Genomic DNA, 57671 nt, shown 5'->3' with positions numbered 1-57671 from the left:
TAAGGAAAGGTATGCGCGCCACACTTGTCGCCCAGCAACAGGGAATCACACTGGGTGAAGTTGCGGGCATTCTTGGCACCCGGCAGGATTTTCACCAGACCACGATAAGACTGGTTGGAGCGACCGGCAGAAATGCCTTTGGAAATGATGGTCGAGCGGCTGCCTTCACCCAGATGAATCATCTTGGTGCCGGTGTCGGCCTGCTGGAAGTTGTTGGTCACCGCCACCGAGTAGAACTCACCGACGGAATCTTTGCCGCGCAGCACACAACTGGGGTATTTCCAGGTGATGGCAGAACCGGTTTCCACCTGAGTCCAGCTGATCTTGGCACGATCACCACGGCAGTCACCGCGTTTGGTCACGAAGTTGTAGATACCGCCCTTGCCTTCTTCATCACCGGGATACCAGTTCTGCACGGTGGAGTATTTGATGTAGGCATCGTCCAGCGCCACCAGCTCAACCACGGCTGCGTGCAACTGGTTTTCATCACGCATTGGCGCGGTGCAACCCTCCAGATAAGACACCTGCGCACGTTCTTCGCAGATGATCAGGGTGCGCTCAAACTGCCCGGTGTTGGCGGCATTGATGCGGAAATAGGTGGACAGCTCCATCGGGCAGGTGACGTCTTTGGGAACAAACACAAAGGAGCCATCGGTGAATACCGCCGAGTTGAGTGCAGCGTAGTAGTTGTCAGTCGGCGGCACCACGGTGCCCAGGTACTGACGCACCAGCTCCGGGTGCTCCTGCAGGGCTTCGGAGATGGAGCAGAAAATCACCCCGGCTTCGGCCAGCTTGGCCTTGAAGGTGGTGCCGACGGATACCGAGTCGAACACCGCATCCACCGCCACACCGGCCAGTGCGGCCCGCTCGTGCAGTGGAATACCCAGCTTCTCGAAGGTTTCCAGCAGCTTGGGGTCGACTTCATCCAGGCTCTTGGGGGCATCCTTGTTCTTGGCACCGGGCGCTGAATAGTAGGAAATCGCCTGATAATCGATTTTTGGATAAGACAGATGCGCCCAGGCCTGCGGGTCTTGCATGGTCTGCCAGTGACGGAAAGCTTCCAGACGCCACTCCAGCAACCATTCCGGCTCTTTTTTCATCGCCGAAATATGACGGATCACCCCTTCATCCAGTCCGGGGGGCAGGGTGTCGCTTTCGATGTCGGTTACGAAGCCTTGCTTGTATTCCTTGCGGACAAGCTGCTCCATCTCTTCACTCGCCATGGCGGTCTCCGGGTATCATCAAGTCAGTTTTATAATCGGGTTCCGGTTGCCACCACAGGGTATGACTGCTTCAGGACGCGTGAATACATCCCTGTAAGCTCCGACTGCAACATCCTGTTGCAGACGGCCTGAAGCCAGTCCTACCCTATAGTCAGCAATCCCAGTCAGTTATTTATCTACCACAAGCAGCCCTTGCCTGACTAACCGACCTCATGCAAGGTCAGTGTCTGGATCTGCACCCACGGCAGCTTGATCGCCTGCTGTTGAGCCAGTTGCGCCAGACTCACCGAAGCCAGCAATTGCTGAATCGCCTGCGTCACACGCTGCCAGTTATCAGACACACCACACTGGCCAACCAGATCACAGTGATGCAACTCCAGGCTGCATTCAGTCATTGCCACCGGCCCCTCAATGGCAGCAATCAGATCACTGGCCATGATGCGATTGGCCGGGCGTGCCAACTGATAACCACCCTGAGTGCCACGGCGGGAAATCAGCAGATCCGCTTTCACCAGCATCTTCAGCAACTTGCTCACCGTTGGCTTCGGCAAACCCAGCGCCTCCGCCAGCTCCGCCGAGGCATACAAACGCCCTGGCTCACGCGCCAGCTGCGCCATCAACACCACAGCATAATCGGTCAGTTTACTGAGTCTCAGCACATCAGCTTCCGGGCTTCGCCTGTTCGGTTTCTATTAAAGACTATTCTAGTCCTTTTTAAATTCCCAGTAAAGAAGTCAGGTACTGCAAGCCCAGCAGCAAGAGTTGCCACCACAAGGCATCTTTGCTAAAAGGAAGAAACCAAAGAAAGAGAGCAACAGGCCATTTGTCAGGGTCTTTTTAGATCGATATTTCCAAAAAGTTGACCACCACATATAGAAGAAGAGCTTAAAAGGTGTTTGAGCAGGCAAATTCGTACACAGGAGATTTAGCATGAGCATTGCCTTCACTGATCGGGAGCTTAAACGCGCCTGGCGGCAGTTGAAGAAGATCTCTATGCCGCACACGGATGGTAAGCGCGAGAATGCACATCGTCTGCTGCTGTTTTATGCTGTTGAGTGTGGGCTAAAAGCTGTCTGGCTTAAGCGAAAATGCCAAAGGTTGTTTACTGCTGAAGACGTCAAGCAAACAGGGCATGATCTGGGAAATATCCTGACTCGACTCAGTGCAGGCCATCACCTCAAGTTACCAGGTAATATTCAACTGACAGCGGTAATAGCCTCTGATGGACACGAAGAGCAGCGCAACTGCAATATGGAAAGCCTGCACCAAGTATGGCGTTACGGCGGCGTGAGCCTGAACCCGACTGATCAGCAGTGTGAAGTGCAGCTGGAACAGGTATTGAACTGGATAAATGGAGAGCTGCAATGAAAGCGACTGATAACTCATCTTTGCGGCTTTTGACTTGGCTGGATATCGAGCGTCTGCTGAAGCAGAAGACGCATTTGTGGCACAAAATGCCGGCAGGCATTGCCGCTTTCGATTGCTTTGCTGATGGTATGGATGTTTACCACAGTGGTAATGAGGCCCAAGTTGATGAGTGGTTATTCAACCTGTACGGCCGTTACTATTCAAAAGAAGAACGCTACATTCAGCTGCAGATTGGTCATACCCGCTATCCTGTTACATTGATTCATGATGAGGATGTTCGGACTGCTCCTGTTGACGGCTACCCCTTGTGGAAAGATGTGGTGTATTTACCGAGCGACGAAACCGACGAAGATGACAGCAGCAGTCAGGTACGGGAGCCTGATGTCGGGCTGAGTCAGGATTCGGATGGTGCTGCACGTACTTCATTCCAAGACGGGCCTGAGTTGATTTCGTTTCACTCGTTCAAAGGTGGCGTTGGTCGAACCAGTGCACTGATGACGTATGTTGCTGCCTGCTTTAAAGCGTCGGGGTCGGGACAAGAGCCAGCCAAACGTAAGAAGATTCTGGTGGTGGATGCCGATCTTGAGGCGCCGGGTGTCAGTTTTTGGCTGGATAGTGTCAATACACCCAGCGTGTCTTTTGTGCAGTTGCTTGAAGCGTTGCATTATCCGCCCGCCGGTGTCGACTGTACGTTGGATTATTTTGCTGACGAATTAAAGAAAACATCGTTCAGTGTGAGTGGGCTGGATCAGGAGTTGTTTGTATTACCCGCTGCGCTGGATTTGTGCGAAATTCAGGATATGCCGGTGGCGCCTGAACATCTGGCCCGAAATCCGGCCAATCCTTGGCAACTAAGTGATCATCTGCAGGCGTTGGGCCGACGATTGGAGGTCGATGCAGTATTTGTCGATTTGCGCGCAGGTTTGAGCGAGTTGGCTAGTCCGTTACTGTTTGATCCGCGTGTAGACCACTTCTTTGTCACCACTGTCGCGCCTCAGTCAGTCATGGGTATGGCGGAGATTTTGCGGCGACTTTACGCCTACAACAGCCGTTTGAAGGAAGAAATGAAGGCCGGTGCTCGACCAACGGTTGTGCTGAGTTTGCTGACACCAGAGCTACGCGAGTCAAAGTATTATCAGGAGGCGCTTAAGCAGTTGGGTGCTGCCTATCCGACAGCTGATCCTTTGGAGCAACATGTGCAGTGGCTGGAAGCTGATTTCAATAACAGCCTGATGTCCATTGGCTCCATTACAGAGGCCTTGAGCAGACTGACTGAAGCCAGGCCTTTGTATGCGTCCGCGACTGATTGGGCAAAAGCACTGTATATGGTACGACCTGCGCTGCAGTTGAACGATGGCACCAAGCCGGAACTTGCTACTGAGAGCCGTCACAAGTTGGCTCAAGACCTCTACGAGGTGTGCAACGAGGCGGCCTTTGCCGAGGGCACCGAGCTGGGGCACTTGCTGGCTATTGAGCCGCTGTTAAACTTGGGTAAACATTTTGCCCGGGAAATCCCAAGCGCACTGATGATTGGTGCAAAAGGGGCGGGTAAAACCTTTACCTACCGTCAGTTGGTACACAGCCTGAGCTGGCAGGTTTTTCTTGAAAAACTGAGTTTTCCAGCTGCCAACATACAGGATGCTTTGATTTTCCCGGCGCTTTGGTCATCGAATATTAGTGATAAGCCTGATGGCGAAATTAAACAGGCTCAACGTAATGTGTTGCATCAACTGGATTGTACAGAAGATGCTTTGCTGACGGCCAGTCAGTTGGACAGAAAAATTTCGGATGCTCTGTTGAAGCCACCCGCGCACTGGGATGACTTTTGGAATGAAATCATAGCCTGCCAGTTTGGTTTGCAGAATGCTGGGCTTACCGAGATCAATGCGTTATTGCAGCGTAGCGGTAAACGTATGGTGCTGGTATTTGATGGTATCGAGGATGCTTTCAAGGACGCCAGTCAGGAGCCTGCCAATCAGGCTATCGAATCATTACTCAAGCTGCCGAGCCGTTTGAATGAGCTGGCAGATCCGCAATTGGGTGCGATTATTTTTGTGCGCTTGGATTACGTGCAGGATGTGATTCGCCAGAATCTGGGGCAGCTGCTTAACCGTTATGGACCTTTCCGTCTGCACTGGAATGCAGAAAGTTTTTTGCGCCTTGCATATATGTTGAGCTGTCAGGCTGGTTTGTACAGCGAGCCTCGGCGCGCAGAGTCAATGGGGCTCGAGGAGCTAAAAGTCGAGCTGGAGCAGTTGTGGGGCAAAAAATTAGGCCGAGAGAAATCGAAAGAAGCTCACTCCGCACGCTGGGTCTACGCAGCGCTTTGTGATTTAAAAGGCAATGTACAGGCTCGTGATCTGGTTCGTTTTCTCAAGTTTGCTGCGCAGATCGAACGGCAACGATCTGGTCAGACATGGACTGATCGTTTGTTGGCGCCTGAGTCCATGCGCAATGCCATCAGTGACTGCAGCAAGGAGAAGGTTGATGAAGCCAAGGTCGAAATCAGCGTGTTGCGCAATTGGGTGGACGAAATGACCGAGCAGGGCTTGCGTAATATCAGGGTACCTTTCAGTGCCCAACAAGCGGGGTTGGACACAAAGATGCTGAAGACACTACAGGAAATCGGCGTTATCTATGAAGATACTGACAGTAAGAATGGCGATGAGTGTTTATATGTTCCTGAGATTTACCGCTACGGACTGGGATTTGATACCTCCGCAGCCGGACGACCGCGTACACAGGCTTTGCTGAAGAAAAATATCGGCACCATCCCGCTGTAATCTCGTGTAATGACCCAGTAAGGCCTGCACATGCTTTGACGACCCCTGCCAGAAAAAAACCGGAGCACCTTGCGGTGCTCCGGGGTTTTTCATGTTTCAACCGGCTGGATTATTTAACGCTTTCCAGGGCCTGGTTGAAGGTAGCGCTGGGGCGCATGACGGCATTGGCCTTGGACAGGTCAACGTGGTAGTAACCACCCAGGTCAGCCGGTTTGCCCTGGACTTCATTCAGTTCAGCAACAATCTGCTGTTCTTTTTCAGTCAGGGTTTTGGCCAGCGCTGCAAAGCGGGCAGCCAGTTCGCTGTCATCCTTCTGAGCGGCCAGTTCCTGTGCCCAGTAGAGGGTCAGGTAGAAGTGGCTGCCACGGTTGTCGATGTCACCGATCTTGCGTGATGGAGACTTGTTGTTCTCCAGCAGTTTGCCGGTGGCAGCGTCCAGCGCCTTGCCCAGTACCTGGGCGTGTTTGTTGCCGGTTTTCTGGCCCAGTTCGTCCAGGGAAACGGCAATCGCCAGGAACTCACCCAGTGAATCCCAGCGCAGGTAGTTTTCCTGCAGCACTTGCTGTACGTGTTTGGGTGCAGAGCCGCCAGCACCGGTTTCGTACATGCCGCCACCGGCCAGCATGGGCACAATGGACAGCATCTTGGCTGAAGTACCCAGCTCCATGATCGGGAACAGGTCAGTCAGGTAGTCACGCAGTACGTTACCTGTCACGGAGATGGTGTCCTTGCCACGAACCATGCGCTCCATGGAGGTACGAATGGCGCGGTTGTAGCCCATCACACGAATGTCCAGACCAGTGGTGTCGTGGTCTTGCAGGTACTTTTCAACTTTCTTGCGCAGTTCACGGTCGTGGGCGCGTTCAGCATCCAGCCAGAAAATGGCAGTGGTGTTGGACTGACGGGCACGGTTAACGGCCAGTTTCACCCAGTCCTTGATGGCTGCATCCTTGGTCTGGCAAGCGCGCCAGATGTCGCCTTTTTCCACGTTGTGCTGCATCAGTACGGTGCCATCCGCTTTAACCACGCGCATGACGCCGTCTTCCTTCATTTCATAGGTCTTGTCGTGTGAGCCGTATTCTTCGGCCTTCATCGCCATCAGGCCCACGTTGGGTACAGAGCCCATGGTGGTCGGATCAAAGGCACCGTTGGTGCGGCAGAAGTTGATCATTTCCTGATAGATGCGTGCATAGGTGGACTCAGGCATGACCGCCTTGGTGTCCTTCTGCTTGCCATCACGGCCCCACATCTGACCGGAGTTACGGATCATGGCCGGCATGGAGGCGTCAACAATCACGTCGCTGGGGATGTGCAGGTTGGTGATGCCTTTGACGGAATCAACCATTGCCATTTCCGGACGGTGCTCGTAGCAGGCGTGAATGGCCTCTTCGATTTCGTCCTGCTTGGACTGCGGCAGGGTTTTGATCTTGTCGTAAACGCTGGCCATACCGTTGTTGGGGTTAACACCCAGCTCTTCGAACAGCTCACCGTACTTCTCGAATACTTCGCGGTAGAACACACGCACTGCGTGGCCGAATACGATGGGGTGAGACACCTTCATCATGGTGGCCTTGACGTGCAGGGACCACATCACGCCATCTTCTTTACACTCTTGCAGGGTGCGCTCAAAGAAGGCATCCAGCGCTTTGGAGCTCATGAACATGGAGTCCAGTACTTCGCCTTCCTGCATTTTCAGGGTTTTCTTGACGTCAACCTGACCGGCCTTGTTCACAAATTCGATGCGCACATCACCGGCGGCTTCCATGGTCACGGACTGTTCGCTGGAGAAGAAGTCACCGCCACGCATGTAGTCAGCGTGAGAGCGGGAAGCCTTGCTCCACTTGCCCATGGAGTGAGGGAACTTGCGAGCGTAGGCTTTAACGGCCGGTGGTGCGCGACGGTCAGAGTTACCCTGACGCAGCACTGGGTTCACGGCAGAGCCCAGCACCTTGGAGTAGGCTTCCAGAATGGCTTTTTCTTCCTCGCTGGACGGCTCATCCGGGTACTCAGGCAGGTCATAACCCTGAGCTTGCAGTTCCTTGATACAGGCTTTCAACTGCGGAATGGAGGCACTGATGTTTGGCAGTTTGATGATGTTGGCTTCCGGCTGCTTGGCCAGTTCGCCGAGTTCTGCCAGGGCGTCGGGAACCCGCTGGTCTTCTTTCAGACGATCCGGGAAGGAGGCCAGTACACGGGCAGCCAGAGAGATATCACTGGTTTCCACTTCGATGCCGGCAGCCTTGGCAAAGGTGCTGACAACCGGCAACAGTGAGAAGGTGGCCAGTGCAGGTGCTTCGTCTGTAAAGGTGTAAACAATCTTGGATGTTGTCATGGGGTCCCCGATTCCTTAGTTGTGATCGACAACTCTTGCGGGTGTAACTTGTGGTCACACGTTCTGCCGGAGTTATACGTAAAACGTTTAATGGGTTGGCTAGTAATTTTACAACAGCGCATTTTACAGAAATTCACCTGATTTTTATACGCTGACTGCTTTATACCAAGGACTAAGCTGCAGCGCAGCATAAGCCTTGCCAGCCCTGCTGTTGCGACTACTGCTGGTTTTGCTGCAGTTTTTGTGGCCAGTCCAGGATCTGCATCCAAGTGGCACCCAGCCGTGCGGCCAGCCCGTTTTCCGCTGTTGGGCAGCTATCTCCCTGCACCGGCAAACAAACCGGCAGCTGACAGGCTCGGCCCAGCAGCGCCAGCGGGTTGTCCTGCCCCAGTTGCAGGCTGGCCAGTGACAGCAGATCGACCACATCCTCCCAGGGCAGCTTGCCGACCATGGACACCAACTGTTCTCGGATACCCTGATCCATCTGTTGCAGCAGGTGATCAATTTCCAGTTGTTCATGGCGTGAGCCAAACAGCCAGATTTGCCAACCGGCATCCAGCGCCTGTTGCAGCATCAACTGCCAGTGATCGGCGGCAGGTGCCTGACGCCGACCCGGCTCCGGCACATGCAGGCTGCCGGGGCACCAGGCCAGGATGGGTTGATCCGTGGTCAGGCCGTGTTCCCGCAGCAGGGTTTCCTGGCGCTCAGTGTCGGTTTTTAATGCCCCGCTGCTGATTGCAGGCAGCGGCTCACCGATGTCATGGGCCAGTGCCCGGTAACGATCCAGCGGGTGCGGGTGCAGATCCTTGCGCGGCAGACGGATATCAATCAGCAAGGAATAACGGTACATGCCACGGTAACCGGTGCGCTCGGGAATATTGGCCAGCGCCGGGATCAGCGCCGGCTTGAAACGATCCGGCAGTACCCAGGCGCGGCTGTAACCCTGCCCCTGCAGATCGATGCCTGCCCGCCAGTAGAGTTTCCAGCCCATGTTGGGCTCCGGCAGGTTCCAGACCCGGTCCACTTCCGGAAAACGACTGGCCAGCCCGGTTAATGCCGCCGGGGCCATCACATCCAGTGGTCGTGCCGGGTAGCGCTGTTTCAGGTCAGCCAGGGTGGCTTGTGCCAGCAGCAGCTTCTGGGCAGTGCCCGGCAGAATCACCAGATGACGACCATCCAGCGGGCGGCGAAAATGTCCCATTCAAATCTCCGGTGAAAGTGTTCAGCTGGCCTGTGGCGTGTCAAACAAACGGTTCCAGATGCGTGTGACCGCATCACGGTGCGCCTGCCAGGGAGCCGACTCCACACTGTTGCCGGTTTTCTCCAGCGAGGCATGGTGGGTGGCCTGGCGATAGGCCAGATAAGCCTCTTGCAACGCACGCACTTCATCTTCCGGCAACACCTGAGTGGCAGCCAGGGCATCCAGAATACGCATATTGTCGGTGTATTCCAGCAGTGCCGGCTGGGCATGACTGAATGCCAATACGCAGTATTGTACGATGAATTCGATGTCCACGATGCCACCGGCATCCTGCTTGAGGTGAAAACGGCTGTCCGCCTCCTGAGGCTTGCTGCCCAGGTTTTCGCGCATTTTCAGGCGCATGTCGATCACATCCTGACGCAACTTGGTCAGGTCACGCGGCTGCGCCAGAATGGCACAACGCAGCTGATTAAAACGCTCGACCAGCTCGGCATCACCGCAGATCACCCGTGCCCGCACCAGGGCCTGATGCTCCCAGGTCCAGGCCTGTTGCTGCTGGTAGTCGGCAAAGGCCTTTAAGCTGCTGACCAGCAACCCGGCATTGCCGGAAGGCCGCAACCGCATGTCCACTTCATACAACTGTCCGGAAGGGGTAGTGGCCGTGAGGAAGTGAATCATACGCTGGCCAAGTCGGCTGTAGAAGGTGATGCTGTCGAGGGATTTTTCACCGTCACTGCCCTGCGTGGGGTGACCGTCATGCACAAACACCAGATCCAGATCCGAGCCATAACCCAGCTCGATCCCCCCCATCTTGCCGTAACCAACCACAATAAAGGCCGGATCAGCGCGCTCACCATCACTGCGCAACGGATGGCCGTAACGCCGGATCAGATCACGCCAGGCCTGATGCAGCACTTGCTCCAGCAGCACTTCAGCAATGAAGGTGAGGTAGTCACTGACTTTCATCAGGTGGCGACGCGCCACGATGTCAGAAGCGGCCACCCGCAGCACGTTGGCATGACGGAAATAACGCAGCGCTTCCATCAGCGCTTCCATGTCATCTTCCGGAATGCGTGCCAGGTGTTGACGCAACTCATCCTGCAGGCGGGTTTTGTCTGCCGGTGAATAAAGGGTTTCAGGGCTCAGCAATTCATCCAGCAGTATTGGCATGCGCGCCAGCTGTTCAGCCAGCCAGGGACTGACCGCACACATCTGCACCAGTTGTTTCAGGGCTTCGGGGTTTTCCGTCAGCAGCAGCAGGTAAGCGGTACGGCGCAGCACAGCTTCCACCAGCCAGAGGGTGCGTTCCAGCGCAGCATCCGGGTCCGGGGTTTCCGTCACCGCACGCAGCAACAAGGGCATCAACTGGTCCAGTCGTTCCCGTCCGACCTGCTGCATGCTGGCCACCGCCCGGCCCTGTTGCAGGGCGTGCAGCAGATTCCAGCTTTGCTGAGGCTGGCGGAAACCGGCCTGCTGCAACAGCTCAATTGACAGTTCGGCATCCGGCTGGTCGCTCCACAGGCAACCCAGATCATCCTCGCTTTCAGTGGGCTGTTCTTCATCTTCGGGATCAGCAATCACTGCATCAAAGTGACGCCGCACCTGTTCACGCACCTGCTGCAGGCGCTGCATCAGTGCATCCCAATCGGCAAAACCACAGCGGCAGGCAATCCGCTGGCGTGCCAGGGCATCTTCCGGCAGGATCTGGGTCTGGCGATCTTCCAGTCCCTGCAGGGCATGTTCCAGATCACGCAAAAATGCATAAGCATCCAGCAGTTCGTCTGCGGCCTGTTGCGGCATCAATCCCAGTCCGCTGATCACCGGCAGCACCTTGCGGATGGAGCGCTCCTGCAATTCAGTATCCCGCCCCCCCCGGATCAACTGGAACACCTGGGTGATGAACTCCACCTCACGAATGCCACCGGAACCCAGCTTGATGTTGTCACCCAGATTTCTGCGCCGCACCTCACGGTTGATCATGGCCTTCATGGCACGCAGGGATTCGATGGCGCTGAAATCCAGGTAGCGCCGGTACACAAAAGGCCGCAGGTCATTCAGCAACTGCTCACCAGCCACCGGGTCACCGGCCATCACCCGTGCCTTGATCATCGCGTAACGCTCCCAGTCACGCCCCTGATCCTGGTAATACTCCTGCAGGGCATTAAAACTCAGTGCCAGTGCACCGGCATCCCCGTAAGGACGCAGGCGCATGTCGACCCGGAACACAAACCCTTCGGCAGTGACCTGATCCAGCGCGGCAATCAGCTTCTGCCCCAGTCGGGTGAAATATTCCTGATTGTCAAAACTGCGCCGCCCACCGAGGGTTTCACCCTGTCTGGCAAAGGCAAAAATCAGGTCGATGTCGGAGGACAGGTTCAGTTCACCGGCACCCAGTTTGCCCATGCCCAGCACCACCAGGCGCAAGGGTGACACTTCACCCTGTTCGGCCTGAGCCGGTGTGGTGCCTCGTGGGAAGGGGCGTCCCCAGGCAGCGGCATAGTGGTTTTCCAGCCAGTCCAGCGCTGCCTGCACCGTCACATCGGCCAGCCAGCTGACTTCCGCTGCGGTTTGCCATACCTGCTTGTAAAACCCGGCTTGCTGAGCATCCCGCCACAACAATCGCAGCATCACCGCACGCCGGAAGCGACGCAGCGTCCGTTGCAAGGCGGCTTCATCGGCGGGTGGCTGGCCGGCGGCATCCAGCAGACTGGCCTGACACCACTGCTGATAATCTTCACGCTGCAGCTTTTTATCCAACCACCCCTGTTCCAGCAGGCGCGGCAACAAGGCCGCATCGGCGACCAGCACATCAGCGGCATAGTCACTGCTGGCCAGCAAGCGGGTTAATCCAGCCAGTGTCTCGGCATCCAGTGCGGCATAAACCTCGGAAACCAAGGGTTTACCCAGGGTCTGCGCCAGCAGGTCAGCGGTGGACAGGGCATCCCGGATGCGGCTGAACGCCTGTTCAACTGTGGCATGTAATGTGGAAGGCAGCAGCGAAAGATCGGGTTGCAATAAGGCCATGAGGGTTCCATGAGAGTTGATCCGGCAACAATCTGACCAGCATAAATCACCGCTGCTGCAAGGCTCAAGCCGAACTGCCAGGACGTCGGTATCCTCCTGCCAGTCCGTCGGGAGAAAACACCCACTGCCAGACCTGCACACTTCTGGCGCGAAAGGCTCCGGCGCAGGACAGCAGGTAGTATTGCCACATACGCCGGAAGCCCTCCCCCATGCGCTCGGCAAATCCGGGCCAGGCTGCTTCAAAGTTGTTGTGCCAGGCCATCAGGGTGCGATCGTAATCTGCGCCAAAATTATGCAGATCCTCAGTGACCAGCAGCCCATCTGCAGCATCCGCTATCTGGCCCAGAGACGGCAGATCTCCATTGGGAAAGATGTACTTGTCCAGCCAGGGATCAGGCAGGTTAGCCCGGCGATTCTTGCCGATGGTGTGCAACAGCATCAAGCCATCGGGCTGAAGGATGTGCCGCACCAGCTCCATGAAGCTGCGATGGTTTTTACGCCCGACATGCTCAAACATGCCGATGCTGACAACCCGATCATATTTATCGTTTATATTCCGATAATCCTGCAAACGGATGGTTACCGGCAGATGTTTATAACGCTCTGCTGCCCAGCGTGCCTGTTCACGCGAAATGGTGACTCCCACACACTCCACGCCGTACTGCTCGGCAGCATAACCCATGAAGCTACCCCAGCCACAGCCGATATCCAGCACTTTCATGCCCGGTCGCAACTGCAGTTTCTGACAAACCAGCTCCAGTTTTGCCTGCTGGGCTTCTTCAAGGTTTGCCGCTCCTTGCTGCCAGTAGCCGCAACTGTATGACATACGGGAATCCAGCATGGCCTCATAAAAATCATTGCCGATATCATAATGCTGACAACCGACCTGCCAGGCACGACTGAGTGTCTGCAGATTCATTAATCTGGCCCGCAGGCCATGCCACAACAGGCGTCCCTGACCGGCAGCACGATCCAGCCTTGCTCGCAGCAGGCGATAAAAGAACTCATCAAGACGCTCGACATCCCAGCCACCCTCCATCCAGGACTCACCCAGACCCAGATTCCCCTGCGCCAGTACTCGCTCCGGCAGAGTCAGATCATGCAACTGAATATCCCAGGGGCGATCACCATCCACCCGGATATCCGCCAGCGCCAGAAAATCCGAAAGAGATTGCAGCACTGCTTCCGGTGTTTTGTCACCCGACTGGAGTACCGGCATCAACTGACTCATGGCATTCTCCTGTTTTGCAACCCATCCAACAAAGCTAGGCAAACAAGTTCAAATCAGCCAATAAGCTTTGCCAACCGATACCATCAAGGAAATCTCTTGACCAACAATTACGCTTGATTGCGCACTTGTTCGGTCGCAAAATAGCTGACCCACCATCCCGAGGGATGCCTGACCATGACCGACCCCTTGCTGCAACTGGCCCGAAGCTTTGCGGAAGCCGCACCGCCTCAGCCAGACCTGGTGGAAACACCCATCAATCCTGCTCCGGTGATTTGCTTTGACCAGTTATTGGATGCACTGGTTGAAAAGCGCTGGTTTGTGGCTGAACACTACCTGCCGGAAGCCCTCTGCACCGATCTGCTGGCAGACCTGCAACAGCTGCATCAGGCCGCCCAGTTGTCACCGGCCGGTGTCGGACGTGGCCAGGAACATCTGCTGAACGAAAACATCCGCGGTGATTACACCCACTGGCTGGATGGCAGCACCCCGGCACAGCAGGCTTACCTGGCGATCATGCGGGAGTTGAAGGACACCCTGAACCGCGAGCTGTTTCTGGGTTTGTTTGAATACGAATGCCACTACGCCTTTTATCCACCCGGTGCTTTTTATCAGAAGCACCTGGACAGCTTTCGTGGACGCAGTAACCGCAAGGTCACCACGGTGCTTTACCTGAATCCTGACTGGCAACCGGCAGATGCCGGTGAGATGCGGGTTTATCATCCAGACACAGGTTTGCCGCTGTTGGATGTACCCCCGCGCAGCGGCACCCTGGTGTGTTTTCTGTCTGAGGAAATACCCCATGAAGCGCTGCCAACAACGGCCAACCGTGCCAGCATTGCCGGCTGGTTCCGTTGCAATGCCTCACTGAACGGCCGCATCGACCCGGCACTCTGACCCGCCCTTACCCAGACCTCACTACTAGGTCGAAGTGACAGGCAAGGGTTTAAGACCTTAGACTGGCCAGACTGTTTTCTTTTCTCCTGCTCGGACGCTAGCCATGTCCCTTCCTTTTGCTACTGCCCTGCGCGAAAGCCTGCGCCAGGGTTATACCCTCCGTGACCTGCGGGCCGACCTGCTGGCCGGCATCACTCTTGGCATCATTGCTGTCCCCCTGGCGATGGCGCTGGCTATTGCCAGCGGTGTACCACCCCAGTACGGCCTCTACACGGCCATTATTGCCGGTGCGGTGATTGCATTAAGTGGCGGCTCACGCTTTTCAGTCAGTGGGCCCACCGCCGCCTTTGTGGTGATCTTGCTGCCGGTCACCAGCCAATACGGACTGGGCGGTTTGTTACTGGCCACACTGATGGCCGGTGTGATCCTGCTGCTGATGGGATTATTAAAACTCGGCCGCCTGATCCAGTTTATTCCGGCACCGGTCACCCTGGGATTCACTGCCGGTATTGCATTGGTGATTGCCAGCCTGCAATTAAAAGATTTTTTTGGTTTGCAGGAGATGGACAACACGGCACACTTTTTTATCAAGCTGCTGAGCTTCATTGATCTGCTACCCGCCATCAGCTGGGGTGACCTGCTGGTGGGACTGGTAACCCTGACCACGCTGATTCTCTGGCCGCGATTAAAAACGCCAGTTCCTGGTCATTTGCCTGCATTGCTACTGGGCACCGCACTGGCCCTGCTGGGCCCTGGTCTACTCCCTGGTTTTGAAGCCATATTGCTGGGCGACCAGTTCAGCTGGACCTTGGGTGATGAATCCGGGCGTGGCATACCACCGGTGGCTCCGTCTTTTATCCTGCCCTGGTTGATGCCCGGTGCTGATGGCGAACCCATCGGACTGAGCTGGGATCTGTTTGCTGCCCTGTTACCCGCCGCCTTTACCATTGCCCTGCTGGGTGCCATTGAATCCCTGCTGTGTGCAGTGGTTGGTGATTCACTGACCGGCACCAAACATGACCCCAATGCCGAATTGGTCGGCCAGGGGCTGGGCAATCTGGCTGCACCCTTTTTTGGTGGCATCACTGCTACAGGTGCCCTGGCGCGTACTGCTGCCAACATCAAATCAGGCGCTCGCTCACCCCTGGCATCCTTCTTTCATGCCCTGATGGTACTGGCCTGCATCCTGATTTTTGCTGATTGGTTGTCCTGGCTGCCGATGGCAGCACTGGCAGGATTGTTGTTGATGGTGGCCTGGAACATGAGTGAGGCACACCATGTGCTGCGCATGATCCGGATTGCACCCAGGAGTGATCTGCTGGTGCTGTTGACCTGTTTCAGCCTGACAGTGATGTTTGACATGGTGCTGGCCGTGGGTGTGGGCATTGTGCTGGCTTCACTGCTGTTCATGGGACGTATGGCTCAGGTCACCGAAAGCCGCACTCTGTCTGAAGAAGAACACAAGGACCTGCAACTGCCTGAAAAAATTGCCTGCGTGGAAATTGCCGGGCCCTTGTTTTTTGGTGCTGCGGAAAAAACCCTGGGACGACTGGGTCAAGTCTCGTCAGGTATCGAAGGGGTGTTTCTGGATTTCACTCAGGTACCCTCGCTGGATGTAACCGCCATGGAGTCCTTGCACACCGCTTTGCAGGAGCTGGAGGAGCAGCAGAAAACCGTGGTATTCATTGGCCTGCAACCCCATTTGATCCTGAAACTGCGCAAGGCGGGAATTCGCAGCAGTGAAAAGGTGCACTTTGCTCATAACCTCGCGCAAGCCAGTCTGCGGTGGCAAAATGAACAGCGTTTAAAGGATGCACCGGATGAGAAAACCGGACCAACACCATAAGTGTGAACGGCTTAACAAAAAAACACAGGCGATCTACGCACAATACGGCAATCTATTCGCCTAGTGGTGCATCACCGTATTGTTCGGAGTCAGATCATGTCCAGAAAGTCTCAGGAAGAAAAAAACAAGTCCATCGCGCTGGTGGCTTCGATCATGTTTATTCTGGCGTTTGCCGTGGTGGGTTACATCTTCTTCAAGAACTTCATGGTTAACCCTGAAGCCATGCGCCTGCGTGAAGGGCACCGGGATGAGGACTATTGTCGGATGGTGAAACTCTACATTGAAAGCAACGGACGGGAAGGTTGGCGGGATTTCCGCAACATCTACTTTAAGGATTGCCTCAACCAGCAGTAATTTGGCAGTGTACGACCTGTAACTGCAAGGTCACCTGATTGCGAAAATGATTTTCTTCCAGCCGGTAGGCCAGTCTAACCTGATCACCGATACGAAAAGCCGGCGCAGCACCCGGCTGCAGTGCCCGGAACCAGATGGCCTTCAAGCTGATACGATCCTCCACCGGGCTGACATCCAATCGCAGGTGAGTCTGGTCATTGCCAATCACCTGCAGATTATCAATACGAAACAGCCCTTCAAACAGCGGCTCTTCAAACTCCCGACCATAAGGCTCCAGCCGTTTTAACAAACGGCAGGTGTCCAGTGACAGCAGGCGAGCTTCCAGCTCACCATCCGTGAATAACTGAGGCTGCAGCTCGCGTGCTCCCAACTGGAAACGCACACTCTTTTCCAGCGCCTGCTGAAAATCCACCAGGTGATGTTGCCACAATGTCAGACCGGCAGCGCCCTGATGCCCCCCAAAACGCACCAGCATACCGGGATGCAGGTCATCCACTCGCTGTAAGGCATCACGAATATGCAACCCCGGCACACTGCGCACTGAACCTGACAGATGCTGTGGCTCTCGACCCGGTGTCAACACCACGGCAGGACGCCCGTAACGCTCCACCAGCCTTGAAGCGACTATGCCTTGCACACCGGAATGACCGTCTTCCACGTAAGCCACCAGACTCTGGTGTCCGGCAGCCACCTGCTCCGCCGCAGCTTTCAGCGCATCCTGCACCATGGTCGCCTCCACAATCCGGCGATCCTGATTGTCACTGTCCAGCAACTGCAGCTGATAAGCCGCTGCTTCCTGCTGTTCGGCCAACAGATAATGCAGTGCAGCATAGGGGTCAGCCATGCGTGAGCGGGCATTGATGCGTGGCCCGAGCTGAAATCCCAGGGTGGTGGCAGTAAAGCTGCGGTGACGATCACCCATGAACTGACGATAAGCCTGCCAGCAGGGTGCATCGGAAGCATTCATCAACTCCAGACCGGCACGAATCAGTGCCCGATTGATCGGACTGCCGCCCAGCGACACACAGTCGGCCACCGTACCCAGTGCCACAAAAGGCAAGAGTGCAGACAGCTTGGGAGTGGCCGCAGGTAACACGCCCGTGGTCACCAGATGATTGCGCAGTGCTGACATCAATAGCCAGGACACCGCACAACCCGCCAGGGTTTTGTCTGGATAAGGGCAGTCCTTACGGGTGGGGTTGATCACTGCCAACGCAGAAGGCGGTGGGCCTTCCACCGGCAAGGCATGATGATCGGTGACAATCACATCAATGCCTGCAGCTTTCAAACGGGCCAGCCGTGGTTCATCTGAAGAGCCACCGTCGGCCGTGATAATCAATGTCGGCAGGGGGTCACTGGCCAGAATACGATCCACCAATGGATCACTGACACCATAACCATCCACCATGCGATGCCCGATCAGGCTACTGATGCGCTCAGCAGGCAGGTCGCAGGTTTCGGTCAGGGTTCGGTAAATCACCACATGCGAGGTGATGCCATCCACATCATAATCTGTGAGGATGCCAATGCGTTCTTGCCGGTGGATGGCCAGCGCCAGGCGCTCAACCGCAAGGGGCAGATCAGCCAGATGTTCGGGAGCAATCAGATGGTTCAGCCCCGGTTCAATCAGGGCAGAAGGGGAAACACTCACTTGCTGCAGGCGACCTGCAAGAATACGAGCCAACAGCGGGTGCACACCTTCGGCCAACGCCTGTTGATACAGCCCCTGATTTAAAGGGCGCTGTATCAACCGGGGTTTGGCATTTGCCTCAGTAGACACGGGCGAGCCGTTGGCTGGCGTCAGGCAGAAGCCGCCTGGTTTTCAGCAACATGCCGTTGAATGGCAGCAAGCTCCGCAGGCAACACGGTGTAACGTTCTTCACGCTGCAGCAGATCACTCATGTGTGGCGGCAAGGCAGCGCCCTGGGCAAAACCGGCCTTGATCACAGCTTCTTCAAACTTGGCCGGATGCGCCGTCGCCAGGGTGATCACCGGAGTGGCGGCATCACGGGCACACTGCTCAGTGGCCAGATAACCGGTCGCTGTATGTGGATCCAGCAGTTCTCCGGTACGCTGATAGGCATCCGCAATGACCTTGAGGATGGTGGCATCATCCACCGCCAGGCTGTCGAACAGTTCGCGTGCCTTGCTCCAGGCCCCGGCATCCAGTTGTGTTGGCTGCTGCTGGAAGCTTTCCAGCAGTGCCGCAACACCGGCACCATCCTGCTGGTAAAGATCAAACAGCAAGCGCTCAAAGTTGGAAGACACCACGATATCCATCGAGGGCGCCAGGGTTGGCAGCAGGGTTTTCTTGCTGAAATCGTTGTCATGCAGGGTGCGGTGCAGGATGTCGTTGGCATTGGTGGCCACAATCAGCTGCTTGATGGGCAATCCCATCTTGCGCGCCACATACCCGGCAAACACATCACCGAAGTTGGCAGACGGCACACTGAACGCCACTTCACGATGCGGCGCACCCACGGCCACGGCACTGGTGAAGTAATAAACAATCTGGGCCATGATGCGCGCCCAGTTGATCGAGTTGACCGCAATCAGGCGCTTGCCCTGCAGGAAAGACTGGTCGGCAAAGCTGGCCTTGACCATCGCCTGGCAGTCATCAAAGTTACCTTCCACGGCAATGTTGTGCACATTCGGGGCCAGCACAGTGGTCATCTGGCGACGCTGCACTTCAGACACCCGGTTGAAGGGGTGCAGGATAAAAATATCCACATGCTGACAGGGTTTGCAACCTTCAATGGCGGCGGAACCTGTGTCACCCGAGGTGGCCCCCATGATCACACCTTTTTCGCCACGCTTGCCCAGGAAGTGATCCAGCAAACGGCCCAGCAGCTGCAGAGCTATGTCTTTAAATGCCAGAGTCGGTCCATGGAACAGCTCCAGCAGGAAGTGATTGCTGTTCAGCTGTTTGATCGGAGCTACGGCATCATGACTGAAACTGGCATAGGTGGCCTTCAGCATGTCGCGGAAGGTCTGCTCATCAATGCAGTCACCGATGTAGGGGCGCATCACCCGGAAAGCCACTTCGTGGTAAGGCAGACCGGCCAGAGCTGCAATCTCGTCATGGCTCAGCTGCGGAAAGCTTTCCGGTACATACAGGCCGCCATCGGTCGCCAGACCGGTCAGGACTACTTCTTCAAAATTCAGGGCGGGGGCTTGCCCGCGGGTGCTGATATAACGCACGGTTCTGATCTCGCTGTAATTTATTGATCGTTCAGGCTTTCAACACGAATACGCATCACACCACCGGCGATATCCGACAAGGACTCCAACTGGCGGATCACTTCATTCATGGCCGCTTCACGGGTACGGTGCGTCAGCAGAATGATCGGCACCAGTTCACCCTCAGAGACATCCTTCTGAATGATGGCTTCAATACTGATGCCCTGCTCACTCAGAATGGTGGCCACACGCGCCAGCACACCAGGGCGATCCACTGCCAGCAGGCGCAGGTAATAGGCGGTTTCAATGTCTTCCATCGGCAGCACTGGCAGGTCATCCGCCTGTTCAGCAAAAGCCAGGTAAGGTACGCGGGATTCCTGATCCGAGCCCATGGCACGCGCCACATCCACCAGATCGGCAATCACTGCTGAAGCGGTTGGTTCGGCACCGGCACCGGCACCGTAATAGAGGGTTGGTCCCACAGCATCACCGTGAACCATCACCGCATTTTTAACACCGTGCACATTCGCCAGCAGACGATCTTTCGGGATCAGGGTTGGATGAACGCGCAGCTCCAGACCATTTTCGGTGCGACGGGTGATGCCCAGGTGTTTGATGTTGTAACCCAACTCTTCAGCATGACGGATATCTTCAATATCAATACGGCTGATGCCTTCAGTGTAAACCTTGTCAAAACTCAGCGGCACACCAAAAGCAATGGCCGACAGGATCGCCAGCTTGTGGGCCGCATCAATGCCTTCCACGTCAAAAGTAGGGTCCGCTTCGGCGTACCCCAAAGCCTGGGCTTCGGCCAGTACATCATCAAAACTACGACCAGCCTGCTGCATGTTGGTCAGGATGAAATTGCCAGTACCATTAATAATGCCGGCGACCCAGTTGATCTTGTTGGCCGTCAGGCCTTCGCGGATGGACTTGATGATCGGAATGCCACCGGCCACAGCAGCTTCAAAGGCCACAACCACACCGGCTTCACGAGCTGCCTGAAAAATCTCGTTGCCATGCACGGCTATCAGGGCTTTGTTGGCGGTCACCACATGTTTACCGGACTTGATGGCACGCATCACCAGTTCAAATGCAGCTTCATAACCACCGATCAGTTCCACCACCACATCAATTTCGGGATTCTCGGTCACTTCCAGCACATCCTGGCAGACATAAACACTGGATGTATCACAGGAAGGATTCAGATTACGGGTGGCGACCTGCTCCACCACAATGGGTCGACCTGCCCGCCGTGCAATTTCGCTGGCGTTGCGCTGCAGCACATTAAATACACCACCACCGACGGTTCCGAGGCCACATACGGCCACTTTCACAGGTTTCAAGTTGCTCTCCTTCAATTCATGCTGTCACAGAAAATTGATTGATCAGTATTACAGGCCCAGCTCACTGAGTAGACGCTGAGCAGGAACAAAACCGGGGATTAACTGGCCATCAGGCAATAAAATTGCCGGGGTGCCCTGGATGCCCTGGCGTCGTCCTAATTCATATTGTGCCGCCACGGGGTTGTCACAACTGGCTTCAGCAACACGTTGTCCGCCTTTGGCGCGATTCATGGCCTGTTGACGGTCGGCTGCACACCAGACATTCACCAACTGTTGAAAACCAGGACTCTGCTCACCCTGACGCGGGAAAGCCAGATAACGTACCTCAACACCCTGGCGGTTCAGCTCCGGAACCTGTTGGTGCAGGCGCACACAGTAGGGGCAGGTGATGTCAGTAAACACCTGCACGACAGCTCGGGTTTCACCGGTTGCCGGAAACACCACCTGTTCATTGGCAGGCACAGATTGAATGGCTTGCTGGCGTTGTTTACCACGCGCCTGCTCGGTCAAGTCCAGCAGCTGGCCATCATTGATTTCCAACAGGCTACCAGCAAAAAAATATCGCCCGGCTTCATGCACATAAAGCAGGTCACCAGTATTCAGCACAACCTCATGAAAACCCGCCAGCGGCGCCGCTTGTAGCGAAACAATACGAATGCGAGGATCCAGCTGCTGCAGTTGCTGCTCCAGCTCAGCTTTTGAATGCTTGTTATCTGCCAGCAGCGGCGAAGAAACCAGTAGCAGGACCAACAATGCCGACAACAAACTGCCGGTGAACATCAGACGCATAAAAACTCCGTGGTTGAAGCATTCAGTATGCCTTGCCACCCTTAAAAACACCATGATCAAAAACGCCAGGTTCGGATACCACAAATAAAAAACGGGCACCATCAGGCACCCGTTTTTTCATCACTGGCGGAACATCATGCTGCACAGCGGCAGATGCATGCTTAGGCCAGTTTTTCCTTGATACGTGCAGACTTGCCGGAACGATCGCGCAGGTAGTAAATCTTGGCCTTGCGAACGTCACCGCGACGCTTCACTTCAATGGAGTTAACCAGCGGGCTGTATACCTGGAAGGTACGCTCAACGCCTACACCGCTGGAGATTTTACGAACGGTGAAAGCGGAGTTCAGGCCGCGGTTACGCTTGCCGATTACCACACCTTCATAAGCCTGCAGACGCTCACGGTTGCCCTCTTTAACTTTTACTTGAACGACAACGGTGTCGCCCGGAGCAAAGTTAGGGACTTCTTTGTTCATTTGTTCGGCTTCAAGAGCCTGGATAATCAAGTTTTTGTTGCTCATTGCTGCTCGCTCCTAGACTAAGGCCGCTCGACTTGCGCCCTGGTAAGCGGGGCATCGTATTCGCGGATAAATTCTGCCAGTAAATCCTGCTGCTCCTGATTTAGCTGACGCCCGGCCAGCAAGTCAGGTCGTCGCAACCAGGTCCGACCCAGCGCCTGCTTGAGACGCCAGCGGCGTATTGCCTCATGGTTACCGCTCAGCAGTACCTCAGGCACACCCTGACCATCAATCACTTCAGGTCGCGTATAGTGCGGACAGTCCAACAAACCGGCTGCAAAAGAATCTTCCTCTGCAGACGCCTCATGCCCAAGGACTCCAGGCACCAGACGTGACACTGCATCAATCAGTGTCATGGCTGCCAGCTCACCGCCGCTGAGGACATAGTCACCAATGGACCACTCCTCATCGATTTCCGAGGCCACCAGGCGCTCATCAATTCCTTCATAACGGCCTGCAACCAGTATATGCCGATTGCGGGTCGCCAATGCTTCTACACCAGCCTGATCCAGCTTGCGCCCCTGAGGCGACAGGTAAATCACCTTGGCATCAGGGCCGGCTGCGGCCTTCGCTGCATGAATGGCTTCTCGCAGCGGAGCCACTTTCATCAGCATACCGGGGCCGCCACCATAGGGGCGATCATCCACCGTGCGATGCCGGTCAGTGGCAAAGTCACGCGGGTTCCAGAATTCAAACTCCAGCAACCCTTGTTTTACCGCCCGGGCTGTAACACCCTGACCAGTAATCGCTTCAAACATCTGTGGAAAGAGTGAAACCACACCAAACCACATACGCTCGGCACGCTCAGGTGCCTTCGCTTCAGAAGTCGGCATCCCAATCCACTTCCAGGCGCCCAGCTTCAAGATCCACCTGGCGTACCACTTCAGGCATGCGCCAGGGAATCAGACGATCTTCCTGGTCCAGGCTGCCTGTGCAGGGTTTGACCACCAGCACGTCATTGGCACCTGTTTCCAGCAAGTAATCAACCTTGCCGTAGAACTGCCCTTGCTGGTTGTAAACATCCAGACCAACCAGCTGACTCCAGTAGTACTCACCTTGCGGCAGGTCAGGTAACTCGGAGCGGGACAGTAGAATTTCTGCACCTGCCAGCAAACGTGCCGCTTCAGGTGTTTCAATTCCTTCCAACCGGGCAATTAACCCCTTGCCATGGCGTTTGCCATCAAGCTTGCGAAAATTGCGTCGCTGCCCGTTATGCAACACCTGCCATGAGGAGTATTTGAGCAGGTTTTCCATTGGATCGGTATAGGAGTACACCTTGACCCAACCCTTGACGCCGAAGATGCTGGTGATTTTTCCCAGCAATATTTCATCGCCTTGCCTGCTTTCAACCGGGTTGTTTTCCTGATTCTCAATCTGGCCGTTCATCTGGCCTTGTGTTGCTCCGCTCATGTGCATCACCTCGCTCATGGGCGAAATAGATCATCAGGGCTGCCTGGCAATCACTGCTGCTTGGCAGCTTCCTTGACCAGCTTGGCTACGCGATCAGACAGCTGCGCACCCTGGGAAACCCAGTGCTGCAGACGATCGGTATCAATGCGCAGACGTTCAGCGTTACCCTGGGCGATTGGGTTGAAGAAACCCAGACGTTCGATGTAACGACCGTCACGCGCATTGCGGGAATCAGTAACGTTTACGTGATAGAAAGGACGCTTTTTAGCGCCGCCACGAGCCAGACGAATGGTTACCATTGCAAGTCTTTCCTTTAAAGTATCCGGAAAAAGGCAGGGATGAGTCGACTCAGCCACTGCAATAAATTTTGCGACCAGGATGCCGCCCTGTCCGGGCAAAGCCACCCAAGCATCAAACACTGCTCAAAAGGCAAGGCACCCGAAAGGCGAAGTATTCTAATGGATAACTTCAGCCTTGGGAAGCTTTGGCCCGGATTTGACCCCTGATCGTTCAGGGTTGCGCTATTGTAGAGACCCTCACAACAAACGCAAGCGTGTACCGGGCTTTTTATCAGAAACGTGGCGGGAAGCCGCCACCACCCATGCCAAAAGGACCACCGCCACCACCCATACCTGGCGGCAACTGCCCTTGCATACCGCGCATCATGTTGGCAATGGCTCCCTTGTTGGTCATTTTTTTCATCATCTTCTGCATCTGCTTGTGCTGTTTAATCAGCCGGTTCAGATCCTGCAACTGGGTGCCTGAACCCTCACAGATGCGACGCTTACGTGAGCCATTCAGCAATTCCGGCTTCTGGCGCTCCCAGGGTGTCATCGAATTGATAATGGCCTCCATTTTAGCCATTTCTTTCATCGGCCCCTGCTGCTCAGCAATTTTTGCCAATCCACCCATACCGGGCAGTTTCTCCAGCATGTTGGACATACCGCCCATTTTTTTCATCTGCTGCAACTGCTCGCGGAAGTCTTCCAGGTCAAAGCCCTTGCCTTTCTTGACCTTGCTGGCCAGCTTGGCGGCTTTTTCCTTGTCCATGGTGCGCTCTGCTTCTTCTATTAAAGAAAGCAGGTCACCCATCCCAAGAATACGCGAAGCAATACGGTCTGGATGGAAGGGTTCCAATGCATCAACCTTTTCACCCATACCAATGAACTTGATTGGCTTGCCAGTCACCTGGCGCACAGAAAGGGCCGCACCACCACGTGCATCACCATCCGCTTTGGTCAATACCACGCCGGTCAGCGGCAGCGCTTCACCAAACGCCTTGGCGGTGTTGGCAGCATCCTGACCTGTCATGGCATCCACCACAAACAGGGTTTCACAAGGTTTTAACTGCGCATGAATGGCCTTGATTTCATCCATCATGGCGTCATCAACGTGCAGACGACCAGCGGTATCCACCAGCATCACATCATAAAACTTGATGCGTGCCTCGCGCTGCGCCGCTTCCAGAATCGCTACAGGCTTCTGATCCGGGGTGGCAGGGAAACAATCCACACCCACTTCAACAGCCAGGGTCTTTAACTGATCCATTGCCGCCGGGCGATAAACGTCCAGCGACACCACCAGCACTTTTTTCTTTTCCCGCTCGCGCAGATAACGCGCCAGCTTGGCAACCGTGGTGGTTTTACCCGCACCTTGCAAACCAGCCATCAATACAGCGGCAGGCTCACCTTTTAATTCCAGCCCGGCATGAGCAGAACCCATGGTCTCGGTTAAAGCTTCATTCACCAGCTTCAGGAATTGCTGACCCGGGTTCAGGGCTTTGGATACCTCCTGACCAACAGCACGCTCACGCACCTGCTCAACAAAACTTTTGACCACCGGCAAGGCAACATCGGCTTCCAGCAGCGCCATGCGTACTTCACGCAGCGTGTCCTTGATGTTGTCTTCCGTCAGTTTGGCATTACCGGAGATACTGCGCAGCGTCTGCGACAGGCGTTCACTTAAACTTTCAAACATGTCTCACCCTCATGACCAGGCATTTTGTCGCGATTATACCCCAGACAGCCTGTGGAATGGATGTCAAACGCACCGGAATCGGCTAGGATAGTCGGAATATTCTTTGTGGAGTGTATTAATCCCAGCATGGCTGCCTTTCTTCCTTTTACTTTGCTCGCTGCCGCCTTTTACCTTGCCGGCGCGTCCTGGGTCTGGCTAAGACTGGCCCGCAAGGTGCCGGAAAGAGCGATGCTGGTGCGCATGCTAGGGCTTGGTGCACTGCTCACCCATGGTTTTGCCCTGTATGGCCACCTTGGTTTACCCCTGGATTTAAACCTGGGCTTCCTGGAAGCGGCCTCCCTGGTCAGCTGGCTGATCTGTGCGTTTATCCTGCTATCCAGCCTGCGTCATCCCACCCTGAATCTGGCTGCAGCCCTGTTTCCGATGGCGGCACTACTGGGTATCCTGACTCATATCAGTAGTGGTGATGTGCGCATGCCACGCAGTGAAGATGGCCTGTTTTTCCATATCCTTGCGTCACTGTCTGCCTACAGCCTGTTTGCTCTGGCCAGTGTTCAGGCGCTGCTGCTGGCGATGCAGAACCACCAACTGAAACACCGCCATGTGCGTGGCCTGATCTCGGTGCTGCCACCCCTGCAAACCATGGAGCGGTTATTGTTTGATCTGCTGCTGGCCGGGCAGTTACTGTTGACGGTTGGCATTCTCAGTGGCTTTCTGTTTTTTGATGACATGTTTGCTCGCGGCCTGATGCATAAAACCCTGCTTTCAATGGCTGCCTGGCTGACTTTTGGGCTGTTACTGATCGGTCACTGGCGACTCGGTTGGCGAGGCATGACAGCCGTACGCTGGACACTGGGCGGCAGCCTGTTGTTGTTGCTGGCCTACTTTGGCAGCAAGTTTGTACTCCAGTTTATCCTTGGATGAGGTACTTCCTGTTTGGACACTGAACTTCCGCTGGGCCTGCTGCTGAGTCTGCTGGCCCTGCTGATTGCTTTCTCCGGCTTCTTCTCCGGTTCGGAAACCGGCATGATGTCGATCAACCGCTACCGCCTCAGCCATCGTGCCAAGCAGGGCGATCGCGCGGCCTTACGCATCAGTAGCCTGCTGAAGCGTCCGGATCGCCTACTGGGTGTGATCCTGATCGGCAACAACTTTGTGAATAACTTTGCCGCGGCGATTGCCACGGTCATTGCCATCCATTATCTGGGGGAAAGCCTGGGGCCGGTGGTGTCCACTTTTGTGCTGACCATTGTGGTACTGATTTTTGCCGAAGTGACCCCAAAAACCCTGGCCGCCCTGCACCCGGAAAAGTTTGCCCGTCCTGCGTCTTATGCCCTTTATCCACTATTAAAGCTGCTGTATCCACTGGTATGGCTGGTCAATCTGTTCAGCAATTTCCTGTTGCGCCTGCTGGGTGTCAGACCGGATGAACACAAACAGGACAATCTGACCTCGGAAGAATTGCGTACCGTGGTGAATGAAGCCGGCAGCCTGATTCCCAGTCGCCACCAGGCCATGTTGTTATCGATTCTGGATCTGGAAAAGATCACCGTGGATGACATCATGATTCCGCGCCAGGAAGTGAGTGGCATCGACCTGGAACAGGACATGGAGCAAATCCTGCAGCAACTGAAACACTCACAGCACACCCGCATCCCGGTTTACAAGGGCGACATCAACAATGTCATTGGTATCCTGCATCTGCGCGGCGCACTGCGCCTGATTGCATCGCCCAACCCCACCAAGGGCATGCTGATCCAGGAAACCCGTGAGCCCTACTTCATCCCTGAATCAACACCCCTGCAAACCCAGCTGCTGAATTTCCAGAAGGAAAAGCGCCGCATTGGCATTGTGGTGGACGAGTACGGTGATGTGCAGGGCCTGGTAACCCTGGAAGACATTCTTGAAGAAATTGTTGGCGAGTTCACCACTGATGTACCGCAGCATCAGGAAGACATTCAGCCACAGCAGGATGGCTCCTGGCTGATTGATGCCAGCGCCACCATCCGCGAAATCAACAAACAGCTGGATTGGGAACTGCCCACCCATGGCCCCAAAACCCTGAACGGACTGGTTCTCGAATATCTGGAATCCATCCCAGATGGCAATATCTGTGTGGCCTTTGACCACTACCGGATTGAAACCCTGGAAGTGAAGGAAAACCTGATCAAGGCCGTGCGCTGCTGGGAAGAAAAAACCGACCAGAAACGCCGCAAGCCGCGGCGCCGAACAGCTGACTGACTGAGCAGTAGCCAGCCAGCTGTTTTAACTTCAGATAAAGTGACCCAGACCCACCGCGCGCTTCAGGCGATCCAGAAAAGGTGTGGCTTCAGCACGCGCCTTTTCCGCGCCTTTACGCAACACCGCCTCAACATAAGCCGGGTCAGCCAGCAGGCGCTGGTATTCTTCCCGCGGGGCACGCAGCTGTTCATTCAGGTAGTCAAACAGCACACCTTTCATTTCACCCCAGCCAATGCCTGCGGCATAACGCTCACGCATTTCAGCCACTTCAGCAGCAGAAGCAAAAGCCGTGTAGATCTGGAACAGGGTGCAACCCTCGGTGTCTTTGGGTTCACCGGGCTCCAATGAGTTGGTCTTGATCTTGTTGATCAGCTTGCGGAATTTTTTCTCAGGCTCAAACAGTGGAATGGTGTTGTTGTAGCTTTTGCTCATCTTGCGACCGTCCAGGCCGTTCAGCACTGCCACCTGTTCATCCACCACGGCTTCCGGCAGGGCAAAAAACTCTTCGCCAAAAATATGGTTAAAACGCTGACCGATATCCCGCGCCATTTCAATATGCTGAATCTGGTCCCGACCCACCGGTACCTGAGTGGTGCCAAACTCACGTCCAGCCACCTGCTTCTGACTGAAGATCAGGATGTCCGCAGCCATCAGAATCGGATAGCTGTAAAGCCCCATGGTAATGCCTGCATCGGGATCACGATCACCGGCATCCAGGTTCTCCTGCACCGCAGCCTTGTAGGCATGAGCGCGATTCATCAAACCCTTGGCCGCCACACAGGTCAGCAACCAGGTCAGCTCAGGAATTTCCGGCACATCACTCTGACGATAAAAAATGGCATTGTCGGTATCCAGACCCAGCGCCAGCCAGGTGGCCGCAATTTCACGACGGGACTCTGCAACCCGATCCGGCTCATGGCATTTGATCAGTGCATGAAAGTCGGCCAGAAAATAATAGGACTGCACCTGCGGATCACGACTGGCCGTAATCGCCGGACGAATGGCGCCGACATAGTTACCCAGATGGGGAGTACCGGTCGTGGTAATACCGGTCAGAACACGTGTTTTGTTCATGGATCACTCTTATTGTTAATGGACCTCAAGGACGAGGGCGCAGCGCATTCAAATAACGCAGACTATTTTCAACATAGTGAGCCGCACTGGCTTCCAGCCGGGCTTTTTCATCCACCCGCAGCTCACGTTTGATCTTGCCCGGCGAACCCACCACCAGCGAACCATCCGGGACCACCATGCCTTCGGGAATCAGGGTATTGGCACCAATCAGGCAATAACGGCCAATACGAGCACCATTCAGTACCACGGCATTCATGCCAATCAGGCTGTAATCACCGATTTCACAACCATGCAACATGACCTTGTGGCCAATGGTGACACCCTTGCCGATAACAACAGGAAAACCAACATCGGTGTGCAGGATGCTGCCATCCTGCACATTACTCTGCTCACCGATGGTGATCGGATCATTGTCACCCCGAGCCACCACATTAAACCAGACACTGGCCTGTTCATGGACTTGCACACTGCCAATCAGGGTGGCGTTGGGTGCAATAAAAATCTCTGAACCGAGTAAGGCAACTCGGCGGTCTTCTAGGTCATAAAGCATGGATGAGGTCCCCGGTTATTATTATGGCATTCCGGTCCAGCCTGGTTACAGCGGACTTTATCTGGGTGGAAAGGGTCGCACCGGACGCTGTACCAACCGGCCTGATGGCTGTTGATGCAGGTCGATGTCCATATTAAACCCGACCCGTAAAAGTTCAACCAGCATCATCGATGAAAGCCCCCAGATGGTGAATTCACCAAAAGGGTAACTGGGCACATAAAAGGTGGTGTCAGCCACCTGAATCACATCCGTATGGCTACGAGGATCTTCCAGCAGCCAACGCACCGGCACCCGGAAAATGGCATCCAGTTCTGCTTCGCAGGGTTGCAGTTCAATTGATTCCGGTACCAATCCCACCCAGGGCGTAACCTTGATGCCATGCAGCGAGACCAGGTCACTCAGAGGACCCAGCAGCTGTACTTGGTCAGGCTGCAGACCGGTTTCTTCCTGGGCTTCCCGCAAGGCAGTTGCTGCCAGATTGGCATCTTCAGGATCTCGTTTACCACCGGGAAAGGCCACCTGCCCACTGTGAGTGTTCAGGTGATCTGCACGCCGGGTCATGATGATGGAGGGTTCAGCACCATCGGTTACCGGAATCAGCACTGCCGCTTCCGGTAACTTCCAGTGCAGTCGCTGCGGCTGGAAGTTTTTCAGTGCTGTTGCCAGTTGGTTCAACATCAGCGTTCTGCCTGTGACTGACGATCCAGTTTTGCTTCAATACGATCCATCTGGCTGCGCATCTGTTCCATATTTTCACGCATCCAGTGAATCTCTGCTGCTTCACCTTCACCACTTTCAATTTCGTGCAGGGCACTTTCTTTCTGCATCACATCCAACACGATGCCGATCATCATGTTCAGAAACACAAAAGCAGTCAGAAAAATGAAGCTGATGAAATAGATCCAGCTGTAAGGGTAGTGCTCCATGGTCGGATAAAGCACTGCTGTGGCCCAACTTTCAAAGGTTGCCACCTGGAACAGGGTCAGCATTGCCAGGGCAATGTTGCCCCAGAGTTTTTCATCCACGTCATGGAACAGGAAGCTGCCCACTGCACCATAAATATAAAAGATGATGAACATCAACAGCGCCACATACCCCATGCGCGGCAGGGATTTCACCAGTGCCGACAACAGAATGCGCAACTCAGGAATCATCGACACCAGACGCAGCACCCGGAATACCCGCAGCAGCCGCGCCAGCAGCACCATTTCTGAATCATCAATGGGCATCAGGCTGGCAGTCACAATCAGAAAATCAAAGATGTTCCAGCCTTTGCGGAAAAAATTGATGAAGTGTTTTTCTGCTGCCAGCCGGATGATGATCTCCACCAGAAAGAACAGCGTAACCCCCCAGTCCAGCCAATAGATGATCTGTTCAAAACGACTCGACTCTTCATAGGTTTTGGCACCAATCAATAAGGCTGAAAACAGGATGATGCCAATTACCACTGATTCAAACAATTTGTTGGCGCGCAGGGCTTCCAGCTGATCGCGCCAGCGGGATGCGGTCTGGTTCATGTGCGGGGACTCTCCGGAAAAAAAAGCGATTATCGATGATTTACAGCAGACAGCCCAGAGAAATGGTGGCAAGTTTTGAAGGTTTCAAGCAAAAAAAGAGGCCATCCCTGGCCTCTGATTTCAACACCTGCTACTGATCAAGGCAGCGCAGGGATGCTGACATCCGGCATCTCACCAGTCAGGGAGTGCAGGAAGGCAACAATGTCATCCACAGTACGCTTGTTGAACTCACGACCCAACATTTCACGACCCATCACCTGCACTGCTTCACCCAGAGTGGCAGTGCCACCGTTGTTGAAGTAGGGGTAGGTTACAGCCACGTTACGCAGGGTTGGAGTCTTGAAGCGGTGACGATCCGCTTCATCACCAGTCACCGCGAAACGACCAACATCAGTCGAACCAGGTACCTTGATGGCGTGGAAATTGCTGTCAGTCAGCGCTGGGCCAGAGTGGCAGGCCAGACAGCCGTTATCAGCAAAGGCAGCCATGCCCCGCTTCTGCTGATCGGTCAGCGCACTCAGGTCACCCTGCAGGTAGCGGTCAAAAGGCGAGTTGGGGGTATTCAAAGTACGCTGGAAGCTAGCCAGTGCTTTGGCCACGTTCGCTTCGGTAATTTGACGCTCACCATTTCCACCAAAAGCGGCAGCAAAGGCTTTTTTGTACTCATCAAACTCTTTCAGACGAGCAATGGCCTGTTCCAACGGCATATTCATTTCAATGCCGGCTTCAATCGGGCCTAAAGCCTGCTCTTCCAGTGTTGCAGCACGACCATCCCAGAATTGAGCACCAAAAAAGCCGGAGTTCAGTACGGTTGGAGTGTTACGGTCACCCACCTGGCCATCGTGACCGGTGGCACGCGGAATGCGGTCACTCCAGCCCAGCGCCGGGTTGTGGCAAGTGGCACAACTGATGACACCACTGGCAGAAATGCGTGGTTCAAAGAACAGCATTTTGCCCAGCTCAACCTTGGCAGGGGTCAGGCTGTTATTGCCAGGGATCGGCGCAATGGCAGGCAGTGGCTCAAACATCGGAGCATACTTGCTGTGGAAGTTGTCGCCAGCCAGTGCGCTACCACTAACAGCCAACAGGCCTGCAGCACCAAAGATCGGCAACATTTTGCTGATGCGATGAGTCCAGTTCATAGGAGTCTCCTCATGTGATTGGTCGTTCGCCCTAGTACCATGGTTTTTAGCTATCGACCTATTAGTTTAAATTTATCAATAACTTAGCGATAAATTCAAAGGTACTGATGTCAGAGTAGAGCTAGCTGATGACGAGTTCAATCTGTTCTGACGACAAACCCTTGACACCTGTCAAGGGTTTGTCCGATTGTGCAACCTTTAATGGGGTTTACTGCTCACCAGGGAGTTTGACCATGACCCGTTGGCGTTACCCGGCCATTCCGGAACACGAAATCACCCCGGAGCCGCTTTATCACCATCGCCGCCAATTTATGAAACAGGCCGCCGGACTAGCCATCACCGCCGCTGCCTTGCCCACTGGCCTGGCGGCGGCTGCACCACAACCCAGCGATCAGTGGCGTGATGCCTTGGCACAGGCACCTGCCAGCCAGCTATCCACCGATGAAACACTGACGGATGAACGCACCATCACCAGTTACAACAACTTCTTTGAGTTCGGCACACGTAAACGCGATCCATCCGACTGGGGGCACTATCTGCAAACCGATCCCTGGGCCATCAAGGTGGAAGGGGAAGTAGCCAGACCCGGCCTTTATGACCTGAACAAACTGGTACGCCCGGACTGGCTGGAGGAACGCATTTACCGACTGCGCTGTGTGGAAGCCTGGTCAATGGTGATTCCCTGGACAGGATTTCAGCTCAGTCATCTGATTGAGCAGTTGCAACCCACCTCCAAAGCAAAATACCTGGTGTTTGAAACCCTTTATGATCCACAGCAGTTCCCCGGTCAGCGCCGTGAAACCCTTCGCTGGCCCTACACCGAGGGACTGCGCATGGATGAGGCCATGCACCCGCTGACGATCATGGCGGTGGGCCTGTATGGCAAACCCCTGCCCAACCAGAATGGTGCTCCAATCCGGCTGGTGGTGCCGTGGAAATATGGTTTCAAGAGCATCAAGTCGATTGTCACCCTGCGTTTTCAGGAGCAGCAACCGGTGTCCAGCTGGCAGCAGATGGCACCGGCTGAATATGGCTTTTATGCCAATGTGAATCCAGGCGTCAGCCACCCACGCTGGTCCCAGGCCACCGAGCGTCGGCTGGGTGAATCTGGCCGACGAAAAACCCTGATGTTCAACGGTTATACCGAACAGGTTGCCGGGCTCTATCAGGGCATGGATCTGGAGCAGTTTTACTGATGCCCCTGCTCTGGTTTCGGCTAGTGGTGCCATTGATTGGTCTGGCACCCCTCTTCTGGATTGGCTGGCTCTATCAGCAGGATGAGCTGGGTATTTTTCCCGAGGAAACCCTGTTGCACATCACCGGCCACTCCGGCTTGATGCTGCTGTTACTGACCATCAGTTGGGGCATGCTGCGACGCTTTACCGGCTGGGTGGGATTTATTGCCACCCGGCGGCAATTGGGGCTTTGGGCTTTCTGGTGGTTACTGGCGCATGCCAGTATCTGGGCAGGCTGGGATCAGGGCTGGAACTTTGACTGGATCTGGCGTGAAATGTCTGAGCTGTTGCACCTGCAACTGGGGCTGACGGCCCTGTTGGTGCTGTTGTTACTGGCTGCCACCTCACCCACCCGCATCCGTCTGGCCATGCCGGGGCTGATCTGGCACAGCCTGCACCGCCTGGTGTATGTGGCCACAGCACTGGGAGTGTGGCACCTGTGGATCATCACCCGGCTGGATTACCGGCTGGTGATGGCTTATGCCCTGCTGCTGGCAAGCCTGTTGCTGCTGCGACTGATCTTTTTAAAACCACCCACTCCCTCCTGAGCCGGTTTAAATCCCTTACACCTAACCTGCCCTGCTGATGGTAGGATGAGCCACTGTATCACTTATCAGTCAATCCGAAGGCCACTGGGAATCAGTACCCATGGCACAACTTGAAAACCAGAAACCAGCTCAAGCCCGTACCTGCTGCTACCCAAGCTAATGAGCTGCGAGCTAGCCGTGTAAATCAAGGAGTGATAATGAACCCCAACACCCAAAAACAACAAGCCCAACAATTACTGCTAACGGCTCTGGCTAACCCCTCTGCCGAATTCCGCGATGGCCAGTGGGAAGCTATTGATGCCGTGGTCAATCATCGGCAAAAACTTTTGGTCGTGCAGCGCACCGGTTGGGGCAAAAGCTCGGTGTACTTTATTAGCACCAAAATCTTTCGTGATCGTGGCATGGGGCCGACCATTATTGTCTCGCCCCTGTTGGCGTTGATGCGTAACCAGATTGAATCAGCTCAGCGTTTGGGTATTGTTGCTGAAACCATGAACTCCACCAATCAAAACGATTGGCATGCGGTGACTCAGCGCATTCTTAATAATCAAATCGACTGCTTGCTGATTTCCCCTGAGCGCTTGGCAAACGACAACTTTATTGAAACAGTGTTGCAGCCCATTGCAGACCGCATCGCCTTGATGGTGATTGATGAAGCGCACTGTATTTCTGATTGGGGGCATGACTTCCGCCCGGATTATCGCCGCATCGTGAACATCCTGCGACAGCTACCTGCCAACACACCAGTCCTAGGTACTACCGCAACAGCTAATAACCGCGTAGTTGAGGACATTCAAACCCAGTTGGGTAACATCCAGATTCATCGCGGCCCGCTCACCCGTGAAAGCCTTGCTCTGCAAACCCTGGTGTTGCCTGATCAGGCGTCCCGTTTAGCTTGGTTAGCCCAAGTGATACCCAGCTTGCCGGGCACGGGTATTGTTTACACCTTAACGGTGCGAGACGCGGAGCAAGTCGCTGAGTGGTTAGTTACTAATGGCATAGATGCCAAGGCTTACCACGGCAGCGTTGAAGCCGATGGCTTTGAAAACAGTAATGCCTACCGCCAGAATCTGGAAGAATTGCTACTCAACAACCAGTTAAAAGTGTTGGTGGCAACCACGGCATTGGGGATGGGTTACGACAAACCAGATTTAAGCTTTGTGGTTCACTATCAAGCGCCGGGCTCTATCGTTGACTATTATCAGCAGGTGGGTCGTGCCGGACGTGGTATTGATCATGCCGTCGGTGTGTTGATGTCGGGCGTGGAGGATGGGGATATTCACGAATTTTTCCGTGACTCGGCCTTCCCTTCCGAGGTGCAGGTCAATGAGATCTTGCAGGTGTTGGAAAGCAGCGATGGTTTGTCACTTCGCAACATTGAGGAGCAAACTAACCTGCGCCATGGCCAGATCGAAAAAGTACTAAAATTGCTAAGCGTGGAAAATCCTGCGCCGGTCATTAAAGATGGCAGCCGTTGGCTGAGAACGCCAGTAAGCTATCAAATGGATAAGGCTCGAATTGCTCATTTAACCGAGCAGCGTGTACAGGAATGGCAAGAAGTTCAGGCGTATCTGGATGATGCGGGCTGCAAAATGACTTTTTTGCGCCGAGCGCTGGACGATCTTGATCCCACGCCTTGCGGTCAATGTGCATCATGCCTGGGCCAGCCTGTTATCAATGCTCCGGTTGATCCTGCTTTGGCGCATCGTGCAGGTATTTTCCTTAAACACTCAGAAATGGTGATCACCCCAAAAGTACAGGTAGCGGCCAATGCATTTTTGGAGTACGGCTTTAGGGGCAATCTACCTCAGCAACTTCGCGCGCAGGAAGGCCGTGTTTTATCCCGCTGGGGTGATGCCGGTTGGGGACGCATGGTTGCCGACAGTAAACATGCCGGGCGTTTCAGTGATGAGTTGGTTGAAGCCATGGTGGAAATGATTCAGCAGCGATGGCAGCCCAATCCTGCACCTCAGTGGGTGTGCTGCGTACCCTCGCATAATCATGCTGAATTGGTACCAGATTTTGCCCGCCGTTTGGCTGCACATTTAGGTCTGCCGTTTGTGGATGCCCTCAGCAAAGTGAAAGACAACCAGCCGCAAAAAGGCCAGCAGAACCGCTTCCACCAATGCCGTAATCTAGACGGTGCCTTTGCTGTGACGCAGCTTTATCAGGGGCAACCGGTTTTGCTAGTGGATGACATCTTGGACTCCGGCTGGACGCTGACGGTCATCGCGGCACTGTTACAGCAAGCAGGCAGCGGTGTAGTCTATCCTGTTGCACTGGCTTCATCTTCGGTAAAAGACTCATGAATGTATCCAGCTTATTATCTCCCACAGCGCAAGCAACCTTGCTGCTGACCAGTTATTTTTCAAAAGCCAGCAGCGAGACTGCCAAGCCGCTTACCAATGCTGAATGGGGTCGCTTTGCTTGGTGGTTAAAAGAAAAATCTGCCACACCGGCAGATCTGTTAGTTACTGAGCCAAAAGCCTTGTTACAAGACTGGCACGATGGACGTATCAGTACTGAGCGAATCATTGAACTGCTGAACCGTGGTCACAGCCTCGCATTGGCCATGGAAAGATGGCAAAGAGCTGGCCTCTGGGTGGTGACGCGTTCCGACCCCGAATATCCGAAACGGCTAAAAGCACGACTGAAAACAGATTGCCCGCCGGTGTTATTTGGTTGTGGTAACAAAGCCTTGCTAAATACCGGTGGCTTGGCGGTTATTGGCTCGCGTAATGCCAGTGAGCCTGATTTAGCGTTTACCGACCAAGTCGGTGCTAAAGCAGCATCAGAGGGTATTGCAGTTGTCTCTGGCGGTGCGCGTGGTGTCGATGAAACTGTGATGCTAGGGGCTGTGAGACAAGGCGGCGTGGTGATCGGTGTGATGGCCGATAGCCTGCTAAAAGCAGCAACCAGCAGCAAATGGCGAAAAGGCTTGATGGATGGTCATGCTGTGCTGGTATCGCCCTTCTACCCCGAGGCAGGATTCAGCGCAGGTAACGCCATGGCTCGCAACAAATACATCTATTGCCTGGCGGACAGTTCTCTGGTGATTCACTCTGGCAAAAAAGGTGGCACACTCAACGGTGCAGAAGAAAATCTGAAACAATCCTGGGTGCCGTTGTGGGTTAAGCAAACAACTGACAAAGATGCAGCCAATGCCGACTTGGTCGCCAAAGGTGGGCGCTGGCTGGATGCGGATATGCAGGCCTTTAAGATTGCAGATTTAATAGACAATGAATCTAGCCTTGCGAATCAGGTGAAGGAGCCAATAGGTGACCTCTTTTCCCTGCCTGCACAGCCTGAATTGTTTGCCGAGACTGATTCTAACCCTGAGATTGAATCTGAGCTTGTCGATTTCTATCAGCTGTTCACCGCAGAGCTTCAGCGATTGGCTGAGAAGCCAGTGACTTTCGATGCGCTGCTTGAAATCACACAGCTCCATAAATCTCAGTTAACTGAATGGCTGAAACGTGCTGTTGATGATGGGGTGGTGAAGAAGCTCAATCGTCCTGTAAGTTATCAAATCAAGAACATGAAATAGAAAGATTTACTCGTGGCCATGACTGAAGAAACCCCAGTTCAGCAAACTATCTGGTGAGTGAGTTGCAGTTATTATATGAAACCAAGATCCTCCAGTCGCCAGACCTCATAGGCCGGCTCTTCATAGGGGTGGGCAGCTTTCAGTGCAGCCACCGCCTGAGCGATCAGAGCATCTTCACACACCAGCTCCACCTTCAGCTCTGCAACCTTTTCCAATTGACTGACACTGCCCAGATGCGGATTGGCACCGGGCAAGGGTCGAAACTGGCCGGTACCAGCGGTTTCAAAACAGCAATGTTCATACAGCCCAATGCGCCCGGCACCGGTGGCAAATACCGCCGCCTTGACCTGCTCAGCATCACTGACCGGTACAAAAAAAGCCAGCTTGTACATCACTCACTCCGTTTGGGATAAATCACCACTGCTGTGCGCAGCTTTTCCTGGCCGAAACAGGCCATGCGTGAAAACTCCAGCCGTGACACCGGCACCTGCTGCGTATCGATGCGAGACTTCTGATCTTCTTCATCCACCTCTGGATCATGCAGGTAGATGAACTGTTCATCCATGGCCATCACCACGACCCAGTGCGGGCTTTTCTGGCGGCTGAAACGCCAGGAACTGATCAGCACCAGTGGCACACCACCCTGTTCCAGCGCCTGCTGCAGATCCTGCTGAGTGACTTCGGCCAGATGCTCCCTGATACCTGTCGCCATCAACTGATCACGAAAATCCTGGTGCACCAGCGCCAGCACCTCTTTTTTGGCTGGATTACGCACACCATTGATAAACAGCGGTCCTTCCACATTCAGCCACAGCTCCACATCAAAACCCCGTTGCCAGGCAGCCAGTGCCAGGCCTCGTGGTCCACAGCCACCATGGCCGGTGGTCATAAAAATGGTGGTGGCTTCACGCCAGATCTGCAACTCGTGATTGCGACTCAGCTCCACTTCCGGATCCTGAGCTTTCATGGCCATCAACAGTGAGGCTGGGCCACAGGTGAACGGCAGGGTTTGCTGGTAATAGGGGACTTCTCGCACCAGACCACCCGGAGCACGACGCAGGCGTTTCTGAAAGCGCAGCGCATCAGTGTGGTCTTCATAATAATCGGCATACTGACCAAACTGACGATAACCCAGGCGCTCATACAGCGCGATGGCCGCACTGTTGTCAGTGCGCACTTCCAGTCGCAGCATCGAGCAACCTTCATCCAGCGCCAGTCGCTCAGCTTCCTGCATCAGTTGCTCACCCAGACGCTGTCCGCGCCAATCCGGGTCCACTGCAACCGAGTAAATACGCGCCAGCGTGGTGCCACGATGAAACAGTAACAGCACATAAGCCACCAGACGGGGTTCTCCATCCGTCTCAGCCTCCAGCAAACGGATGGCAGCATGGCCTCTTTGCATCAACCAGCGAAACTGGCGGCGACTGAGCCGATCACCGGTAAAGCAGCGCTGCTCCAATGCCAATAGTGCTGGTAAATCATCCAGGGTCGCCGTACGCAGCTGCAGGTTTTTCGAAGCAATGGTCATACTTTTGACAGCCCTTCCAGAGCCTGACGAACACGCAACAACCCCTGCTGTACCACGGCCTGACGCCAGTCCGTTGCAGCCGGACAAAAATGCTCCAGCAACTCCGCTTGAATGCGGTTTTTTAATGCTGCATCCACCTGTCCGACAGCCTGGGTGGCCAGCCAATGATCCGCACGCAACACATTAAACAACTGCTCGGTGGAGCCGGTACCGTATTCCAGCGTGACAAAGCTGCAACGATCAGGCAGCAACTGGTGCCAGAAAAAGTCAATCAACCCCCACTTGGGCACGGATGATGAGGTTCCCAGAAAAGGCTCGGTCACGGCGTCACCATACCAGGCACGCGCCCACTCCACGCCGATACTGCGTGGCGGGTGATCGCAGATGATTTCGCCTACTGACCATTCACCCAGCCCGGTATGCACATCAATAATGGCCACGGCATCCCGCTCGGCCAGGCGCAACTCCTCAGCCAGGTGTTGCAGTTGCAGGCGAGACCAGCCCGGGGCTCGACCGCCATAAAAAAGGCCTCGCGGATGGGTGTACTGCCCGCCACTGACCGCCTCCTCATAAATCTGCTCGCCATAAACCTCACGAAAATCAGCCAGACGCTGATCAGCTGTCGCCAACGCTTCAAGCGTCCAATGTGCTGGAATCAGGGCGTCAGCCAGCTCTTTATAACCTGTGTTTTCCGGGGGCTGGCTGAAATCAACAAAGTTACGGTTCAGATCGATACCCGCTTCATCCACCCTGCGCCGATGCGAAAACCCCCAGGGGTTCATCGCGTGCAGCAACAGCAGCGCAGTATCTTCTGGCAGGGTTAATGCCTGATGCAGCACAGCCACCTGCACTGCTGAACCGGCAAAGCCTTCAATGCCGTGTGTTGCGGATTGCAATACCAGCAGCCTGCGGGCATCCATACGGCCCAACCATACCGCATCCAGCGCCAGTGGCTCGGCCTCGGCACCGTGCAGAGGATGCAGCAACGCCTTTTTCCACTGCACGCGGCTGTCAGCCTGGACAGCTCGAAGAAAAGCCGTGCGGGCTTGCTGATAAGAAGATTGAAAAAAACCAGACATAAAGCGCTCCTGAAGGCTTTAGCAACTAGCTTACGCCAGTGGGTGGATAAATCGCCAGAGGCAGCAAAATATTCTGTGGAAGTCTTGCATCCAAAGGCATTCAGTCCGATAGTGAACCAAAGGACTGCAACCGAGATACACCATGACCCGTCTGAAAATCATTGTAGACAAAACTGCTGACTGGGTAGCCTATTACCCCACTGAAGATCTGCTGACCGCCCATGATTACCTGGCCCAGGGTAGCCGCACCGATGCTGCACCCACCCAGGTCATCAACCTGTGCAGCAGTTACCGTTACCTGAGTTACGGTTATTACACTTCCTTGTTGGCTGAAGCCCGTGGCCACAAGGTGATTCCATCCATCCGCACCATCAATGACCTGGGTAAAAAGTCCATTTACGGGCTCAACATGGATACCCTGAACGCTTCACTGAATAAACTGGTGAGTCGTAATGCCGGGCTTCGGGCACAGCTGGAAGAAAACCAGCGCCTGGAAGTAACCCTCTGTTTTGGGCAAACCCGTTTTGCTCCACTGGCAGATCTGGCAAGGCAAATCTTTGAACAGTATCCCTGTCCGATCCTCAGCATGACCTTCCGCAAGAGTGAAGACTGGCAGATCGAAGCGCTGCGCCCGGAAGGCCTGAAACACCTGTGTGAAGAAGATCAGGACTTGTTTGCCTCCTCACTGGATGCATACAGCCGCAAGGTCTGGCGTAAACCCAGTGCGAAGCGCAAATACCGTTACGATCTGGCGATTCTGGTCGATCCGGAAGATAAACTGCCGCCTTCCGACCCGGATGCCCTGAAATATTTCATCAAGGCCGGGCGCAAGCTGGGCATTGATGTTGAGCTGATTGAAAAGAAGGACTTCAGCCATCTGGCCGAATACGATGCCCTGTTCATCCGTGAAACCACATCCATCAGCAATCACACCTACCGTTTTGCCAAAAAGGCTGAAGTGGAAGGCATGGTGGTAATGGATGACCCCACCTCGATCCTGCGATGCTGCAACAAGGTTTATCTGGCTGATCTGCTGGCCAGCAAAGGCATTCCGATGCCACACACCACCTTTCTCTACAAGGATCGTAAAAAGGAGCTACTGAAAGTTGCAGCAGAAATGACCTACCCAGCGGTACTCAAGGTGCCTGACGGTGCTTTTTCCAAGGGGGTGGTCAAGGTCAATAATCAGGACGAACTGCTGGAACAGGCTGCTCGTTACTTCAAGCAGTCGGCTATCCTGCTAGTGCAGGAGTTCATGTATACGGATTATGACTGGCGCATAGGTATCCTCAACAACAAACCCCTGTTTGCCTGCCAATACTTCATGACCAAAGGCCACTGGCAGATTTACAACCACACCAGTGGTGAAGCGGTTTCTGGTGGTTTTGCCACCTTACCGGTGCATCAGGTTCCACCGCAGGTGTTAAAAACCGCACTCAAGGCCACCAAACTGATTGGTGACGGCCTCTATGGTGTGGATCTGAAACAAAGCGGAGATCGAGTGGTGGTGATTGAGGTGAATGACAATCCCAACATCGACTCGGAAGTGGAAGATCTGTACCTGAAAGAAGACCTTTACCATCAGGTGATGAGTGAGTTCCTGCGTCGCATGGAGCAGAAACGACTGGGACTGGGATAGGTCAGGTCAGCAAGGCTGAAGCAGGCTTTATCAATGGGCTGCTTCAGCCTTGCGAAAGCGTCCCTGATAATCAAACAGGCGCTGCTGGATGCGCCAGTGCCTGCGATCCACCTTGCGGGCAATCACAAAGTCCGGGTGGCGCAGCCGCTCTATGCCTGCTGCGGCCTCTTCAGCACTTGCCGGATGCCAGCCACAGCCCGGCGCCTTCAGGTGATCACGCAAAAACACCTGCTCAAAGGCATAACGCTGCGCGGCAGTCTCCAGGGCATACCAGTCACTGAGTTCAGTGCCATCCTCATCATGGTAGGTGACCTTCAGGCGAGGTAAACCACGGCCATTAAGGGTTGCGTCCAGCGTCATGCCACTGACTCGCAGCACCCTGGCATCCTTGAGTTGCAACGCCTCTTTCAGTTTGCGGTCTGCATCCACCAGGGTGGCATCACAATGCGGGCAAACCCTGGCTGCAATATCAGCCTCACCCCCACAAGCCTCACAGACCCGAAAGCGAAAACGAAAATCACACTGACCGCCTGAACCGGTATCCGACTCCAGCCAACCCTGACAGCGCCGCCCGAAATGCTCCAGCACGTCACCATCAGTGGTGGTCCGCCCCCAGAAGGTGTTGGCAAAACCACAGGCCGGACAATTCACCTGCACCAACTGACTGTCACGGGAGGGTCGTGGACTGCTGATTTCAGGAGCCCAGAGGTCCCAGGGATTACCGGCATAATCCAGCAACAGGCAATCCGCCTTAGCGGTGTCCGGTGAAAGGCGCAGTCCACGACCCAGGATCTGCTGATACAGACTGACCGACTCGGTGGGGCGCAGCAGGGCAATCAAATCCACATGGGGTGCATCAAAACCGGTCGTTAACACGGACACATTCACCAGATACTTGAGTTCCTGTGCCTTGAAGGCTCGAAGGATCTGTTCACGTTCCTTGCCGGGCAAAGCCCCGGTGATCAACGCCGTTTGCTCACTGGGCAACAAACCAGCCACTTCTTCAGCATGACGCACACTGGCACAGAAGATCATCACACCATGCCGGCTGGTCGCCCGCTGCTGAATGTCTGCAACAATGCCTGGTGTCACACGACTGGATTGCACCACCTGATCCATTTCACTTTCACTGAAATACCCGGAAGCAGTGGGTACCAGCATCGAGAAGTCATAAGCCAGCATGGCCATATCCATGCGCAAGGGCGTGGTCAGATAACCCTTCCTGACCATCCAGCGCAGTGGCAACTCGTAAATGCAGGCACGGAAAAAGCAGTTTTCATCACCACGAACCGCTTGCTGCTGCAAATGGCGGTGATAAACAAAACCCTGCCCCAGTCGATAAGGTGTGGCCGTCAGACCCAGCACCTTCAGTTGTGGATTCAGTTGTTGCAGGTGCTGAATCACCTGCTGATAGGCGGAGTCCTTCTCCAGGCTGACACGATGGCACTCATCAATCACCAGCAGGGTGAAACGCTCATCATCAAAACGCGGCAGATGGCGACTGACTGACTGTACGGAACCAAACACCACCTGACGCTCAGCCTGCTTTAATCCCAGACCGGCACTGAAGATATCTGCCTGTAAACCATAAGCGGCGTATTTGGCATGATTCTGTTCCACCAGTTCCTGCACATGGGCCAGCACCAGTACCCGTCCTCGTGCCAGACGGGCCAACTCGGCAATCACCAGGCTTTTGCCAGCACCGGTCGGCAGACTTAATAACGCAGGATCACTGGAAGCACGAAACCACTGCAACACCGCCTGCACGGCATCCTGCTGATAAGGGCGTAACTGAAAGCCTGCAGTCGATTGCATCAATCAATCCGTGCTGAACACCGGATCACGATGCTGCAGGTTAGCCATGACGGCTTCCATCTGGTTGGGTGTTCCGAGCAAACGGCGTTGCAACTTTTCTTCCATCGCCAGGCGCTCATCATCGGTCTGGGTGTGGGAGTCCCGTAACAGGCGTTTGGTGGCTCGCACCATGTCCGGTGAGCGACGGCAGAACTCTGCAGCCAGGACTTCAGCGCGCGCCATGGGATCATCGGACACTTCCGTGACCATGCCTTCCAGCCTGGCCGTCTGACCATCCAGCACTTCCGCAGTCAAGGTCATGCGCATCAGCACATCTTCACGCATGCAACCCCTTGCAGTGACACTGATCCCCATATCCGGGATGATGCCCCAACGACCTTCCATCACCGAAAGCTGCGCGGTTGGATGCGCAATCCGCAGATCAGCCCCCATGGCAATCTGCAAACCACCACCGTAACAATGCCCCTGAATCACAGCAATCACCGGCACCGGCAGGGAGCGCCAACCCAGCGCCAGGTGTTGTACCCGGTTATGCGGATAACCATCACAACCGCCCAGCAGCCATTGAATGTTACGCGGTTCGGCCATTACCGCAGTGACATCCAGTCCACTGCAAAAGCTATCGCCTTTGCCAGATAAAATCACCACTCGTAGATCACGGCTGCTCTGGAGGGTTTCCAGCACCTCCAGCAATGCCGTGATCAGCTCCATGTCCAGACTGTTATGTTTGCCGGGACGGTTCAATATCACTCGGGCAATACCCTGTCTGAGGGTTAATTCAACCCTGGGCTCTTGAAAACCAGGTTCTTGAGCACCAGGCTTCTGGGCACCGGGGGAAGGAGCAGTAGATTCGGACATGAATGCAGGCCTCGCGTTTGTCGGTTGGAACGAGCCTAAGAAATGCAGCAAACAAAGTCAAACAGATGTTTTAATCTTTGACCTTTAATACTCGCCGCAGGGTACGCTGCAGCATGAATGCATCATCAGCAGCACGATGACGAACCAGATTCAATTCTTCCAGCACCTGTTGTTTCGTTTTACCCCAGTCAACCAGCTGCTTTTCACTCAGTAACTTGTTAAGTGTTTCAACACGGAACATTTGCAGGCGTTCCGCCTCATCAAAGAGCAGTGCGATCCAGCTGCTGTCAAAACCCCAGCTATCACTGAACACGGTCAAGCCGCGCAGCTCAGTATTTAACCAGTCAGCGACTTCAACAGGTGGTAAACCTTCACTCAGCAGTTGCTCACGAGTGATGCCGTGAACCTCCTGAGCCTCGTCATTCCAATGGGTCCAGCCAGGTTGAGGGCAAATCAGGCGGGCAGACGTTGTGCCATCCGGACGAGCAAAACCCACCTCAATGGGATAGCTGCCACGGCCAAAACCTGAGGCCTCAACGTCAACGATGTAGGGTAATTCCATTCCGGATCCTTGTCTTGTATGCAGCCGGCAGAGTGCCGGGACCGGGTATCCAGCCTGACCAGCAAATTACGCGCCAGTTTACTGCAACAGAACAAGGAGGAACAATCAGGCAGCCTGATTCCAGTAACAGGCCTTCTCGGAATTGGCAGGCAAACTCAGCTCACCTTGCTGATAAGCACGCGCCAGACGGCGGCAAGCTTTGCTGTGGCCCTGACCCGCAGCACGGGCATACCAGGTGACCGCATGGGCGTCATTTTGCACAAAAGGAGCAACACCTTTTTCATAGATGCTGCCAGCAAGCCACTGGGCTTCAGCATTACCCTGCTGGGCTGCTCGAACCAGGTATTCAGCGCCCAGCATGCGCTCTCTTTCAGTGATGCCCTGGCTCATCAATCGCTCACCAAACACCAGCAGCGTGCGCTGATGGCCCAAGCCTGCTGCATGATGCATCAGTCCACGAGTCAGGTGACGGAACAGCTTCAATCCGGGTTTGCAAGCCAGTTTGTAAAAGCGGTCAGCGAGGGAAAACTCAAGGTTTGCCAGCAACTGATTCGAGGAAGACATCGCGAGCCTCTGATTGATGTAACAATACGCAGACCATGCATTTCGCAGCTGCGTAAAACTGGTGCGGATTGTAATCATCCTGAAGCGTTTTGATAAGCCATTTTTGAATTTTTTATGTCAGACTTATGGACTAAGCAGTCACAAAAATCGGGGTATACTCCCTGCAAGCCTATTCAGTGGAGTTTATATGCTCAGTCTTCTTTCACCTGCAAAATCCATCGACTTTGAAACCCCTGCCAGCTCTAATATCCATAGCCAGCCATTGTTTCTGGAGCAAGCAGCAGAGCTTGTTGAGCAATTACGGCCCCTGGCACCACAGGATCTTTGCCAACTAATGAAAATCAGTGACAAGCTGGGCACACTCAATGCCGGCCGTTACCAACAGTGGCATCAACCCTTTACACCTGCTAACGCAAAACCAGCCGCACAAGCCTTTACCGGAGATGTGTACACTGGCCTTGATGCTCCGACACTGAACGACAAGGCACTGAACTTTGGACAGAGGCATTTAAGGATTCTTTCAGGACTTTATGGACTCCTCAAACCCATGGATCTGATTCAGCCCTATCGACTGGAAATGGGTACCGGTTTTGCAAATCATCGGGGTAAAGACCTCTATGCTTTCTGGCAGCCTTTACTGGCTGACCAGATCAACCGGGAGCTTGCTGAGCACCAGCATCCTGTGCTGGTTAATCTTGCATCTCAGGAGTACTTCAAGGCTGTTGATACCAGCAAACTCCAGTCCCCAGTGGTGACACCCGTATTTAAAGACTGGAAAAACGGGCAATACAAGATCATCAGTTTTTACGCCAAAAAAGCACGTGGACTGATGGCGCGTTTCATTCTTGAGCAGCGTATTGATCAACCCGAGGGTATCAAGGACTTCAGCCTTGCCGGTTATTCCTTTGATCCTGCCCAGAGCAAACAAAACACCTGGGTGTTCACCCGCAGAGAAAGCACCTGACACAAAACATCTGGAGGGAAAGCGACTTGAGAGAAAGCCCCCGGGTTCAAACGAAAAAGGCACCACAAGGGTGCCTTTTTTAACTTCAGTCGTTGCTAATGCCGATCAGCTTTCCACCTGCTCAATGCCCTGAATCAGCCAAGGAGCATTTTCCTGGCTCATATCACGCATCAGATGCCATATCTCACAGAACAGTGCATCTGGAGAGCCGGTTTCACTGATCACTCCGTGGAACATCACTGCCAGTTCAACGGTATCACCGATCTGTTGAATATTGGTGACTTCAGCAGCCAGCTTACGAACCTCGGTTCTGACTTCGTCTGGCTGGCGAGCACGTTCATCACATAGGAACTTGAACAACTGGGGGGTTACATATTCACGGATCCGGCCCAGATCATTTGCATCCCAGGCAGCTTGCAAATCCATAAAGTGTTGGCGAGCACGCTCAATAAAGCCCTGCTCATCAAACCAGGAAGGCGCACCATATTGAATGGCGGGATCAGAGGTATCAGCAGATGCTTGAGCAGGCGCTACGGGGTTCATGCCTTCAAAACCTGTCGCAGCAGATTGACGCTGATAAGCGGAACCAGCAGCTTCTGTTGCCGGCTGTCGACTGGCAGCACGACTGCGCAGGAACATCACCACGCCACCGGCAATCAACAGCAGCAGCAGTATGTCAAAAAACTGGATTCCTTCAAATGCCCCCCCCATGAACAAAGCCGCCAGAAGACCACCCGCTGCGAGGCCCATCAACATACCACCAAAACCACTGCGTGTTCCTGCAGCTGCGGCTGCACCAGGCTGTTGCTGCTGGCGTGGCTGGCTGGCCTGAGCCGGAGACTGAGTCGGTGCGGCCTGACGTGAGAAGGTACCAGAAGAAGCACCACCACCCATACGGCGGGCGTCAGCCTCACTGATACCCAAGGCAAACACAAACAGGAAGCTCATACCAAATGCAAGAAAACGTGTCACCGAATTAACCTCCAGCCTAAGTTACAGCCTGCACTATCAGTGGCACAGGCCCAAGTGTTCATGTAAGGTTCCATTAGATAACTATACCCTACCCCTTAGACTCAAGTCTAACAACAATCACTATTTCAAGGGAGTCTGCCATGCTGCTGCAAGCATCGACAAGTTTACTGCTGGTTGTCGACATTCAATCAAAACTGGCACCACACATTCACCAGGCATCCAATGTCATCAACACCAGTTGCTGGCTGCTTGAGATTGCCCGTGAGCTGGGAGTCACCATTCGCGCCACTGAGCAATATCCGGAAGGAATTGGTAGCAGTGTCTCTGCCATCGCCCGACTGCTTAAGGAAGGTGAAACCCTGCAGAAGATGCACTTCAGTGCAATGAAGGAAGAGCATATCCATAACCACCTGGCCGATTTAGGCAAGCCTCAGGTTGTGCTGATGGGTACAGAAGCGCATGTGTGCTGCTTCCAGACAGCAGCTGATCTGCTGGAGCAGGGCTACTCCGTTTATCTGGTAGAAGAGGGGCTGGGTTCACGCAATCCAAAAGACAAACAACTGGCACTGGAGCGTCTAAAGCAGCTTGGTGCTCAGGTGGTCAGCAGAGAAATGGTTGCTTTTGAGTGGCTGGAAAAGGCAGGAACAGATACCTTCCGCCGGATCAATCGAGGCTGGATCAGATAAAGCAGGCCTTCATGACCCAACATTCTGGGCATTCAGCTTTTTTTCCAGGCTGGTTTTGGCTTCGCCCCAGATGGCAACAAAAAAGGCTGTCAGGGGCACAGCTAGCACCATACCAATAATACCGCCCAGGATGGTGCCCCACAAAAACAGCGAGATCACCACCAGCGCCGGATGTAGACCCGATCGATTGGCCATGATTTTGGGTGTTAATAACCAGCTTTCAATCACTTGCACCGCTGCGAATACCAGTCCTGCCAGCAGCAGCAACTGAACACCACCCTCTGGCTGCAGATAGGCCATGGGCAGCACCACCATCAAGCCAATTAACGAACCAAGAAAAGGAACAATGTTCAACAACCCCAGCACCAGACCAATCAACACTCCAAATTTCAGGCCGATCAGCATAAAACTTATGGCATACAAGCCACCCATGCTCACCGCAATGATAAGCTGCCCCTGAAAGAAGGCAGTGATGTATCCCACAAAAACATCCATAAAATAGAGTATTTTTTGCTGGGTAGACGCATGGAAAATTGATAGTTGTTTGGATACCTTGCCCCGGAGTGAACGCCCGGAGAGCAGGGCAAAAAAAAGGAACAAGGGTACAAAACCGAGACCCGCCAACAGCCCCATATAACTGACAATGGTGCTGCCTGTGCTTTCCAGGTCTGGCATGACTGACCTGGTCACCTCCTTGCCATTACTCTCGATATTGGATGAAATCATCGAACTGATTTCCGGAAAGCTTGAAGAGAAATGTGCCTGCCAGCTTGCCAACTGATCGGGCAAGGCAGTCAAAAGTTGTACTGCCTGGCTGACCAGAATAGGAACCAGCAACAGCATCAAACCACCCACACCCAGAAAAAAGGCCACCAGCACCAGAATAACCGCCAGCAAGTGTGAGAGGCGGAGCCGTCTTTCGAGAAACCTCACTATCGGGTAAAGCACCAGTGCCAGAATACCGGCAAGGGAAAGTGATAACAGCAAGTTGTAAAATACACCCAGTGTCCAACTGAATGCCCACACAATAATGCCGATTAACCCAACCAATGCAACCAGTGACATGAGCACCGCTGTGTAGCGAAACAGGCGAAGCTCACCTGCGGTGAATAGTTGTTTATCCGGGCACAATACCAACGGGTTTTCTTCCATATCGTGGGGCATTACAAATTCCCAGGTTAACTTCTGGCAGATTTACCAAACAATAGCAATCCAACACCAGCCACGGCAGCCGCCGCCCCAAGAATCAGAAACCAGATGGTGGAATCAGTAAAACGCCCGGTGACAGCCTCAGTCACCTGATCACCCACACTCTGGGATGACTGATACGCAAAGAAAAGCAGGATCAAACCCACAACCAGCAACACAAGCGCAGGAACTATACTTTTTGTCATTTCAATCTCCTTCATTCAAGGATGTTGCTTCGGAGATAACGCTGGTATTGGCCAGCGCTACTCCTTCTAACCATCAAACCCGGAATTATTGGCGATCAAATTACCGGATGTAGTAGGACTCAATGGTTGAACTCCAAGTGGAGTCAGCCATATCGGGCCATTGGTCCTTGTCAAAGCCCGGCGCATTCTTCAGGCGCTCAATGTCCACGTTGAGCAGAAACCGATGATTTTCCCTATCCAGCTTTAATGCTTTCCATGGCACGGCAAACAGACGATCACCCATGCCCAGAAACCCACCGGAAGACAAAACAGCGTAGCGAATCTTGCCCTCAGTCAAATCAAGCATAATGTCCTGAATTTTTCCGAGCTTTTCATCCTGCATGTTGCAGACTTCATTGCCGGTAACGGTTGCTGCACTCAGCAACGCAGTTCCAGGCAGGCCATCTTCAACGGCACGGCCATCAGTTGTTAGTGGTGCTGTTGGATTATTCATTTTTTTTCCTTCCGGGCGCTGTTATTAACATCACTTAATACTGTGTCATCCTTGCCACTTTGTTGCTGAGGCTTGGCCTTGTCGGCAGCTGGCTTGGCCTTGCCCTTCTCATCGGAAGGGTTACTCTTGATCGGGTTTTTTCTCATGTCTCACTCCAGATATTTATTTCTTTAAGGCTCTGCCTCTTGCCATAAACTCATGGTGAGGCAGAGTGAACCTCCAAAATAGCTGAAGCTCCAGGCCAAGTCGGTGCGGTGCCTAACTTAACTGCACCTTAATCAAAGCTGTGACCTGACGGGTAGAAGAATGAGTTCGTAAACTTTTTCATGCAGTGGACGGTTCTTCCAATGAGCAAGGGAGTAGGGTTTGGCCGACAACAGGTCATCCTCAAATACGGCTGTCATCCGGGCGGCAAAATCATGGTTGTAGATATTCAAACTGGCTTCGTCATTAAGGCGAATTGAGCGCATATCAAAGTTGGTAGAACCCACGGAGACAAACTCGGTATCAATGACCAGCAACTTGGTATGCAGCATGGTTGGTTGATAAATATGAATCTCGGCACCTGCCTGTAGCAACGCCCCCCAATCTGACTTGGACGCTATCTTTACGATAAGCACATCAATGTGTGGCCCAGGTAGCAGGATACGAACCCGAACATTGCGGTGACTGGCAGCAATCAAGGCCTCAATCAACAGCTTGTCGGGTACAAAGTAGGCCGCCGCAAGATCAATACTGGTCTCGGCCGCCATAATGGCAAGCAGATACATCAGATGCATACTCTCGCTCCCGCCCGATGGCGAGGCAATGAACACGTGCGCGTCCATCACACCTTCCTTCTGTAGAGCGGGAAAATAACGTGAGCCGTTTAATACCTGACCGGTGGTCTTGATCCAGTTGTCGTTAAAAGCCGCTTGCAGCTGTGCCACAACCGGTCCTTCAATCCTGTAATGTGTATCTCGCCAGTGCTCAGGACTGCCACCATCACCTATCCATTGATCAGCAATACCGACTCCACCGGTAAAACCTATGCGTCCATCAACCACCAGCAACTTACGATGGGTGCGGTTATTCATACGCCCCAGGTTGAACCAGTGCAGTGGCCGATAGCGATGTAACTGCACACCGGCATCCTGCATGGAATCCAGCAATGCCTGCTCCATCCGGGTACTGCCAACCCAGTCGATAATCACACTGACAGGTACACCTGCGCGGGCACGTTCGGAAAGTGCTTCTGAGAAGGCTTCACCCGTTTCACCCGACCAGTAAATAAAGGTCTCGAAGGTAATTGAAGTTTGCGCTGAACGAATCGCCAGCAACATCGCCGGAAAAATCTCATCACCATTTTGCAGCGCAGTCACATGATTGCCTGCAACGATTGCCGGACCGAGCAGGACAGACATTTCACGCTGGAAAGGTGGGTCAGAGACAACATAACGATGCTCAACGTTACGCTCCAGCGCCTTTTCGGGTGACTTGAAGTTCTGCAACAACACCAGAGTCAGGCTGGTGACCAGCACCGTGAGCAGGATAATCCAAAACATCGGTTTTCGCTTCCTGGTCAATGACATAAAAGTGGTCTCAGACAGATGTCCCAGAAGATTCACGCTTCAGCCTGCCTGCTTTGGCGTGCCCTGGTTACACAGCATCTCGGTTTGCTGAGCTGGGGCAAACTTCAGGAATTTCGTCGGTATGCACTTTAAAATAGGTCAGGTTGCTAGGCCCAAACGTTGTGCTGATGGCAACATCAGCAGCATCACGGCCACGAGCGATAAGAATACGGCCCATGCGGGGCATGTTGTTGCGTGGGTCAAAGATGTACCACTGACCATCAAGGTAGGCCTCAAACCAGGCGGCAAAATCCATTTCTCCATAGGGTGGCGGAATCCCCATATCACCCAGATAACCCGTGCAATAACGGGCGGGAATATTCATACAACGGCACAACGTGATGGCAAGATGTGCGTAGTCGCGACACACACCTTTTCTCTCCTGAAAAACATCCTTGGCCGTTCTTGTACTGGATGCATGGTGGTAACCAAACTCAATATGCTGATGAACATAATCACAGATTGCCTGGACTCGTAACCAACCCGTGGCATGATCACTGAAAAGTTGCCAGGCAATATCTGCCAGAGGATCCATTTCGCAGTATCGACTACCAAGCAGAAACAGCAGTGCCTCGTCAGGGAGTTGCTCAACGGGGGTTTGTTTTGCTTCCGGGTTCACCACATCAGTCAGCCCGTTGTCATTAATCACAGCATCCGTTGATACACGCAGCAGGCCTTTGGGGGCAAGAATACGTGTGCACTGGTTACCATAACTGTCGTAATAAGTGGTAATGGGAACTGGCGGTGAAACCACCACCTGATCTGGAACAATCAGATCCTGAGCGCGGCCAGGGTGCACCTTCAGCATCAGAATGATTGGGGTGGCCTGGAAACAGTCGAATATCATTTCATAACCAAGGCGAATTTTCATAGTGCTGACTCTGTACTGGTGGAGGTTTTCTGGATTGTTGTCATGGCTGAAGGCCCCTGAGAGTTGTATGCAAAGAGGTGATAACGACTGCTCGCAGGGCCGCCCATTGATCTGTGGGAAGCAAGGTGTTTTTCTGATTCAGTTCCAGCTCAATACCCAGATAGGCATCGGGCGGGTAGAGTTTTCTTAGTGAGGTAGTGAGGCCATCGTTGCGGCCGTCGTAGGGAAAATTACGGCGGACATCAAGGTTCGGAGCACAGGCTTTAAGAGCAGACTTCCAGTTTGCACACAGGGCACGCTCTCCTTTTCGAGCCGGATCATAAAGCAGACCAATGTCGGCGTGGCGCACCTGACCATCAAGGTTGTTGGTAAAACTGTGGCAAGAGATATGAGTAACTCGACCATGCCGGGCAATCGCCTGGGCAATTTGTTGCTCCGCTTCCTTACGATAGGGTTGATAATGCTCTGAAATGATCTCTTGCCTGATTTTGTTCGGCAGTGTGCGGATTTCTTCCATATGCAGGTGTTGATGGCCAATGGAGCGATTCAGATCCACCAGCAGACGACTTACGGTGGATGCCACCAAAGGCACAGCAAAATCTCCAGCCAGTGCCCTCGCCATGACCAGAGCACCGGGATCAAAACCACGATGACTTTCCAGCAGTTTTTGACAGTGATGGAACCAGTGATGATAGGGTGGCGGAATCCGGTTGCCACCGTGTTCACAGGTAATAACCAGAGCCATTGCAGCCGATGTCAGGCTGTTGTTTGTGTTAGGTAGGTTTTCCGCGCTATTCAACAACACTACCACTCCAGATTGGTCAGTCGACTGAAAACATCCCGGATTCCTGCATTCCAGTCTGTACTCAGTGCATCAAAATATGGATCACCAGAATCAAAGCGGCGACGCATGGTCACCTCCAGGCTGTCACTCTTGTAGCAGATCAGATCGATGGGCATACCAACCGACAAATTGCTGTTCATGGTGGAATCAAAAGATACCAGGACACATTTTGTTGCGTCATTCAGGTTGGTGGAACGAGTTATTGCCCAATCAATAATGGGTTTGCCGTACTTGGTTTCGCCGGTTTGAAAGAAGGGGGTCTGGTCGCCTGCTTCAATAAAATTTCCTTCGGAATAAAGACGGAAAAGCCTTGATGCCTCCCCCTTGATCTGGCCACCAAGGATAAAAGATGACTGAAAACCACCATCATTTTTGGATAGGTATTGAGCGTCGCGTTTGTCCACTAACCGCATGGCATCCGAAACCAGCAAGGCTGCGTCAAACATGGATTTAGCGTTTCGCAAGCTGGCGATTTCAGGTTGGGTTTCGTTCTGTCTGAGCATACTGATCACTGCCTGAGTGCCCGCCAGACTTCCGGAACTGAGCAGGATGATCACTCGGTCTCCGGCCTGTTCAAAAAGACTCAATTTGCTGAAGCTGGCAAAGTTATCAACACCGGCATGGGTGCGTGAATCCGAAGCAAAGATCAGCCCTTCATCCAGCTTTACCCCAACACAGTAGGTCATTGCATCTGGCCTGATAACTTGCCCATCAAGTGATCACACACCGGTTGATCGAGTGATGGCAGATGGTCGTTTTGCAGCATCAGGTTTTTCTCCAGTAGCGTTCGAGTCCGCCAGCAGTGGTACAAAAGGCAGCGATTATTTCGCGAGACTCCAGCATGACTTGAATCAGTACAAGCATCTGTGCGCTTAACCACCAAGCCGGGAAAATGAAAAAAGTGCGGTTAATGGGTGGTGGTGACGTTCAATCTGAGCGCGCAGCAAACTCGCACCGAGTATGCTGTAAGTAATGCCGTTGCCACCGTAGGCCAGTGCAAACAGCACCCGAGGCCCGTACTGTGGATGCTTACCAAACAGTGGCAGACCATCGCTGGTTTCTGCAAAAGTGCCTGCCCAGGCAAATGCCGGGGGTGCATAAAGATCAGGAAACAAACGGGATATCTTGCGCTGCAAGGTTGTGGCTTTGCGATCAACCTGGCGATCTCGCCGTGCGGGAATATCGTGATCATCATCTTCACCACCCACCAACAACCGTCCATCACCGGTGCTACGCAGATACAAATAAGGCCGAGACGATTCCCATAGCAGTGTGTTTGTCAGCCAGCCCAGTTGTGCACTGCTAACTGGATCAGTGATGTAAGCATAACTACTGCGATTTTTGGCAACACTTTTGTGCAACCAGGATTGTGATTCGTAGCCACCCGCAATCACGGCATGTTTTGCTTTGATCAACAGCCCCTTGTCAGTAATGAGTTGGACTGAGCGAGTGGTTGCAGTGATGGTTTTCACCTGAGTGCGATCAAATACACCTGTACCCTTTCGCTGCATTCTGCGTAACAAACGTGAGGCAAAGCGATACGGATCAACCCGTGCAGCCACTGTACTGAGAATGGCCGCCGGGGCAGTCAGTCCATACTCCGACTTGAGATCGGCACGGCTTAACCAGCGAACCGGGAAGCCATGCTGTTGACGCCAGGCAAACTCATCACTCATGCGTGGATGGTCAGCCCGATTACTGGCGTAGTACAGGCTTTCACACCTGGCAAAATCAACATCACCCACCGCATGGGCTAATCCACTCAACTCATCAATGGCTTGTAAGCTGGATTGATATGCCAATAACGCAGCGGCCTGATCGTAACGTTTGGCAAGATCAATCGCGTGGGTATCAATTTCATACTGCAACAAGGCGGTACTGGCTGATGTACTACCCCAGCAGACATCACGCTGATCCAGTACAACAACATCATGACCATGACTGGCCAACTCATCCGCGATCAGTGCGCCTGTGATACCCGCACCAATCACCACCACATCACAGTCAAGATCCGTATCCAACTGCGGGAACGAATACATCAGGCCATTTTTGACTGCCCAGTAGGGATAACCACTTTTTAAATCCATGGCTGACTGCTGACGAGTCATCGCTGCTTGTCCTTGGAAAGTTAGCTCTAAGCAGCAAGGGTGGCAGGTATGAAGAATTGCATCAGTGCGCTATCACACGAAGTGCAAGGCAAAGCGGAATGTTTGTGTTAAATCAGTGGATCAATTCAAGAATCACCCACCGTTTCACGATGGGTGATGAATATCAGGCTTTTGACCTGCGTTGGAACAGATTCAAAATAGCAAGCAGTATTACAGCACCTATCAGCGACACAACAAAACTCATGACAGTGATACCTTCATTGATGGAGCCGTAACCAAACATTGGACTGATCAGCCACCCACCAATCAGCGCACCAACAATACCTACTACGATATTCAGAATGATGCCCTGCTGAGCATTAGTTCCCATAATCATGCTTGCGATCCAACCGACCAGCCCCCCCATGATGAGCCATATGATTATTCCCATGATTTTGTCCTCCAGCTAATTTCGACGCACCGGCGCCAGTGAAAAAAGCTTACTGCTGCTTTTAAAGCCTCACCGTGCGTTACCACACCGACTCAGCCGTGCCTCCCCCCTACAATTTGAAAAATAGTTGGCAGCACTCAGGAATTGACGAACCTTAACCAACATGATGGCATTCAAGAGGAATCCATGAATAAAAAACCATACATCAAGAAGCAACTGCACGAGTTGCTGTATCAGGCACTCGAAACAGAACATGGTGGCATAAAGATCTACGAAACTGCATTGACCTGCGTGTTAAACGAGGATTTGTCAGACGAATGGGAAGAATACCTCGAACAAACACTCAACCATGAGCAGGTGCTGCTGAAAGTATTTAAAGAATTAAATCTCGATCCGAACACTATGACCCCAGCGCGTAAAGTGGTGGCACACATTGGTGACTCACTGGTTACAGCAATGAAAATGGCAAAAGCGCAAGGGGGTCCAACCGCAGCACAACTGGTGGCAGCTGAATGCGTGGTTCTTGCAGAGACCAAGGATCACTTGAACTGGGAACTGATCGGGCATTTGGCAGAACAGGGTCAGGGTGAAGAAACTGAAGCACTTAAAACTGCCTTCGAAGCAATCGGTGAAGAAGAAGATCATCACCTCTACCACACCAAGGGATTCGCACGTGAATTGTGGATTGCATCCCTGGGTTTACCTGCTGTTCTGCCACCACCTGAAGAGGTTAAATCAGTTCAAAGTGCCATAGGGGCTGCACGGGCACAAAACCAGCGCGATAACATGCTGCAAGCCAAATCTTGATAACTAGTGTTGGTGGCAACCTTACTGCAAAGGAGAGACTGATGTCGGACATTAATACAGGGCAACAAACCCTGGGAATAGATAACACAGCAACAAACATCCACGATCTACCAGGCACAAGCAGTGCTGTTTCCTGGGCAGCAATTTTTGCCGGAGCGGCTGGTGCTGCAGCCTTGTCACTGTTACTTGTGATCCTTGGCACCGGGTTGGGTTTCACAACCTTATCCCCCTGGGCAATGGATAACACCAGTGCCACCAGAATCGGGTTTGTGGCAATTGCATGGTTGAGTTTTACTCAACTTGCTGCATTCGGTTTGGGTGGTTATCTGGCGGGACGGTTGCGAATCAAGTGGACGTTGGCACACACCGATGAAGTGTACTTTCGTGATACTGCCCATGGTTTTCTTACCTGGGCTGTTGCATCACTGGTAACGGTTCTGCTGCTGACATTGGTGGTGGGTTCTATTGCTGGCACAACCGACGGAATAACCGAGACGCAGATCACTGAGGAGATGCGTAACGCATCAGCCAACGGATCACTTTGGATGTTTGTTGCTTTGCTGATTGGTGCATTCGCAGCAAGTCTGATGGCAGTCTTTGGTGGACGTCAGCGTGATGCCTGAATCACACCCAATTAATTAGAAGGAGATGGTTATGCGCTCAATATTGCTGTTTTTCCTTGGAATTCCGATTCCGATCATCATCCTGATTGCATTGATCCTATAGATCACTACAGCACTAAAAACAAAAAACCCAGCTTTATGGGCTGGGTTGATTGTTGAATAGGTGCCTGACGATGACCTACTTTCACATGGGGAGGCCCCACACTATCATCGGCGCTGATCGGTTTCACTTCTGAGTTCGGCATGGGATCAGGTGGTTCCCGGACGCTATGGTCGTCAGGCGTAACTGTTGGAGGTTGGCGTGTTTTTTGATACTTGTGATGCCTGTGCTGTTGTACAGCGACGCCAACATCCTTAAAAGGGGCAAGAACCGAGTTTTTAATTTACGCTTGCTTGTTAATGCTGCTTGTTGCTTTTTCTTGAAGCTTGCTGTGTCAAAGCGGGATCAGTCTCACTGTATCCGGTGTTTCGTTCACTGTGTTACCTGGATGGTTGCG

Annotated in this window: 54 protein-coding genes and 1 rRNA gene (1 of these 55 running past the window's edge); 16 read left to right on the top strand and 39 right to left on the bottom strand. The window is 53.7% G+C overall.

Annotation, left to right across the window (positions count from 1 at the left end; genetic code table 11):
• On the bottom strand, positions 1-1223 hold the 5' portion of the coding sequence (sufB, locus tag BT114_RS05605) for a Fe-S cluster assembly protein SufB (RefSeq protein ID WP_072325375.1). It extends 226 nt beyond the left edge of the window; the window shows 1223 of its 1449 coding nt (coding positions 1-1223); the start codon lies at positions 1221-1223; the stop codon falls past the left edge of the window.
• A gap of 200 nt (positions 1224-1423) precedes the next feature.
• Entirely contained in the window at positions 1424-1882 is a 459-nt protein-coding gene (locus BT114_RS05600) for an SUF system Fe-S cluster assembly regulator (RefSeq protein WP_072325374.1), read from the bottom strand.
• A gap of 271 nt (positions 1883-2153) precedes the next feature.
• Here BT114_RS05600 and BT114_RS05595 point away from each other — a divergent pair, with 271 nt between their 5' ends.
• Positions 2154-2591: a hypothetical protein gene (locus BT114_RS05595; RefSeq protein ID WP_072325373.1), complete on the top strand. Its 438-nt coding sequence runs from the start codon at positions 2154-2156 to the stop codon at positions 2589-2591.
• The gene (locus tag BT114_RS05590) at positions 2588-5374 is read left to right on the top strand and encodes a KGGVGR-motif variant AAA ATPase (protein ID WP_072325372.1); all 2787 of its coding nucleotides are present in this window, start codon (positions 2588-2590) and stop codon (positions 5372-5374) included. The genes BT114_RS05595 and BT114_RS05590 overlap by 4 nt, the downstream gene beginning before the upstream one ends.
• 109 nt (positions 5375-5483) lie before the next feature.
• Here the strand turns inward: BT114_RS05590 and BT114_RS05585 are convergent, their stop codons facing one another.
• From BT114_RS05585 to cfa, 4 genes are all read right to left on the bottom strand, one after another.
• Positions 5484-7706, bottom strand: a complete 2223-nt coding sequence (locus tag BT114_RS05585; protein ID WP_072325371.1) for an NADP-dependent isocitrate dehydrogenase — start codon at positions 7704-7706, stop codon at positions 5484-5486.
• A 217-nt stretch (positions 7707-7923) separates the two neighbouring features.
• The gene (waaF, locus tag BT114_RS05580) at positions 7924-8907 is read right to left on the bottom strand and encodes a lipopolysaccharide heptosyltransferase II (RefSeq protein ID WP_072325370.1); all 984 of its coding nucleotides are present in this window, start codon (positions 8905-8907) and stop codon (positions 7924-7926) included.
• Between the two features lie 21 nt (positions 8908-8928).
• On the bottom strand, positions 8929-11931 hold the full coding sequence (gene glnE, locus BT114_RS05575; RefSeq protein ID WP_072325369.1) for a bifunctional [glutamate--ammonia ligase]-adenylyl-L-tyrosine phosphorylase/[glutamate--ammonia-ligase] adenylyltransferase: 3003 nt from the start codon (positions 11929-11931) through the stop codon (positions 8929-8931).
• A gap of 64 nt (positions 11932-11995) precedes the next feature.
• Entirely contained in the window at positions 11996-13150 is a 1155-nt protein-coding gene (gene cfa / locus BT114_RS05570) for a cyclopropane fatty acyl phospholipid synthase (protein ID WP_425434776.1), read from the bottom strand.
• Between the two features lie 186 nt (positions 13151-13336).
• On the opposite strand from cfa, the gene BT114_RS05565 reads away from it, so the two are divergent.
• The 3 genes from BT114_RS05565 (at position 13337) to BT114_RS05555 (ending at position 16256) form a co-directional block, all read left to right on the top strand.
• Positions 13337-14056 (top strand): 2OG-Fe(II) oxygenase, encoded by a 720-nt coding sequence (locus BT114_RS05565; protein ID WP_084661956.1) that lies wholly within the window; start codon positions 13337-13339, stop codon positions 14054-14056.
• A gap of 103 nt (positions 14057-14159) precedes the next feature.
• Positions 14160-15902 (top strand): C4-dicarboxylic acid transporter DauA, encoded by a 1743-nt coding sequence (gene dauA / locus BT114_RS05560; protein ID WP_072325367.1) that lies wholly within the window; start codon positions 14160-14162, stop codon positions 15900-15902.
• Positions 15903-15998: 96 nt separating this feature from the next.
• Positions 15999-16256: a hypothetical protein gene (locus BT114_RS05555; protein ID WP_143142772.1), complete on the top strand. Its 258-nt coding sequence runs from the start codon at positions 15999-16001 to the stop codon at positions 16254-16256.
• Here the strand turns inward: BT114_RS05555 and recJ are convergent.
• From recJ to ffh, 9 genes are all read right to left on the bottom strand, one after another.
• Positions 16243-18036, bottom strand: a complete 1794-nt coding sequence (recJ, locus tag BT114_RS05550) for a single-stranded-DNA-specific exonuclease RecJ (RefSeq protein ID WP_072325365.1) — start codon at positions 18034-18036, stop codon at positions 16243-16245. The two genes, BT114_RS05555 and recJ, sit on opposite strands and share 14 nt — an antisense overlap.
• Before the next feature lie 20 nt (positions 18037-18056).
• Entirely contained in the window at positions 18057-19457 is a 1401-nt protein-coding gene (gene thrC / locus BT114_RS05545) for a threonine synthase (RefSeq protein WP_072325364.1), read from the bottom strand.
• A 20-nt stretch (positions 19458-19477) separates the two neighbouring features.
• Entirely contained in the window at positions 19478-20782 is a 1305-nt protein-coding gene (locus BT114_RS05540; protein ID WP_072325363.1) for a homoserine dehydrogenase, read from the bottom strand.
• A 48-nt stretch (positions 20783-20830) separates the two neighbouring features.
• Positions 20831-21571 (bottom strand): thioredoxin fold domain-containing protein, encoded by a 741-nt coding sequence (locus BT114_RS05535; protein ID WP_072325362.1) that lies wholly within the window; start codon positions 21569-21571, stop codon positions 20831-20833.
• A gap of 161 nt (positions 21572-21732) precedes the next feature.
• Positions 21733-22089, bottom strand: coding sequence for a 50S ribosomal protein L19 (gene rplS / locus BT114_RS05530; RefSeq protein ID WP_072325361.1), 357 nt, complete (start codon positions 22087-22089; stop codon positions 21733-21735).
• A gap of 17 nt (positions 22090-22106) precedes the next feature.
• Positions 22107-22877, bottom strand: a complete 771-nt coding sequence (gene trmD, locus BT114_RS05525) for a tRNA (guanosine(37)-N1)-methyltransferase TrmD (protein ID WP_072325597.1) — start codon at positions 22875-22877, stop codon at positions 22107-22109.
• A gap of 28 nt (positions 22878-22905) precedes the next feature.
• Entirely contained in the window at positions 22906-23496 is a 591-nt protein-coding gene (rimM, locus tag BT114_RS05520) for a ribosome maturation factor RimM (RefSeq protein ID WP_245770397.1), read from the bottom strand.
• Between the two features lie 50 nt (positions 23497-23546).
• Positions 23547-23795 carry a 30S ribosomal protein S16 gene (gene rpsP, locus BT114_RS05515; RefSeq protein ID WP_072325360.1) on the bottom strand — a complete coding sequence of 83 codons (249 nt, stop codon included), beginning with the start codon at positions 23793-23795 and terminating at the stop codon, positions 23547-23549.
• Between the two features lie 271 nt (positions 23796-24066).
• Positions 24067-25473, bottom strand: a complete 1407-nt coding sequence (gene ffh, locus BT114_RS05510; RefSeq protein WP_072325359.1) for a signal recognition particle protein — start codon at positions 25471-25473, stop codon at positions 24067-24069.
• Between the two features lie 105 nt (positions 25474-25578).
• Here ffh and BT114_RS05505 point away from each other — a divergent pair, with 105 nt between their 5' ends.
• Together BT114_RS05505 and BT114_RS05500 are read left to right on the top strand one after the other, a co-directional pair.
• Positions 25579-26397 carry a cytochrome C assembly family protein gene (locus BT114_RS05505; protein WP_245770396.1) on the top strand — a complete coding sequence of 273 codons (819 nt, stop codon included), beginning with the start codon at positions 25579-25581 and terminating at the stop codon, positions 26395-26397.
• A 12-nt stretch (positions 26398-26409) separates the two neighbouring features.
• Positions 26410-27714, top strand: coding sequence for an HlyC/CorC family transporter (locus BT114_RS05500; protein ID WP_072325357.1), 1305 nt, complete (start codon positions 26410-26412; stop codon positions 27712-27714).
• A gap of 30 nt (positions 27715-27744) precedes the next feature.
• Here the strand turns inward: BT114_RS05500 and trpS are convergent, their stop codons facing one another.
• The 5 genes from trpS to BT114_RS05475 form a co-directional block, all read right to left on the bottom strand.
• Positions 27745-28788, bottom strand: a complete 1044-nt coding sequence (gene trpS / locus BT114_RS05495; protein WP_072325356.1) for a tryptophan--tRNA ligase — start codon at positions 28786-28788, stop codon at positions 27745-27747.
• A gap of 25 nt (positions 28789-28813) precedes the next feature.
• Positions 28814-29338, bottom strand: a complete 525-nt coding sequence (locus BT114_RS05490) for a gamma carbonic anhydrase family protein (protein WP_072325355.1) — start codon at positions 29336-29338, stop codon at positions 28814-28816.
• A 57-nt stretch (positions 29339-29395) separates the two neighbouring features.
• On the bottom strand, positions 29396-30016 hold the full coding sequence (locus BT114_RS05485) for a CoA pyrophosphatase (protein WP_072325354.1): 621 nt from the start codon (positions 30014-30016) through the stop codon (positions 29396-29398).
• Positions 30016-30855 (bottom strand): ion transporter, encoded by an 840-nt coding sequence (locus BT114_RS05480; RefSeq protein WP_072325353.1) that lies wholly within the window; start codon positions 30853-30855, stop codon positions 30016-30018. Before BT114_RS05480 ends, BT114_RS05485 begins: the two co-directional genes overlap by 1 nt.
• A gap of 137 nt (positions 30856-30992) precedes the next feature.
• Positions 30993-31997: a cytochrome-c peroxidase gene (locus BT114_RS05475; protein WP_084661952.1), complete on the bottom strand. Its 1005-nt coding sequence runs from the start codon at positions 31995-31997 to the stop codon at positions 30993-30995.
• Between the two features lie 233 nt (positions 31998-32230).
• Between BT114_RS05475 and msrP the strand changes: the two genes are divergently transcribed.
• The 4 genes from msrP (at position 32231) to BT114_RS05455 (ending at position 37327) form a co-directional block, all read left to right on the top strand.
• Complete coding sequence (gene msrP / locus BT114_RS05470) at positions 32231-33193, top strand: protein-methionine-sulfoxide reductase catalytic subunit MsrP (RefSeq protein WP_072325352.1); 963 nt, start codon at positions 32231-32233, stop codon at positions 33191-33193.
• The gene (locus tag BT114_RS05465) at positions 33193-33780 is read left to right on the top strand and encodes a ferric reductase-like transmembrane domain-containing protein (RefSeq protein WP_072325351.1); all 588 of its coding nucleotides are present in this window, start codon (positions 33193-33195) and stop codon (positions 33778-33780) included. The genes msrP and BT114_RS05465 overlap by 1 nt, the downstream gene beginning before the upstream one ends.
• Positions 33781-33977: 197 nt before the next feature.
• Positions 33978-36089, top strand: coding sequence for a RecQ family ATP-dependent DNA helicase (locus BT114_RS05460; RefSeq protein ID WP_072325350.1), 2112 nt, complete (start codon positions 33978-33980; stop codon positions 36087-36089).
• Positions 36086-37327, top strand: coding sequence for a DNA-processing protein DprA (locus BT114_RS05455; RefSeq protein WP_072325349.1), 1242 nt, complete (start codon positions 36086-36088; stop codon positions 37325-37327). Before BT114_RS05460 ends, BT114_RS05455 begins: the two co-directional genes overlap by 4 nt.
• A 71-nt stretch (positions 37328-37398) precedes the next feature.
• Here BT114_RS05455 and BT114_RS05450 read toward each other — a convergent pair whose 3' ends face one another.
• Genes BT114_RS05450 through BT114_RS05440 form a run of 3 tightly spaced genes read right to left on the bottom strand, consistent with a single transcriptional unit; the run spans position 37399 to position 39934 of the window.
• A complete protein-coding gene (locus BT114_RS05450) occupies positions 37399-37719 on the bottom strand; it encodes a YqfO family protein (protein WP_072325348.1) in 321 nt (106 codons plus the stop codon).
• Positions 37719-38855: a GNAT family N-acetyltransferase/peptidase C39 family protein gene (locus tag BT114_RS05445; RefSeq protein WP_072325347.1), complete on the bottom strand. Its 1137-nt coding sequence runs from the start codon at positions 38853-38855 to the stop codon at positions 37719-37721. Before BT114_RS05445 ends, BT114_RS05450 begins: the two co-directional genes overlap by 1 nt.
• Positions 38852-39934: a DUF2817 domain-containing protein gene (locus BT114_RS05440; protein WP_072325346.1), complete on the bottom strand. Its 1083-nt coding sequence runs from the start codon at positions 39932-39934 to the stop codon at positions 38852-38854. The genes BT114_RS05445 and BT114_RS05440 overlap by 4 nt, the downstream gene beginning before the upstream one ends.
• Positions 39935-40076: 142 nt before the next feature.
• On the opposite strand from BT114_RS05440, the gene BT114_RS05435 reads away from it, so the two are divergent.
• A complete protein-coding gene (locus BT114_RS05435) occupies positions 40077-41573 on the top strand; it encodes a RimK family protein (protein WP_072325345.1) in 1497 nt (498 codons plus the stop codon).
• 30 nt (positions 41574-41603) lie between these two features.
• Here BT114_RS05435 and radD read toward each other — a convergent pair whose 3' ends face one another.
• The 4 genes from radD to BT114_RS05415 form a co-directional block, all read right to left on the bottom strand.
• A complete protein-coding gene (gene radD / locus BT114_RS05430) occupies positions 41604-43388 on the bottom strand; it encodes a DNA repair helicase RadD (RefSeq protein WP_072325344.1) in 1785 nt (594 codons plus the stop codon).
• Positions 43389-43391: 3 nt separating this feature from the next.
• Positions 43392-44246 (bottom strand): crotonase/enoyl-CoA hydratase family protein, encoded by an 855-nt coding sequence (locus BT114_RS05425; RefSeq protein ID WP_072325343.1) that lies wholly within the window; start codon positions 44244-44246, stop codon positions 43392-43394.
• A 70-nt stretch (positions 44247-44316) separates the two neighbouring features.
• Complete coding sequence (locus tag BT114_RS05420) at positions 44317-44808, bottom strand: 3'-5' exonuclease (protein WP_072325342.1); 492 nt, start codon at positions 44806-44808, stop codon at positions 44317-44319.
• A 105-nt stretch (positions 44809-44913) separates the two neighbouring features.
• A complete protein-coding gene (locus BT114_RS05415; RefSeq protein WP_072325341.1) occupies positions 44914-45372 on the bottom strand; it encodes a tetratricopeptide repeat protein in 459 nt (152 codons plus the stop codon).
• 187 nt (positions 45373-45559) lie between these two features.
• Here BT114_RS05415 and yaaA point away from each other — a divergent pair, with 187 nt between their 5' ends.
• Positions 45560-46336: a peroxide stress protein YaaA gene (gene yaaA / locus BT114_RS05410; RefSeq protein WP_072325340.1), complete on the top strand. Its 777-nt coding sequence runs from the start codon at positions 45560-45562 to the stop codon at positions 46334-46336.
• 105 nt (positions 46337-46441) lie between these two features.
• Here yaaA and BT114_RS05405 read toward each other — a convergent pair whose 3' ends face one another.
• Positions 46442-47308 carry a Tim44 domain-containing protein gene (locus BT114_RS05405; RefSeq protein ID WP_143142770.1) on the bottom strand — a complete coding sequence of 289 codons (867 nt, stop codon included), beginning with the start codon at positions 47306-47308 and terminating at the stop codon, positions 46442-46444.
• Between the two features lie 140 nt (positions 47309-47448).
• Here BT114_RS05405 and BT114_RS05400 point away from each other — a divergent pair, with 140 nt between their 5' ends.
• Positions 47449-47994, top strand: a complete 546-nt coding sequence (locus BT114_RS05400; RefSeq protein WP_072325338.1) for a hydrolase — start codon at positions 47449-47451, stop codon at positions 47992-47994.
• Between the two features lie 9 nt (positions 47995-48003).
• Here BT114_RS05400 and BT114_RS05395 read toward each other — a convergent pair whose 3' ends face one another.
• From BT114_RS05395 to BT114_RS05355, 10 genes are all read right to left on the bottom strand, one after another.
• Complete coding sequence (locus BT114_RS05395; protein ID WP_072325337.1) at positions 48004-49158, bottom strand: AI-2E family transporter; 1155 nt, start codon at positions 49156-49158, stop codon at positions 48004-48006.
• Between the two features lie 14 nt (positions 49159-49172).
• Positions 49173-49388, bottom strand: coding sequence for a DUF3185 family protein (locus BT114_RS05390; protein WP_177247050.1), 216 nt, complete (start codon positions 49386-49388; stop codon positions 49173-49175).
• 100 nt (positions 49389-49488) lie between these two features.
• Positions 49489-49881: a PRC-barrel domain-containing protein gene (locus BT114_RS05385; protein ID WP_072325335.1), complete on the bottom strand. Its 393-nt coding sequence runs from the start codon at positions 49879-49881 to the stop codon at positions 49489-49491.
• On the bottom strand, positions 49878-50027 hold the full coding sequence (locus BT114_RS14935; protein ID WP_177247049.1) for a hypothetical protein: 150 nt from the start codon (positions 50025-50027) through the stop codon (positions 49878-49880). The genes BT114_RS05385 and BT114_RS14935 overlap by 4 nt, the downstream gene beginning before the upstream one ends.
• A gap of 132 nt (positions 50028-50159) precedes the next feature.
• Positions 50160-51488 (bottom strand): phospholipase D-like domain-containing protein, encoded by a 1329-nt coding sequence (locus tag BT114_RS05380; protein WP_218163465.1) that lies wholly within the window; start codon positions 51486-51488, stop codon positions 50160-50162.
• A 31-nt stretch (positions 51489-51519) separates the two neighbouring features.
• Positions 51520-52362, bottom strand: coding sequence for a transglutaminase-like domain-containing protein (locus BT114_RS05375; RefSeq protein ID WP_072325333.1), 843 nt, complete (start codon positions 52360-52362; stop codon positions 51520-51522).
• Between the two features lie 40 nt (positions 52363-52402).
• Complete coding sequence (locus BT114_RS05370; protein WP_072325332.1) at positions 52403-53107, bottom strand: N-formylglutamate amidohydrolase; 705 nt, start codon at positions 53105-53107, stop codon at positions 52403-52405.
• A gap of 59 nt (positions 53108-53166) precedes the next feature.
• Entirely contained in the window at positions 53167-53892 is a 726-nt protein-coding gene (locus tag BT114_RS05365; protein ID WP_072325331.1) for a proteasome-type protease, read from the bottom strand.
• A 186-nt stretch (positions 53893-54078) separates the two neighbouring features.
• Positions 54079-55314 carry an NAD(P)/FAD-dependent oxidoreductase gene (locus BT114_RS05360; protein WP_245770395.1) on the bottom strand — a complete coding sequence of 412 codons (1236 nt, stop codon included), beginning with the start codon at positions 55312-55314 and terminating at the stop codon, positions 54079-54081.
• Between the two features lie 163 nt (positions 55315-55477).
• On the bottom strand, positions 55478-55744 hold the full coding sequence (locus BT114_RS05355) for a GlsB/YeaQ/YmgE family stress response membrane protein (RefSeq protein WP_072325330.1): 267 nt from the start codon (positions 55742-55744) through the stop codon (positions 55478-55480).
• 186 nt (positions 55745-55930) lie between these two features.
• On the opposite strand from BT114_RS05355, the gene BT114_RS05350 reads away from it, so the two are divergent.
• Together BT114_RS05350 and BT114_RS05345 are read left to right on the top strand one after the other, a co-directional pair.
• A complete protein-coding gene (locus BT114_RS05350) occupies positions 55931-56551 on the top strand; it encodes a hypothetical protein (protein ID WP_072325329.1) in 621 nt (206 codons plus the stop codon).
• Positions 56548-57174, top strand: coding sequence for a hypothetical protein (locus BT114_RS05345; RefSeq protein WP_218163464.1), 627 nt, complete (start codon positions 56548-56550; stop codon positions 57172-57174). Before BT114_RS05350 ends, BT114_RS05345 begins: the two co-directional genes overlap by 4 nt.
• Before the next feature lie 165 nt (positions 57175-57339).
• On the opposite strand, the gene rrf is transcribed toward BT114_RS05345, so the two are convergent.
• Positions 57340-57455 (bottom strand): 5S ribosomal RNA (gene rrf / locus BT114_RS05340).
• Between the last annotated feature and the right edge of the window lie 216 nt (positions 57456-57671).

This window comes from Marinospirillum alkaliphilum DSM 21637 (genome assembly GCF_900119735.1).
Classification (GTDB): domain Bacteria; phylum Pseudomonadota; class Gammaproteobacteria; order Pseudomonadales; family Halomonadaceae; genus Marinospirillum; species Marinospirillum alkaliphilum.
This window is presented reverse-complemented; position numbering and strand designations above follow the sequence as displayed.

Excerpts from the sequence above, each read along its gene's own strand:
- BT114_RS05360 (WP_245770395.1), bottom strand. The coding sequence starts at position 55,314 with ATGACTCGTCAGCAGTCAGCCATGGATTTAAAAAGTGGTTATCCCTAC.
- BT114_RS05440 (WP_072325346.1), bottom strand. The coding sequence starts at position 39,934 with ATGTCTGGTTTTTTTCAATCTTCTTATCAGCAAGCCCGCACGGCTTTT.
- yaaA (WP_072325340.1), top strand. The coding sequence starts at position 45,560 with ATGCTCAGTCTTCTTTCACCTGCAAAATCCATCGACTTTGAAACCCCT.
- BT114_RS05425 (WP_072325343.1), bottom strand. The coding sequence starts at position 44,246 with ATGTCCGAATCTACTGCTCCTTCCCCCGGTGCCCAGAAGCCTGGTGCT.
- BT114_RS05595 (WP_072325373.1), top strand. The coding sequence starts at position 2,154 with ATGAGCATTGCCTTCACTGATCGGGAGCTTAAACGCGCCTGGCGGCAG.
- glnE (WP_072325369.1), bottom strand. The coding sequence starts at position 11,931 with ATGGCCTTATTGCAACCCGATCTTTCGCTGCTGCCTTCCACATTACAT.
- BT114_RS05375 (WP_072325333.1), bottom strand. The coding sequence starts at position 52,362 with ATGAAAATTCGCCTTGGTTATGAAATGATATTCGACTGTTTCCAGGCC.
- trmD (WP_072325597.1), bottom strand. The coding sequence starts at position 22,877 with ATGTGGTTTGGTGTGGTTTCACTCTTTCCACAGATGTTTGAAGCGATT.
- waaF (WP_072325370.1), bottom strand. The coding sequence starts at position 8,907 with ATGGGACATTTTCGCCGCCCGCTGGATGGTCGTCATCTGGTGATTCTG.
- BT114_RS05480 (WP_072325353.1), bottom strand. The coding sequence starts at position 30,855 with ATGAACCAGACCGCATCCCGCTGGCGCGATCAGCTGGAAGCCCTGCGC.
- BT114_RS05490 (WP_072325355.1), bottom strand. The coding sequence starts at position 29,338 with ATGCTTTATGACCTAGAAGACCGCCGAGTTGCCTTACTCGGTTCAGAG.
- trpS (WP_072325356.1), bottom strand. The coding sequence starts at position 28,788 with ATGAACAAAACACGTGTTCTGACCGGTATTACCACGACCGGTACTCCC.
- rpsP (WP_072325360.1), bottom strand. The coding sequence starts at position 23,795 with ATGGTAACCATTCGTCTGGCTCGTGGCGGCGCTAAAAAGCGTCCTTTC.
- BT114_RS05445 (WP_072325347.1), bottom strand. The coding sequence starts at position 38,855 with ATGACCATTGCTTCGAAAAACCTGCAGCTGCGTACGGCGACCCTGGAT.
- BT114_RS05555 (WP_143142772.1), top strand. The coding sequence starts at position 15,999 with ATGTCCAGAAAGTCTCAGGAAGAAAAAAACAAGTCCATCGCGCTGGTG.
- BT114_RS05535 (WP_072325362.1), bottom strand. The coding sequence starts at position 21,571 with ATGCGTCTGATGTTCACCGGCAGTTTGTTGTCGGCATTGTTGGTCCTG.
- BT114_RS05350 (WP_072325329.1), top strand. The coding sequence starts at position 55,931 with ATGAATAAAAAACCATACATCAAGAAGCAACTGCACGAGTTGCTGTAT.
- BT114_RS05565 (WP_084661956.1), top strand. The coding sequence starts at position 13,337 with ATGACCGACCCCTTGCTGCAACTGGCCCGAAGCTTTGCGGAAGCCGCA.
- dauA (WP_072325367.1), top strand. The coding sequence starts at position 14,160 with ATGTCCCTTCCTTTTGCTACTGCCCTGCGCGAAAGCCTGCGCCAGGGT.
- BT114_RS05450 (WP_072325348.1), bottom strand. The coding sequence starts at position 37,719 with ATGTACAAGCTGGCTTTTTTTGTACCGGTCAGTGATGCTGAGCAGGTC.
- BT114_RS05455 (WP_072325349.1), top strand. The coding sequence starts at position 36,086 with ATGAATGTATCCAGCTTATTATCTCCCACAGCGCAAGCAACCTTGCTG.
- BT114_RS05485 (WP_072325354.1), bottom strand. The coding sequence starts at position 30,016 with ATGTTGAACCAACTGGCAACAGCACTGAAAAACTTCCAGCCGCAGCGA.
- radD (WP_072325344.1), bottom strand. The coding sequence starts at position 43,388 with ATGCAATCGACTGCAGGCTTTCAGTTACGCCCTTATCAGCAGGATGCC.
- BT114_RS05355 (WP_072325330.1), bottom strand. The coding sequence starts at position 55,744 with ATGGGAATAATCATATGGCTCATCATGGGGGGGCTGGTCGGTTGGATC.
- BT114_RS05395 (WP_072325337.1), bottom strand. The coding sequence starts at position 49,158 with ATGCCCCACGATATGGAAGAAAACCCGTTGGTATTGTGCCCGGATAAA.
- rimM (WP_245770397.1), bottom strand. The coding sequence starts at position 23,496 with ATGAGCGGAGCAACACAAGGCCAGATGAACGGCCAGATTGAGAATCAG.
- BT114_RS05435 (WP_072325345.1), top strand. The coding sequence starts at position 40,077 with ATGACCCGTCTGAAAATCATTGTAGACAAAACTGCTGACTGGGTAGCC.
- rplS (WP_072325361.1), bottom strand. The coding sequence starts at position 22,089 with ATGAGCAACAAAAACTTGATTATCCAGGCTCTTGAAGCCGAACAAATG.
- BT114_RS05400 (WP_072325338.1), top strand. The coding sequence starts at position 47,449 with ATGCTGCTGCAAGCATCGACAAGTTTACTGCTGGTTGTCGACATTCAA.
- BT114_RS05420 (WP_072325342.1), bottom strand. The coding sequence starts at position 44,808 with ATGGAATTACCCTACATCGTTGACGTTGAGGCCTCAGGTTTTGGCCGT.
- BT114_RS05415 (WP_072325341.1), bottom strand. The coding sequence starts at position 45,372 with ATGTCTTCCTCGAATCAGTTGCTGGCAAACCTTGAGTTTTCCCTCGCT.
- BT114_RS14935 (WP_177247049.1), bottom strand. The coding sequence starts at position 50,027 with ATGAGAAAAAACCCGATCAAGAGTAACCCTTCCGATGAGAAGGGCAAG.
- BT114_RS05390 (WP_177247050.1), bottom strand. The coding sequence starts at position 49,388 with ATGACAAAAAGTATAGTTCCTGCGCTTGTGTTGCTGGTTGTGGGTTTG.
- BT114_RS05585 (WP_072325371.1), bottom strand. The coding sequence starts at position 7,706 with ATGACAACATCCAAGATTGTTTACACCTTTACAGACGAAGCACCTGCA.
- ffh (WP_072325359.1), bottom strand. The coding sequence starts at position 25,473 with ATGTTTGAAAGTTTAAGTGAACGCCTGTCGCAGACGCTGCGCAGTATC.
- BT114_RS05475 (WP_084661952.1), bottom strand. The coding sequence starts at position 31,997 with ATGAACTGGACTCATCGCATCAGCAAAATGTTGCCGATCTTTGGTGCT.
- BT114_RS05465 (WP_072325351.1), top strand. The coding sequence starts at position 33,193 with ATGCCCCTGCTCTGGTTTCGGCTAGTGGTGCCATTGATTGGTCTGGCA.
- BT114_RS05365 (WP_072325331.1), bottom strand. The coding sequence starts at position 53,892 with ATGACCTACTGTGTTGGGGTAAAGCTGGATGAAGGGCTGATCTTTGCT.
- cfa (WP_425434776.1), bottom strand. The coding sequence starts at position 13,150 with ATGCCGGTACTCCAGTCGGGTGACAAAACACCGGAAGCAGTGCTGCAA.
- BT114_RS05385 (WP_072325335.1), bottom strand. The coding sequence starts at position 49,881 with ATGAATAATCCAACAGCACCACTAACAACTGATGGCCGTGCCGTTGAA.
- BT114_RS05590 (WP_072325372.1), top strand. The coding sequence starts at position 2,588 with ATGAAAGCGACTGATAACTCATCTTTGCGGCTTTTGACTTGGCTGGAT.
- msrP (WP_072325352.1), top strand. The coding sequence starts at position 32,231 with ATGACCCGTTGGCGTTACCCGGCCATTCCGGAACACGAAATCACCCCG.
- BT114_RS05460 (WP_072325350.1), top strand. The coding sequence starts at position 33,978 with ATGAACCCCAACACCCAAAAACAACAAGCCCAACAATTACTGCTAACG.
- BT114_RS05370 (WP_072325332.1), bottom strand. The coding sequence starts at position 53,107 with ATGGCTCTGGTTATTACCTGTGAACACGGTGGCAACCGGATTCCGCCA.